This is a genomic window from Vibrio sp. 10N.286.48.C11 (assembly GCF_041469805.1).
In the GTDB taxonomy this organism is placed as follows: domain Bacteria; phylum Pseudomonadota; class Gammaproteobacteria; order Enterobacterales; family Vibrionaceae; genus Vibrio; species Vibrio crassostreae_C.
Map to the genome: position 1 here is coordinate 1 of NZ_JBFRLK010000020.1, position 57671 is coordinate 57671.

Annotated in this window: 54 protein-coding genes and 1 pseudogene (1 of these 55 running past the window's edge); 30 read left to right on the plus strand and 25 right to left on the minus strand. The window is 44.2% G+C overall.

Annotated elements, in window-relative coordinates:
* Positions 1-445 precede the first annotated feature (445 nt).
* Positions 446-766: a hypothetical protein gene (locus AB4209_RS06805; RefSeq protein WP_102320641.1), complete on the minus strand. Its 321-nt coding sequence runs from the start codon at positions 764-766 to the stop codon at positions 446-448.
* A 163-nt stretch (positions 767-929) separates the two neighbouring features.
* On the minus strand, positions 930-2009 hold the full coding sequence (locus AB4209_RS06810; protein WP_372055256.1) for a helix-turn-helix domain-containing protein: 1080 nt from the start codon (positions 2007-2009) through the stop codon (positions 930-932).
* A 286-nt stretch (positions 2010-2295) separates the two neighbouring features.
* On the opposite strand from AB4209_RS06810, the gene AB4209_RS06815 reads away from it, so the two are divergent.
* The 3 genes from AB4209_RS06815 (at position 2296) to AB4209_RS06825 (ending at position 4371) form a co-directional block, all read left to right on the plus strand.
* Entirely contained in the window at positions 2296-2769 is a 474-nt protein-coding gene (locus AB4209_RS06815; RefSeq protein WP_372055258.1) for a hypothetical protein, read from the plus strand.
* A complete protein-coding gene (locus AB4209_RS06820) occupies positions 2721-3326 on the plus strand; it encodes an N-acetylmuramoyl-L-alanine amidase (protein ID WP_372055260.1) in 606 nt (201 codons plus the stop codon). The genes AB4209_RS06815 and AB4209_RS06820 overlap by 49 nt, the downstream gene beginning before the upstream one ends.
* 709 nt (positions 3327-4035) lie before the next feature.
* Positions 4036-4371 carry a hypothetical protein gene (locus tag AB4209_RS06825; RefSeq protein WP_029224976.1) on the plus strand — a complete coding sequence of 112 codons (336 nt, stop codon included), beginning with the start codon at positions 4036-4038 and terminating at the stop codon, positions 4369-4371.
* 467 nt (positions 4372-4838) lie between these two features.
* On the opposite strand, the gene AB4209_RS06830 is transcribed toward AB4209_RS06825, so the two are convergent.
* The 7 genes and pseudogenes from AB4209_RS06830 to yjbE all read right to left on the minus strand — a co-directional run bounded on the left by AB4209_RS06830 (position 4839) and on the right by yjbE (position 14009).
* Positions 4839-7010 (minus strand): polysaccharide biosynthesis tyrosine autokinase, encoded by a 2172-nt coding sequence (locus AB4209_RS06830; protein WP_372055262.1) that lies wholly within the window; start codon positions 7008-7010, stop codon positions 4839-4841.
* A 155-nt stretch (positions 7011-7165) separates the two neighbouring features.
* Positions 7166-7606 (minus strand): low molecular weight protein-tyrosine-phosphatase, encoded by a 441-nt coding sequence (locus tag AB4209_RS06835; protein WP_102440976.1) that lies wholly within the window; start codon positions 7604-7606, stop codon positions 7166-7168.
* Positions 7607-7722: 116 nt separating this feature from the next.
* Positions 7723-8856 (minus strand): polysaccharide export protein, encoded by a 1134-nt coding sequence (locus AB4209_RS06840; protein WP_372055264.1) that lies wholly within the window; start codon positions 8854-8856, stop codon positions 7723-7725.
* Positions 8857-9755: 899 nt separating this feature from the next.
* Positions 9756-11903: pseudogene (locus AB4209_RS06845) on the minus strand (YjbH domain-containing protein); the annotation flags it as partial.
* Positions 11904-12073: 170 nt separating this feature from the next.
* Positions 12074-12988 carry a capsule biosynthesis GfcC family protein gene (locus tag AB4209_RS06850; RefSeq protein ID WP_372055266.1) on the minus strand — a complete coding sequence of 305 codons (915 nt, stop codon included), beginning with the start codon at positions 12986-12988 and terminating at the stop codon, positions 12074-12076.
* Between the two features lie 20 nt (positions 12989-13008).
* Positions 13009-13692 carry a YjbF family lipoprotein gene (locus AB4209_RS06855; RefSeq protein ID WP_372055268.1) on the minus strand — a complete coding sequence of 228 codons (684 nt, stop codon included), beginning with the start codon at positions 13690-13692 and terminating at the stop codon, positions 13009-13011.
* A 101-nt stretch (positions 13693-13793) separates the two neighbouring features.
* Positions 13794-14009, minus strand: a complete 216-nt coding sequence (gene yjbE / locus AB4209_RS06860) for an exopolysaccharide production protein YjbE (RefSeq protein ID WP_243584134.1) — start codon at positions 14007-14009, stop codon at positions 13794-13796.
* Between the two features lie 250 nt (positions 14010-14259).
* On the opposite strand from yjbE, the gene AB4209_RS06865 reads away from it, so the two are divergent.
* The 5 genes from AB4209_RS06865 to AB4209_RS06885 all read left to right on the plus strand — a co-directional run bounded on the left by AB4209_RS06865 (position 14260) and on the right by AB4209_RS06885 (position 18639).
* Complete coding sequence (locus AB4209_RS06865; protein ID WP_372055270.1) at positions 14260-14694, plus strand: rhodanese-like domain-containing protein; 435 nt, start codon at positions 14260-14262, stop codon at positions 14692-14694.
* A gap of 116 nt (positions 14695-14810) precedes the next feature.
* A complete protein-coding gene (gene secB, locus AB4209_RS06870; protein WP_016786318.1) occupies positions 14811-15278 on the plus strand; it encodes a protein-export chaperone SecB in 468 nt (155 codons plus the stop codon).
* A gap of 178 nt (positions 15279-15456) precedes the next feature.
* The gene (gene gpsA / locus AB4209_RS06875; protein ID WP_372055272.1) at positions 15457-16521 is read left to right on the plus strand and encodes an NAD(P)H-dependent glycerol-3-phosphate dehydrogenase; all 1065 of its coding nucleotides are present in this window, start codon (positions 15457-15459) and stop codon (positions 16519-16521) included.
* Positions 16522-16568: 47 nt separating this feature from the next.
* On the plus strand, positions 16569-17390 hold the full coding sequence (gene cysE, locus AB4209_RS06880; protein WP_009847961.1) for a serine O-acetyltransferase: 822 nt from the start codon (positions 16569-16571) through the stop codon (positions 17388-17390).
* 97 nt (positions 17391-17487) lie between these two features.
* Positions 17488-18639, plus strand: coding sequence for a murein hydrolase activator EnvC (locus AB4209_RS06885; protein ID WP_372055274.1), 1152 nt, complete (start codon positions 17488-17490; stop codon positions 18637-18639).
* A gap of 62 nt (positions 18640-18701) precedes the next feature.
* Here the strand turns inward: AB4209_RS06885 and AB4209_RS06890 are convergent, their stop codons facing one another.
* Together AB4209_RS06890 and AB4209_RS06895 are read right to left on the minus strand one after the other, a co-directional pair.
* Positions 18702-19340, minus strand: a complete 639-nt coding sequence (locus tag AB4209_RS06890; RefSeq protein WP_017063104.1) for a TetR/AcrR family transcriptional regulator — start codon at positions 19338-19340, stop codon at positions 18702-18704.
* A gap of 141 nt (positions 19341-19481) precedes the next feature.
* On the minus strand, positions 19482-20645 hold the full coding sequence (locus AB4209_RS06895; protein WP_372055276.1) for a nucleotide sugar dehydrogenase: 1164 nt from the start codon (positions 20643-20645) through the stop codon (positions 19482-19484).
* A gap of 152 nt (positions 20646-20797) precedes the next feature.
* Here AB4209_RS06895 and rfaD point away from each other — a divergent pair, with 152 nt between their 5' ends.
* The 7 genes from rfaD (at position 20798) to AB4209_RS06930 (ending at position 27853) form a co-directional block, all read left to right on the plus strand.
* Positions 20798-21739: an ADP-glyceromanno-heptose 6-epimerase gene (gene rfaD, locus AB4209_RS06900; RefSeq protein ID WP_372055278.1), complete on the plus strand. Its 942-nt coding sequence runs from the start codon at positions 20798-20800 to the stop codon at positions 21737-21739.
* Positions 21740-21884: 145 nt separating this feature from the next.
* The gene (gene lpxM / locus AB4209_RS06905; RefSeq protein ID WP_372055383.1) at positions 21885-22871 is read left to right on the plus strand and encodes a lauroyl-Kdo(2)-lipid IV(A) myristoyltransferase; all 987 of its coding nucleotides are present in this window, start codon (positions 21885-21887) and stop codon (positions 22869-22871) included.
* Positions 22871-23908 (plus strand): lipopolysaccharide heptosyltransferase II, encoded by a 1038-nt coding sequence (waaF, locus tag AB4209_RS06910; RefSeq protein WP_372055280.1) that lies wholly within the window; start codon positions 22871-22873, stop codon positions 23906-23908. The genes lpxM and waaF overlap by 1 nt, the downstream gene beginning before the upstream one ends.
* Positions 23909-23914: 6 nt before the next feature.
* Positions 23915-25084 (plus strand): glycosyltransferase, encoded by a 1170-nt coding sequence (locus tag AB4209_RS06915; protein WP_372055282.1) that lies wholly within the window; start codon positions 23915-23917, stop codon positions 25082-25084.
* A gap of 2 nt (positions 25085-25086) precedes the next feature.
* Entirely contained in the window at positions 25087-26355 is a 1269-nt protein-coding gene (waaA, locus tag AB4209_RS06920) for a lipid IV(A) 3-deoxy-D-manno-octulosonic acid transferase (RefSeq protein WP_372055283.1), read from the plus strand.
* The gene (locus AB4209_RS06925; RefSeq protein ID WP_372055285.1) at positions 26352-27239 is read left to right on the plus strand and encodes a glycosyltransferase family 2 protein; all 888 of its coding nucleotides are present in this window, start codon (positions 26352-26354) and stop codon (positions 27237-27239) included. The genes waaA and AB4209_RS06925 overlap by 4 nt, the downstream gene beginning before the upstream one ends.
* Positions 27239-27853 carry a DUF1919 domain-containing protein gene (locus AB4209_RS06930; protein WP_372055287.1) on the plus strand — a complete coding sequence of 205 codons (615 nt, stop codon included), beginning with the start codon at positions 27239-27241 and terminating at the stop codon, positions 27851-27853. The genes AB4209_RS06925 and AB4209_RS06930 overlap by 1 nt, the downstream gene beginning before the upstream one ends.
* Positions 27854-27943: 90 nt before the next feature.
* On the opposite strand, the gene AB4209_RS06935 is transcribed toward AB4209_RS06930, so the two are convergent.
* Both AB4209_RS06935 and AB4209_RS06940 read right to left on the minus strand, forming a co-directional pair.
* The gene (locus AB4209_RS06935) at positions 27944-29368 is read right to left on the minus strand and encodes a hypothetical protein (protein WP_372055289.1); all 1425 of its coding nucleotides are present in this window, start codon (positions 29366-29368) and stop codon (positions 27944-27946) included.
* A 46-nt stretch (positions 29369-29414) separates the two neighbouring features.
* Positions 29415-30143: a 3-deoxy-D-manno-octulosonic acid kinase gene (locus tag AB4209_RS06940; RefSeq protein ID WP_372055291.1), complete on the minus strand. Its 729-nt coding sequence runs from the start codon at positions 30141-30143 to the stop codon at positions 29415-29417.
* Between the two features lie 97 nt (positions 30144-30240).
* Here AB4209_RS06940 and AB4209_RS06945 point away from each other — a divergent pair, with 97 nt between their 5' ends.
* The 5 genes from AB4209_RS06945 to AB4209_RS06965 are packed head-to-tail and all read left to right on the plus strand — an operon-like array spanning position 30241 to position 34525.
* Positions 30241-31293, plus strand: a complete 1053-nt coding sequence (locus AB4209_RS06945; RefSeq protein WP_372055385.1) for a glycosyltransferase family 9 protein — start codon at positions 30241-30243, stop codon at positions 31291-31293.
* A gap of 8 nt (positions 31294-31301) precedes the next feature.
* The gene (locus AB4209_RS06950; RefSeq protein ID WP_372055293.1) at positions 31302-32084 is read left to right on the plus strand and encodes a glycosyltransferase family 2 protein; all 783 of its coding nucleotides are present in this window, start codon (positions 31302-31304) and stop codon (positions 32082-32084) included.
* A 1-nt stretch (position 32085) separates the two neighbouring features.
* Positions 32086-33117, plus strand: coding sequence for a glycosyltransferase family 4 protein (locus AB4209_RS06955; protein ID WP_372055295.1), 1032 nt, complete (start codon positions 32086-32088; stop codon positions 33115-33117).
* Positions 33114-33593: a pantetheine-phosphate adenylyltransferase gene (gene coaD, locus AB4209_RS06960; protein WP_372055297.1), complete on the plus strand. Its 480-nt coding sequence runs from the start codon at positions 33114-33116 to the stop codon at positions 33591-33593. The genes AB4209_RS06955 and coaD overlap by 4 nt, the downstream gene beginning before the upstream one ends.
* On the plus strand, positions 33590-34525 hold the full coding sequence (locus AB4209_RS06965; RefSeq protein ID WP_372055299.1) for a glycosyl transferase family 90: 936 nt from the start codon (positions 33590-33592) through the stop codon (positions 34523-34525). Before coaD ends, AB4209_RS06965 begins: the two co-directional genes overlap by 4 nt.
* Before the next feature lie 25 nt (positions 34526-34550).
* Here AB4209_RS06965 and mutM read toward each other — a convergent pair whose 3' ends face one another.
* The 5 genes from mutM to radC form a co-directional block, all read right to left on the minus strand.
* Entirely contained in the window at positions 34551-35360 is an 810-nt protein-coding gene (gene mutM / locus AB4209_RS06970; protein ID WP_372055301.1) for a bifunctional DNA-formamidopyrimidine glycosylase/DNA-(apurinic or apyrimidinic site) lyase, read from the minus strand.
* A 2-nt stretch (positions 35361-35362) separates the two neighbouring features.
* Entirely contained in the window at positions 35363-35887 is a 525-nt protein-coding gene (locus AB4209_RS06975; protein ID WP_032546317.1) for a hypothetical protein, read from the minus strand.
* 204 nt (positions 35888-36091) lie between these two features.
* Positions 36092-36259, minus strand: coding sequence for a 50S ribosomal protein L33 (gene rpmG / locus AB4209_RS06980; RefSeq protein WP_002535344.1), 168 nt, complete (start codon positions 36257-36259; stop codon positions 36092-36094).
* Between the two features lie 13 nt (positions 36260-36272).
* Positions 36273-36509: a 50S ribosomal protein L28 gene (rpmB, locus tag AB4209_RS06985; RefSeq protein WP_004728407.1), complete on the minus strand. Its 237-nt coding sequence runs from the start codon at positions 36507-36509 to the stop codon at positions 36273-36275.
* A 291-nt stretch (positions 36510-36800) separates the two neighbouring features.
* On the minus strand, positions 36801-37475 hold the full coding sequence (gene radC, locus AB4209_RS06990) for a DNA repair protein RadC (RefSeq protein WP_059021905.1): 675 nt from the start codon (positions 37473-37475) through the stop codon (positions 36801-36803).
* 224 nt (positions 37476-37699) lie between these two features.
* Here radC and coaBC point away from each other — a divergent pair, with 224 nt between their 5' ends.
* From coaBC to lpxL, 3 genes are all read left to right on the plus strand, one after another.
* Positions 37700-38941, plus strand: a complete 1242-nt coding sequence (coaBC, locus tag AB4209_RS06995; protein WP_372055303.1) for a bifunctional phosphopantothenoylcysteine decarboxylase/phosphopantothenate--cysteine ligase CoaBC — start codon at positions 37700-37702, stop codon at positions 38939-38941.
* A gap of 139 nt (positions 38942-39080) precedes the next feature.
* Entirely contained in the window at positions 39081-39671 is a 591-nt protein-coding gene (gene slmA, locus AB4209_RS07000) for a nucleoid occlusion factor SlmA (RefSeq protein ID WP_004741428.1), read from the plus strand.
* 39 nt (positions 39672-39710) lie between these two features.
* Positions 39711-40691, plus strand: coding sequence for an LpxL/LpxP family Kdo(2)-lipid IV(A) lauroyl/palmitoleoyl acyltransferase (gene lpxL / locus AB4209_RS07005; protein ID WP_372055305.1), 981 nt, complete (start codon positions 39711-39713; stop codon positions 40689-40691).
* A 157-nt stretch (positions 40692-40848) separates the two neighbouring features.
* On the opposite strand, the gene pyrE is transcribed toward lpxL, so the two are convergent.
* Positions 40849-41490, minus strand: coding sequence for an orotate phosphoribosyltransferase (pyrE, locus tag AB4209_RS07010; RefSeq protein WP_017059267.1), 642 nt, complete (start codon positions 41488-41490; stop codon positions 40849-40851).
* A gap of 106 nt (positions 41491-41596) precedes the next feature.
* On the minus strand, positions 41597-42313 hold the full coding sequence (gene rph, locus AB4209_RS07015; protein ID WP_019826449.1) for a ribonuclease PH: 717 nt from the start codon (positions 42311-42313) through the stop codon (positions 41597-41599).
* Between the two features lie 248 nt (positions 42314-42561).
* Between rph and AB4209_RS07020 the strand changes: the two genes are divergently transcribed.
* Positions 42562-43428, plus strand: a complete 867-nt coding sequence (locus tag AB4209_RS07020; protein ID WP_017063084.1) for a YicC/YloC family endoribonuclease — start codon at positions 42562-42564, stop codon at positions 43426-43428.
* A gap of 332 nt (positions 43429-43760) precedes the next feature.
* Here AB4209_RS07020 and AB4209_RS07025 read toward each other — a convergent pair whose 3' ends face one another.
* The 3 genes from AB4209_RS07025 to AB4209_RS07035 form a co-directional block, all read right to left on the minus strand.
* Positions 43761-43973 (minus strand): cold-shock protein, encoded by a 213-nt coding sequence (locus AB4209_RS07025; protein ID WP_017071067.1) that lies wholly within the window; start codon positions 43971-43973, stop codon positions 43761-43763.
* A 310-nt stretch (positions 43974-44283) separates the two neighbouring features.
* Entirely contained in the window at positions 44284-44709 is a 426-nt protein-coding gene (locus tag AB4209_RS07030) for a phosphate-starvation-inducible protein PsiE (RefSeq protein WP_017062464.1), read from the minus strand.
* Between the two features lie 221 nt (positions 44710-44930).
* On the minus strand, positions 44931-46301 hold the full coding sequence (locus AB4209_RS07035; RefSeq protein WP_017062465.1) for an NCS2 family permease: 1371 nt from the start codon (positions 46299-46301) through the stop codon (positions 44931-44933).
* Positions 46302-47067: 766 nt separating this feature from the next.
* Between AB4209_RS07035 and gmk the strand changes: the two genes are divergently transcribed.
* The 4 genes from gmk to recG all read left to right on the plus strand — a co-directional run bounded on the left by gmk (position 47068) and on the right by recG (position 52519).
* On the plus strand, positions 47068-47691 hold the full coding sequence (gene gmk, locus AB4209_RS07040) for a guanylate kinase (protein ID WP_017062466.1): 624 nt from the start codon (positions 47068-47070) through the stop codon (positions 47689-47691).
* A gap of 119 nt (positions 47692-47810) precedes the next feature.
* Positions 47811-48083, plus strand: coding sequence for a DNA-directed RNA polymerase subunit omega (rpoZ, locus tag AB4209_RS07045; protein WP_009848003.1), 273 nt, complete (start codon positions 47811-47813; stop codon positions 48081-48083).
* Between the two features lie 53 nt (positions 48084-48136).
* Positions 48137-50263: a bifunctional GTP diphosphokinase/guanosine-3',5'-bis pyrophosphate 3'-pyrophosphohydrolase gene (gene spoT / locus AB4209_RS07050; protein WP_102398526.1), complete on the plus strand. Its 2127-nt coding sequence runs from the start codon at positions 48137-48139 to the stop codon at positions 50261-50263.
* Between the two features lie 177 nt (positions 50264-50440).
* Positions 50441-52519 carry an ATP-dependent DNA helicase RecG gene (recG, locus tag AB4209_RS07055; protein ID WP_372055307.1) on the plus strand — a complete coding sequence of 693 codons (2079 nt, stop codon included), beginning with the start codon at positions 50441-50443 and terminating at the stop codon, positions 52517-52519.
* A 276-nt stretch (positions 52520-52795) separates the two neighbouring features.
* On the opposite strand, the gene envZ is transcribed toward recG, so the two are convergent.
* Positions 52796-54091, minus strand: a complete 1296-nt coding sequence (gene envZ, locus AB4209_RS07060) for a two-component system sensor histidine kinase EnvZ (protein ID WP_372055309.1) — start codon at positions 54089-54091, stop codon at positions 52796-52798.
* A gap of 153 nt (positions 54092-54244) precedes the next feature.
* Positions 54245-54964 (minus strand): two-component system response regulator OmpR, encoded by a 720-nt coding sequence (gene ompR / locus AB4209_RS07065; protein WP_008218409.1) that lies wholly within the window; start codon positions 54962-54964, stop codon positions 54245-54247.
* 178 nt (positions 54965-55142) lie between these two features.
* On the opposite strand from ompR, the gene greB reads away from it, so the two are divergent.
* Positions 55143-55625 carry a transcription elongation factor GreB gene (gene greB / locus AB4209_RS07070; RefSeq protein WP_017062470.1) on the plus strand — a complete coding sequence of 161 codons (483 nt, stop codon included), beginning with the start codon at positions 55143-55145 and terminating at the stop codon, positions 55623-55625.
* Between the two features lie 663 nt (positions 55626-56288).
* On the plus strand, positions 56289-57671 hold the 5' portion of the coding sequence (locus AB4209_RS07075) for a Tex family protein (RefSeq protein ID WP_102394585.1). 948 nt of this gene lie beyond the right edge of the window; the window shows 1383 of its 2331 coding nt (coding positions 1-1383); its start codon is at positions 56289-56291; its stop codon lies off the right edge, out of view.

Sequence of the window (57671 nt, forward strand, 5' to 3'; positions counted from 1 at the left end):
CTCATGACAGTCTTTCATCCCAGGGCATGTACGTGAATTTTCCCTACATGCGGGAACCCTGCTTAAAAATGAACATTGACGTGAATTTTTTTGAGCAATTTTTCGCAAAATCATCTCAGTAATAAAAATTCACTGAGACACTTTTTATTCATTTTGAGACAGTCTATTTTTTACAATCCCTTATAAAACCTAGATTTTTCTGTCTTTTTAAAAACCGCCCCAATAGGCCGCCAAAGCAGCTTTCAACCTTTCGGCTTACCGCACTTTTAAACTTGCTAGCCAGTCGCATTTGGGTACGCTACCGCCCTTAGGTTTGGCTCCTAAAGGCAATAGTGACAATTTGTTCGCTTTATGCGTTTTTCATACGGTTTTAAATATGCGGAGCATTTTAGCAAAGTAAGTGCATATTAACCAGTTTGAAATTGACTCTGGTATGACAAACAACTCACCACGCATTCAGCCACCGGAAGCATTGTACGTCTTGCAGGTACTGAGTCCCTATGTGGTAGCGGTTTTCTTGTGCTGCGTCGCAGTAGCGCTTTTCTATATCAATGAAAATATTGCCGTTGCGGTATAGCGAAACGAAGCTTGGGTTGTTGTTTACCGCCAATAACGCTTTAATCTCTGTGCGTGTTAACCCTTGTGGGTAGTGGCTAACCAGCAGCTTCAAGAACTCGCCAATACGCCCTTCCACTCGCGCTATCTCTTTTTCTAAAATGGTGACTTTTTCTTCCGTTGTCAGTTTTTTTAGGCTGATATCGTCCATTTGCCCTCTCCCTAATTCTACTTTTGTTTCTTGACGTTTTTTGTCTGTATTCGCGCTTGGTCTGCCCTAGCCTTTTGGTTTCCTAAGATCTTGGTTTTCTAAGCTATTTTTTTAATAGCTTTGGCTGTGTGAACAAGCGCTTCGTCTGTGAATAATCGAATGGTCACTTTTTAGAATCCGTGCAGGGCGATTTGGATTGAACTAGGGCCTTGATACGTGCTTCGAACGGATTGGTGGTGCTTTTGGCTTGGTAGTCCGCTAGGGCCTGAGAGACGGGCGTGGGTTGTTTGTGAACCATGGGCTTGGCTGCCGGTTGGGTTTTAGCTTCCTTGGTCGATGTAGAAGCAGAAGCCCTTGCTGGTTTAGCCGCTTTTGTTTGCTTAGCCGCTCTAGCCTGCTTAAAGACTGGCGATGAGTCTCGCTTCGCTTTGGCTTGGGCGCTTCTTCTTAGCCAGCCATTCACAAAGTGACCAATGTGCTCAAAGGGTTTGCGCTTATCGGGGTTGATGTACAGCCAGGCTTGCATAGCATGCAGTTCTTGCAGCACATCTAACTTTGGGTAGGTGCGTTCTAATATGGTGGTGAACTCATGATAAATCGGCGCGCTGCCCTCTTTGGTGAGCAGGTGAATCACGACTTCATTCTGTTGGCTTATTGGAGTAGTGGTGGCTTGAGGTGTCGATACCTCATGTTGTTCAGAACCGCTTTGGGGATCAAGAACATCGGTGTCATCCAAGAGGCCGTTTTTCAAGATCAACTCTGTTTTATGTTCTTTATGAAAGATTATGTGTGCCGGATGATCACTCTCCGTAGTGGATCTTGAGTCACCCAGGGGAGTGTCTGAAAGGTCGGTTTTCTGCGCATGTTCTGTCTTCTGGGGGTATTCCGACGAAGCTGACGGTAAACCTGTTTGTTCTACATTCGTGTTCTCTTGATTCGCTTGGTCTAGATCGATCTGCTGAATGTGGCTGTCGCTAGGAAGGCGTAGCTGATATATGTTGCTGCGCTGGCGTCCTGAATCATCAAACCGCTTTATTCGCTTCACAAAGCCTTGCTTTTCGAGCTCGTTAACGTGTCGTTTCACGGTTCTTACCGACACTTCGCAATATTGCGCTAAATAATTTAAGGATGGGAAACACACGCCGCGCGCGTCGGCGTTATCGGCTAATTTCAATAGCACTAACTTGCTTATTGGCGAGCCAGTTTTTAATGGGATGAAAGAAAGAATTAGAGAAACACACATGGTTAACGCTCCTTGTTAATTAGTCATTCGTACAGAAATCCATTGATATACAGAGCATTAACAACACTTTTTGGCGCTTTAGGGGCGAAAGGCCCATGAGATAAGTTGTAAGAAAAGATGTTTGGTTAATCGCCTCGGATAGATATGCAACATCAACCTTATTAAGCAATGGCTTTTCGAAGCACCTCTCATTTTTCTGTATTCCTCTGTTTTCGTGTTATTCCCGCCAACCCCAATCAAGAATGTTGAAGTACATTGCCCTCCCCATGCAGCAATAAGGTGCTTAATGAAGGCGATAGTTTCTCTTTTTATTTCAGCGTATCAACCCGGAATGGCGAGCATCGAGTGCCACGCTAACTCCCTCATTCAGTCACGCCAGCCGTTACTTTTTAGTGATAGTGATGGGTTTGGCCAAGTACTGAGCTATGAAGTTAACGGTTATAAAGAAAGCCATTTAGAAGGTTGTTATTTTAATGAGGATGAATGCGGTGACACCCCCAGCTATGACGATATTTGTTGGATGATCAGCCGAGCACGGCGTAAGCAGCCTCTGGGTTATTACGTGATGTATTTACGTTATGTCAGCCACCACCCCGGCTATGAAAAAACCGTAGCCACCAGTCTGCGACAACACATCGCATTGCACCCTGATTTAAATGAATCGCTATCAACGTCTTTAATCGCCTATTTACAACAACACGAGGATTTATTTTGTCAAACACTCCACCAGCAACTGATCGAGTTCCAAATCAGCCGTTAGAAGCGTCTGTTTTACAAGAGCGGGCTGACACCAAAGAACGAATTGATTCGGAAGAGCAGGCTAGCAAGATGGAGCTTATCCCTTCGTTAGAGCCTTGTTTACCTTCAGCATCCTATTCATTCAGCCTGGTTTCGGTTTTACTCCGCTTACCTCATTGCCCGCCATATTCCTTTATTACTGTGCATTGCAGCGCCACGCCGCCACAGCAAGATGTAGGCGTAGCCGAGATTCGCCAATGGCATAAAAAGAGAGGCTGGCGCGATGTGGGGTATCACTTTGTTATTCGTCGCAATGGGGATGTCCAATTGGGCAGGCCGCTGTCGCAAACTGGCGCGCATGTGAAAGGACACAACAAGGGCAATATTGGGGTTTGTTTGGTTGGCGGTTGTAATGCCGAGCTGCAACCAGAAGACAACTTCACACTTGCGCAGCGTAAGGCGCTGTTTGGTTTGGTGGCAGCGTTACAAGAGCAGTTCTTGATTTCAGATGAGAATGTTAAGGGGCATAAAGATTGGGGCGTGAATAAGGCGTGTCCTGTTTTGAAGATAAAAGCTTAAGAGCAGATGCGGGATTCGAAAGGGGAGGCTGGGAGGGGTTGGTTAGGCATTAGCTAGCAACCCCCTCTAACTCCCCCCTTTTATTAACATCACCACTCACAATAGTCCGGTGTTCAAGGGGGAGGACCAAAAGCTAAGTCTTAGAATAATTTGAAGAGCAGTTGCGGGATGCGAGTGACGGGTAAACGAGTAGCGAAGAGATTAAGAGCGAGGAGAAGAAGATGGTTGTTGTGCTTTTAGCTCCTCCCCTTTATCACGACTGTTACTTGGCAGAAAATATCAATATAAGGGGAGGCTGGGAGGGGTTGGTTAGGCATTAGCTAGCAACCCCCTCTAACTCCCCCTTTTATTAACACCATCACTCACAATAGTCCGGTGTTCAAGGGGGAGGACCAAAAGCTAAGTCTTCGAATAATTTGAAGAGCAGTTGCGGGATTCGAGTAAGCGAGATGCGAAAAGACTAAAAGCGGATTCCAGATACTTCGTTCCTCGCCTCTAAAGCAACAGAATGGCGGAATGACGGAGTCGTGAGATTATTCACTTAATAAAAGTAGTCGTCATTCCCTACAGTGAGGGACGAACGTGATAGGGAATCTAATTCAACGGATAAATGGCGGAGCAGAGGGCTCGCTAAGGTTGTCGAACCATAAGGTTATACAGTCAAAGGTTATACATGCGGTCAAAGCCAATCAATAAACCAAGGAGCAGTATGACATTGTTCGGAAGAATATTCGGGAGCCAGTCTTCGATTAGCAAGGGGTTAGATGCACTCACCAACACAGGAGATGCGATGTTTTTTACTGATGAAGAAAAAGCGAAGCACAAGCTGGCACTGCTTAAAGCGTATGAACCTTTTAAGTTGGTACAGCGCTACATTGTGTTGTTGTTCACCATTCCTTATGTGGCACTGCATGTGATGGTGATTCTTGGCTGCATGCACGGTTACGATTGGAAGCCATTAGGGGAAATGACCAATGAAGCGTTTGGCTATCCTGTGCTAGCGGCGATTGGATTGTATTTAACGGGTGGGGTGATTAAAAAATAGATGCGGGTAGCGAGTAAACGGGATGCGAGGAGATTAAGAGCAGAGGTGAAGAGCGAGGACAAGAATATGATAGTGGTGCTTTTAGCTCCTCCCCTTTATCACGACTGTTACTTGGCAGAAAATATCAATATAAGGGGAGGCTGGGAGGGGTTGATTAGGCATCGCTAGCAACCCCCTCTAACTCCCCCTTCTATTAACACCATCACTCACAATAGTCCGGTGTTCAAGGGGGAGAACCAAAAGCTAAGTCTTCGAATAATTTGAAGATTGGATAAAGAATAGATACGGGTGGCGGGTAGACGGGATTCGAAGAGCTAAAAGAGCAGATTCGAGCAGCGGGTAAACGAGTAACAAGAGATGAAGAACGGATTCGAGTGGCGCTTTTCGTATCTCGCCACTCGCATCCCGTTACTGTCTTTAGCTCTTCGTTTACCCGGTTACTCGCATCTCGTTACTGCTCTTTAACTTTATTTCTTGTCGCTCGAATATGCGTAGTTGTAATAACCGTAGCCGTATGAGCTTGATGCTTTCTTCTCGATGGCGTTGAAGATAACGCCTTTCACTTCGATACCTGATTGTTCGAAACGGTTACGAGCCACATCGATCTCTTTAATGGTGTTTTGACCGTAGCGCGCCACCATTAGTGTGGTGCCCGCGAAGGCGCCAACAATACTAGGGTCGGTTACCGCGAGTACTGGCGGGGTATCGACAATCACCAAGTCATATTCTTTTGATGCCCATTCCATTAGTTCTGCAAAGCGCGGGTGCATAAGCAGTTCAGATGGGTTGGGTGGTACTTGCCCGCGGGTAATGATTTCTAGGTTTTCTACTGGTGTCGACTTCACTGATTGAGCGAACTCTTGCTTGCTGCTCAATACATCAGAAAGGCCGTTATCCCAGTTCACACCAAAGCTTTGTTGTAGGTAACCTTTACGCATATCGGCATCAATCAACAGCACTTTTTGGCCTGTTTTTGCTGCTACTGCGGCAAAGTTAGTCGAGATGAATGATTTACCGATACCCGGTGCAGGGCCAGAGATCATCAAGACGTTATTTTTCGCTTCTAGCATCGCAAAGTGCAAACTGGTACGCAGGCCACGCAATGCTTCAACCGAAAGGTCAGCAGGGTTAGATTCAGCAAGCAGTGCTTGGGTCCCTTTAGTCTTCTGTTTCTTTGATTTAAAGCGGTTGGTTAGCTCAATTTGTAAATCAGATTTTGGTACCGCTGCGTAAACAGGCAGGCCGATTTGTTCAATTTGGTCTGGGCTTTCAACACCACGGTGGAACGCTGCTTTCACTAATACAAACGCGACACTTACCATGCCACCCAGTAGCGTCGCCAATACAACAATCAGTGGCTTCTTCGGTTTAACGGCGCCAGCATAAGCCTGAGCGTCATCTAATATACGAACGTTACCGACTGTACCGGCCTTAATAATGCTCAGCTCTTGAACCTTGTTTAAAAGCTGGATGTAGATCTGTTGGTTTACTTCAACATCACGCGTCATACGCAGTACTTCACGTTGTGTTTTCGGTAGTTTTTGTACTTGCTTGTTTAGGCGCTCTTTCTCACCCAATAGCGTTTTACGCTTATCAAGTAAGGCTTTGTATGCTGGGTGATCTTTAGTGAAGCGTTGGCTGATCTCACTCTCTTTAAACGTCAGTTCATTCAATTGCGCTTCAAGCTCTACCATTACCCTCAAGGTTGATTGTGCTTCTAAGCCCAAGTCGATCGATTCGTTCTTTTGGCGGTAATTGTTCAGTACATCTTCATAGCCGGTTAGCTCAGATTTAATGCCCGGAAGGTGACTTTCTAAGAACTCTAAGCTCTTCTCTGCTTCCGCTGAGTTACGTTTCACGTTTTGTAAGAAGTAGATCTGGCTAATATGGTTAAGGATTTCAGAAATCTGTTGCTTGTTCTCGCCTTCAAAGCTTAGCTTCAAAATACCGGTTTGCTTACCTTGCTCAGACAAAGACAAAGAAGCTTTCAACCATTCGATCGCTTCTAGTCGACTACGCTGACCTATTGAAAATTCAAAATCGTTATGCGACTCAAAACCCGCCACAAACAAACTGTAGTCGTCAGCGGTGGCTAGCTCACCCACTTTGCCTTGTAAGATAACGCGTTCATCGTCACGAACCAGTTGGTAAGTGCCCTGTTCCGCATCGATAATCTGAATGGTGTGTCCGTAACCGCTTGCGTATCTTGGCAAGGTAAAACGACTCACTGCGATGTGGTTGATGTCGCCAGTTAAGCGGGCAAAACCTTTACCTACGATGGGCGCATAGTTGGGTGAAGTCACCGTCGTGAGGTTAAACTTATCGACCGTTTCGCCCAAGATCATACGAGATTTGATGATCTCGACTTCTGTTGTGGCAGAAGACTCCTGAGAGAACAGTTCTCCCATATCACCGACCATCGATGAAATGCCGCCAGAGCTCTTCTCTTCAATTTGAATCAGGGCATCGGCTTTGTATATCGGCGTTGAAAGCAGAGCAAACGCAATACCAAGCACAGCAAAAACAAATGTGGTCAGTATGATTAACCATTTAGCATCTAATAAGATACCAAGCAGTTTTCCTAGATCTATCTCATCAGAGTTATCTGTGTGTGATTGCTGAGATGGTTGTGTTGTCATCAGATTACTACTTCCTAAATTATTGCTATTTAAGAGACGATATATACGCTCCGCGTACTTCTCTTCTATATGATTCCGTTGGTGGTTTAGCCACGCCTACGTGTAGAGCATGACATTTAAAAAGCTGTCTATTTAAACCTACTGTCTTTTTAAACCTACAGTTTTTTCGCCCAAGCTTGTGCGGCTTCGTCAATCAGCTTATAAGCGTATTCAAACGCTTCGCGGCTTTGACGGTGCGGATCGGGAATATCTTTTTGACCAATCCACTGACCAAACAGCATGGTTTTACCACGCGCTTCCGGTGATATTTGAGTGAGCGCCTCCATATGACCCTTCTCCATCACCAAGATCAAGTCGTACTGAGCACAAAGCTGTGGTGTCACTTGTTGAGACTGATGGTTTTCAACATCGACCCCGTTTTCTGCGGCGATTAAAATCGCGGTATCGTCTGCTGGCTTACCAATTAAACGACTTTTCTCGGCAGCAATACCGGCAGAGGCCACTTCTTTGTTGGAGAGCAGCTTTTGAAGAACGCGCTCTCCCGTCGGGGAACGGCAAATATTACCCACGCAGACGACTAAAATTTTATTAAACATAATGGTCTCTAATTGTATTGGGCCTATAAGCTGGGTTTACTTTTAGATGTAAAAATCAGGTTACACGTACAATGCAACCTGATGATTAATTAGGGTTTATTACAAACCAGGGCTTATTACCAATTACGAACGCGCAACATGCCTTCAGTTAGGTTGTTAAATCCAGAAATGGTCGGAAGCAACTGTCCTATCACACGGTTCCAGCGGGTGATTGGTGCTGCCGTGACATAAACAATGTCGTAAGGTTTTAGATCAAACTCAGTGCCAATCACCAATGCTGAAGCATCTTCCATATTCAGCTGGTAGATGTCTGCCATGCGTTCTGATTTATCATCCGAAGTGCGAATCACAAATACGCCCGTGGCGTCTGCCGTTAATTGGTTAATGCCACCAACGTTGCTGAGAGCTTCCGTTAAGCTCATGCCTACACGGTCGATCTTCAACAGTTGCGGGTCATTCACTTCACCCATCACGAATACTTTTTGGTTATCGTTACGCGGCACGTGAACAATATCACCCGCTTGCAGTAAGCGGTTTTGCGTTAGGTCACCACGTTGCATCAAGCCGTACAAAGACAGGCTTTCTTCCACGCCATTACGTGTTAGTGAAACATTACGCCAGTCGGCATCTTCAGATAAACCGCCAGAACGGTTCACGGCATCCAATAACGTTAAGGGGATGTTGGTGATTGCTTGCTGGCCAGGTTTCGACACCTCACCCGTAATGTAGGTTTTCTTAGATCGGAAAGCCGCGACGTTTACATCAACTTGCGGGCTTTCGATGTATTTCGCCAAACGTTCTGCTATATCAGAACGAATTTCACGAACCGTTTTTCCTGCCACTTCTACTGTACCAATGTACGGGTAGAAAATAGTGCCGTCTGCATGAACCCAGTTACCCGCTTCTGTGCTGCTACGGTAAGAACCGGCAGGAATCGTCAGTTCAGGGTGATCCCAGATCGTGATATTTAAGATATCACCGACGCCAACTTTGTATTCATACTTTGCGATGTCTACGTCAAGCTCAGGGTTGGCTTGTGAAACCGACAATGTACCCGTTTGATAAGTCGATACTAGCTGTGCCGTCAGCGGATACACATTAACCACATCAGAGATATCAGATTCTTGCTGTTCTTCTGAAGGCTGAATCACATTCTTATTGTCAGTGGAAAGGTGGGTCCCTGGAGTGGTACAGCCTGCTAATAATGCTGGCAGGAGCGCTAAAATGAGGCGATTTTTATTAATCTTCATGTTTACCAAGTCATAGAAACGGAATGTGTCTGGCGCCTAAAAGGACATCCAAAGAATAGAGGTTTTGTAATTTTATCAGTTACACAAGAGGAGATTAGAGAAAGTAATAAAAAATAGTAAGATCTTACTCCCATTTACAATTAATAAACGGGGACGCTACCGCCCTTTGATACTCCGCGACATCACACTGCGTAACTTATTTGATCCTACTCATTTAGTTGGCCCTAAAGACACTTAGAATTGAGTAGGACTATCTAATTAACTGAGCAAGTAAATGTTGTAAAAATGCCACCGCACACGGTTAGTTTAATTCGTGAACATTATCCACAATTTATGCTTATTATCAACCTAGTTGAATGGTTAAAGAGCAGATACGGGATGCAAGTAAACGAGATGCGAAGAGCTCAAGAGCAGTTGCGGGATTCGAGTGAACGAGATGCGAAGAGCTCAAGAGCAGTTGCGGGATTCAAGTAAACGGGATACGAAGAGCTTAAGAGCAGATGCGGGATTCGAGTGAACGAGATACGAAGAGCTTAAGGGCTCAAGAGCAGATGAGAGTAGCGAGATACGAGTAAACGAAGAGCCAAGAGCAGGTCAAGAGCAGGTAAAACCGTAACGGGATACTTTTAGCTCCTCCCCTTTATCACAGCTGCAGCTTGGCAGAAAATACCAACATAAGGGGAGGCTGGGAGGGGTTGGTAACACATAGTTTAACATCCCCCTCTAACTCCCCCTTTGATGAACATCACCGCTCACAAACGAACGGCGTTCAAGGGGGAGAACCAAAAGATAGGCTTTCGTAGGCTCAATTTCTCTCACCTACCTTGAAGCTCTTCAAGACCCGATCACCCGAATCTATCTTTTCTCGCTCTTCGTATCTCGATACTGCTCTTTCCGCTCTACTTCACGCTACTTGGTCTTTGGAACCAAGGTGAGCGAGCGTCGGTTTGGTCGAACAAGTTGTATTGCTTATTCAAGACTTGTCCACCATCACGAGTTAGTGGTTGCCATGTGAATTGTGAACGGCTTGAGCTCGGCTTAACCGTGATTAGATCGAATGGGATCGATACGTAAAAGCCTTTGGTGTAGCTGCCTTCACCGTATTCTTCGGTGGTCATGTCGGTTAAGCTAACAAACGCACCAGCGATAACACCGCTCTTGAACTGCTTAGAGAAATCGATACGAGTACCAATATCTCCCGCTAAGAATTTACCCACACCAACTTTAAATAAAGTGTCACTTAAGAAATCCCACTGCGGCATGTAGTAGCCGGTAACAAATCCGGTGGTGCCTTTATCAATCACCTTGTAGTAAGCCTGATCTTTTTCATGGTATTGCAGTTCTTCATCAAACGTACCAAACCAACTTTCTGGGTCTCGCTGGCTGATGGCTGTCGCGTCGGCACCAATTGCCCAGTTGCTGTTGTATGGGCGGTAAAGCACTTCACCACCCACACCTGCAAACATGCTCTCTAGGTAACCACCGTAAGCTTGGGTGTAGATACTGCTGCCATAGTCTTCAAACCACGTCAGCTGCAAGCGGTCTAAACGAACAGGCTCGTCAACGTAAGAACGGAAAAGCGTTCGCACTCGTGGCGTTTGCGCAGTGCCATCTTGTGGAATTTCATAATTAAACTTATCGTAGTTGTCGATCAAGTTAATATACAAAGAACCAGACAGCTCAATGTTGTTGGTCGCCCAGAAAGACGCATTGGTGTATAAGCCTAGAGCATATAGGTAAAAATCTTCCGCTGAGCCAAAAGATTGCGCCAAGTTAGGCGCGACAGACACATCGAAACGTTCTCTGCCGTCGTAATAAGTTATACCTTCGCGATAATCTATATCATCTTGATAAGCGATCGCCGATTTCGATTCGACATCACTTGGTTGTGCAGCGTCTTGAATATCCGAGTCCAAATACTGGTATGTAGCAACTTGCTTAAATTGATTGGCATCGATAGCGGTTTGATTTAACTCACCTGCGTTACTGGTTTCAACGATCTTATAGGTGTCAATATAGTCAGGGACATGGTTAGCAATAACCGTTGCCCCACGTTCCAGCGCGACCTCTCGATTGCGGTATTTGACCTGCTCGCCTTTCACAATCAACGTATTGTCGTCGACTAAGATCTGCGCTTGCTCATAACCCGCAACGGTCTCAAGTTCTTGGGTCAACTTGGCCAGTTCAACCTCATCCATGCTGCTTGCTTCGCTTGGTCGCAAAGTGGCCGCTTCGGTATCTCGCCACACGGAGGCTATTTGATTAAAGTTGGTGGTTAAGTCAAAACCCATGGTTAGGGTATCACCACGCTCATAACTGACTTTTGCCGTTGCCCAATCAGTAAAACGATACACTGCGCCCACATTCCAAGGGGTATGCTGCGTCATAACCGCAGCACCATTCGTTACGGGATAATCTTGTGAATAGTCATTGCTGTCATATTCAAGCTTAAGCGTTAATGGCTTATAAGGCGTTTGATATTCTAAACCACCATAGATTGCCGCATCGCCTTTGAACCAGCGCTCAAAATCGACCATACCACCTCTACCTTTTGTATCTGACTCACGCTCGCAAAATTTATCACTGGCTTTACAGAACGGATTGGTGAAATTACCACTGGTGCCCATGTAGCCCCAGCCCATGCCTAACGTGACATCAAGCGGGCCAAATCGTTTACTCGCCGCGACAAATTCGCCATCAAATAATCCTGTTCCACCGAAGTCACGTACTCCGACAGAAAACTCTGGCAAATAGTAGCCTTCTTCGATTAACCGAACTTTAAAATCGATGCCTTTGTCAGCGTGCGTGTTACAACCACTAAAATTATCAGCAGAGCAATTAGGGTCCCCAGCATTATCCCCGCTATAAAGTACATCTTGTGTTTGTGTGTAACGAATCGTGGTTTCTAACCAAGGCATCAATTGCAGGCTAACGTTATAAAAATAATATTCGTTATTGAACGATGCACTTAGGTTGAATTCACCCTCTGGAGCCATACGCGCGGTAGGCATTTGCATTAAACCCACCCCCCCAAAGTCCGATTGAGAGTGTTTTAGCGTTGGCGTACTAAAGCCAGAAACCTCGACTTGAGAAGGTAGCTGTTCTTGCGTGGTGGCAGAAAAGTCTTGCGCACTAACAGCAAAACTACTGACAGCCAGTAAGGCACCTGTAATCGAACTTGCGAGCAGGGATAATGGAAATGATTGAGTAGCCGACATTACAGATTAACCTTATGACGTAGAAGTTCGACAATGTCTTGATTCAAAGTGGAAAACTCAGAAGGGAGCGAATCAAAGGCGATAAAAACAATAGCACCGGGAGCAAAATAAGCGGGCTTACTGTTCCAGTAGGCATAACTGATTTCATTCACCTGCCCATCAGGTTGGATGACAAATGCCGTGCTGTTATCAGCAATATCTAGCAGCTGGCCTTTTGGCAACCGCGTTAAATAGTTATCTAGCTGAGCGTGTTCAACCAAAGGCAGCGTCTGAGCTTGCTTTACTGCCCCGACTACATTCACGGAGGTTGGGCGAGCGGTTAGATATAACTCAAAGTGCTGTTGTTCCGTTGATTTAGCGCTAACTCCTTGCGAAGCTGGCTTTTTTAATGCCGTAGCTTGTTGTTTTGATGCCGTAGCTAACTGTTTCGACGCCGTAGCTTGTTGTTTTGATGCCATAGCTGACTGTTTCGATGCAACAGCTGGCTTTGTTGAAACCAATAAGGGATTCTTATCTGCCTGAGACATCACTGCGTTTTGGTCTAACTCAACAAAGTAGCGTGCTTGATAATCAAAAGATTCGAGCTGCTTAATCACAGATGTTGCTTGTGGCTCTTGTAAAGAAAAATGCTTGAGCTTATCCAACACCTGTTGTTTTACCTTGTCTACCTGCGGTTGAGCATTGCGATCAAATAACTGTGCAGACAGCGGGAAGTACCCTAACGCGCCATTCGTATTGGCATCCATTAATACTTGTTCTAAGCGCGTAGGTTGCGAATATTGCAGCGTGATACCTTGTACCGGTAACTCGACCGTAAGCACTGGAACTTGGCTTTGAGCCATGACAAGCGGTGGCACTAGAACGCTACAAACCGTAAGTACTGCTGTGTACCCTAGTTTTTTTAAATAATTCATTTTATTCACTCACAACTTTGTTACTTAGGTTGGTTGGCTTGATAAGGTTTTAGCAATGTCAGCTCTAAACGGGTCATCTCAGGGCCAAGGTATTGAACCGTTTTGACGACCTGTCCTTTTTTGTTTACCCAATACAAATTCTCAATATCTTGTCCTAGGGCAGGGTAACGGACCTGCTCTACAAACTTGCGTGCCTCAATGTTCGCAATCGGAGTTTGTACGGTTTCTTCATTAAGGTATGTTCGAACGATGTTTGCACTGTAGCCAAATCGGTAATCGGGTTGCCAATCGTAGGTAGCTTGCCACTCTTGAGTCTTGGCCGTTGCCGACAAATCAAAACTTGGCACCAATGCATTGGCCGGTTTAACGGTTAAACCTGATAGATTTTCATAAGGCAGGAGTAAGGTTTGAACCACTCGTCCATTTTCCGTCACGATCATGGCTTTGTCTGATGACATCCATTTGAGCTGTTCAGCCCCGGTTACAGGGTTTTGACCAACAAAAGCCAACACCATAAAAATCTTACCTTGATCGTTAATTTCGGCATAGATACTAGCGTAAGGCAGATCTTGAATATATTCGGCCGTGGTACTGACGTCGGCATCACCAAAGAGAGCTTCATTGAAGGTGGAATTAAGATCTTGGAACTGTTGTGAGCAACCAGTAACTAGCAGCCCTAAAAATACGATAAGCGGTTTGATCATGATTATTTTGCTTCCTAGCGAGGCTATTTAGGACACACTGATATAAAAAAACCATTTTATGCTTTCACATAAAATGGTTTTATACAGGCTACAACTATAAATTAGTTAGTTGTAGTTGTAGTTGTAGCGCCGCCGTCGTTAGAAGCAACAGCAACTGCTACGCCTACTGCGACTGCTGCAGTTGTTACTGCTACTGTTGTTGCTGTACCCGCTGCTGCTGTTGATGCGCCAGCACCTGCTGCTGCACCTTCTGCTGCTGCAAAAACACCGCCAGAGAAGCTAACAGCTAGTGCTGCCGCTAAAGCCATTTTTTTCATAATGATTCCCATTAATATAAACGTTTATATGCTGAGGTTAAGAATGTCCTCAACTGATTGTTCAGCTTAAACAATCAATTGATAATACTAGTGAATAAATGTGTTCAAGTAAATGCATAATTTGTAGACAGAAACCATTTTACATCTCACCTGTCATCACAACCCTATGCTTCCTCTGTATTCTCCTATCCTTTATCGCTATACTCCTGACCTATAGTTTTTCGCCCAATAACGAATAAGAGTTCAAGATATGCAAGAGTTAGTTCCATTTGTTCAAGAGAATATGATTTTAGCCATCGTATGGATCGGCTTGGTTGTTGCCATCATTGCGAACGTTATCAAGACATCAAACGCAGCCTACAAAGAGATCACGGCAGCGCAGACCACACACATGATTAACCGTGAAAACGGTATTGTGGTTGATATTCGTACTAAGGATGAGTTCAAAAAGGGCCATATTACGGACGCAGTTCACATTTTGCCGTCAGACATCAAAGCAAATAGCTTTAGTAGCCTTGAAAGCCACAAAGCAGACCCAATCATCGTAGTATGCAAGACAGGTCAAACTGCTCAAGAAAGCGCTAACCTACTGGTTAAAGCAGGTTTCGAAAACGTAAGCGTACTGAAAAGCGGCTTAGTGGCTTGGAGCGAAGCTAACCTTCCTTTAGTTAAAGGCAAGAAGTAGTTAAAGGTAAGAAATAGGTTAAAGGCAAGAAGCGGCTGACCGATCAACTAACTTTCAGGCTCTGTTCGATAAATACAATGAACAGAGTCTAATTTAAAATTTTTAAGGACAAGAAAATGGCTGAAGCAGCACAACAAGACGCACAACAAAACTTCGCAATCCAACGTATCTTCCTAAAAGACGTCTCTTTCGAAGCGCCAAACTCGCCAGACATGTTTCAAAAAGAGTGGAACCCAGATGTAAAACTGGACCTAGACACTCAAAGCCGTGAACTTGGCGAAGGCGTTTACGAAGTCATCCTACGTCTAACGGTTACGGTTAAGAACGCAGACGACACTGCATTCCTTTGTGAAGTTCAACAAGGCGGTATCTTCTCTGCAAGCGAAATGGAAGCTGGCCAACTGGCTCATTGCCTAGGTGCATTCTGCCCGAACATCCTGTTCCCATACGCTCGTGAAACGATTTCTAGCCTAGTGGTTAAAGGTACGTTCCCACAACTGAACCTAGCACCTGTAAACTTCGATGCTTTGTTCATGAACTACCTACAGAACCAAGCTCAGCAAGCTGAAGGCGAACAGGCTTAAGTCTCAAAGTAGAACTTAACTCTAACGATTCAAGCGCTAGTTCGCTTTTAAATGCACATCGCAACTTCTGCGATGTGCATTTTTTCTTTACACTGTACTAAAGTTGAAAGCTCTTCTTATTTTAGTGGAAAGCTTTTCCAGAATTCTTCGATTTCCCTCAATATTTTTAGGTGGAAGCATGACAGACACAACTCACCCGACCAACACGACAGACGCTTACGGTAAAGACAGCGCTTACGGAAAAGAGATCGCCATGACTGTCATTGGTGCAGGTTCTTACGGAACCTCTTTAGCTATCTCTCTAGCGCGTAACGGTGCAAACGTTGTTCTTTGGGGGCATGACCCTGCTCATATGGCTCGCCTTGAATCTGAGCGCGCTAATAATGAGTTTCTACCAAATATAGAATTCCCAGAAAGCCTGATCATTGAATCAGACTTAGAAAAAGCAGTGACTTCAAGCCGAGACCTTTTACTTGTAGTCCCGAGCCACGTATTCGGCGTTGTGCTTAATAGCGTTAAACCTTACTTAGCCTCAGACTCTCGCATCTGTTGGGCGACCAAAGGCTTAGAGCCAGAGACCGGCCGCCTGCTTAAAGATGTCGCGCATGATGTGCTGGGTGATGGTTACTCGTTAGCGGTTCTATCAGGACCGACCTTCGCCAAAGAGTTAGCGATGGGCATGCCAACGGCTATCTCTGTAGCTTCACCTGATGAAGTTTTCCTAGAAGAGCTCCAAGAAAAAATCCACTGCGGCAAAACATTCCGCGTGTATGCAAACTCAGATTTCATTGGTATGCAACTTGGCGGCGCAGTGAAAAATGTTATCGCAATTGGCGCAGGCATGTCGGATGGTATTGGGTTTGGTGCCAATGCTCGTACTGCACTGATCACGCGTGGCTTAGCTGAAATGAGTCGCTTAGGTGCTGCACTGGGTGCACAACCCGAAACCTTCATGGGCATGGCAGGGTTGGGTGACTTAGTACTAACCTGTACTGATAACCAATCACGCAACCGTCGCTTTGGTTTGGCACTTGGCGCAGGCAAAGATGTAGATACCGCACAAGAAGAAATTGGCCAAGTCGTTGAAGGTTATCGCAACACCAAAGAAGTTTGGTTATTATCAGAACGCATGGGCGTTGAGATGCCAATCGTTGAACAAATTTATCAAGTGCTGTATCAAGGGAAAGACGCACACTTAGCAGCACAAGATCTACTTGCTCGAGACAAGAAGTCAGAGCGATAACATCGCGTATTCAGTCGTGGGATAAAATAGATAAGATGGATGGTAAAATGAAACACTGTGAACAACAAAAAGTTTGGCAATGCATTGTGAAGGAAGCTCGACAGCAGTCGGAGCAAGAACCTATGCTTGCGAGTTTTTACCATGCCACCATTATCAACCACGAAAGCTTAGGTGCTGCGCTTAGCTACATCCTAGCAAATAAGCTAAAAACAGCATCAATGCCAGCAATGGCAGTGCGTGAAGTGGTTGAACAAGCATTTAAGCAGGACCAATCGATTATTGATGCGGCCGCTTGTGATATTTGCGCGACGGTAAACCGAGATCCTGCGGTTGAGATGTACTCGATGCCTCTGCTTTATCTAAAAGGCTACCACGCTCTTCAAGGTTACCGAGTGGCTAACTGGTTGTGGAAGCAAGGTCGTATTGCGCTTGCCACTTACCTACAGAACCAAATTTCAGTTGCTTGCCAAGTGGATATTCACCCGGCGGCTCGTATCGGTAAAGCTATCATGCTTGATCACGCGACAGGCATTGTGATTGGTGAAACAGCCGTCGTTGAAAATGATGTCTCTATCCTTCAAGACGTGACTTTAGGGGGTACGGGTAAAGAAGGTGGCGATCGTCACCCTAAGATCCGAGAAGGCGTGATGATTGGTGCAGGTGCTAAAATCCTCGGCAACATTGAAGTGGGTGAAGGCGCTAAGATTGGTTCTTGCTCTGTGGTTCTACAAGCCGTACCGCCTCATACGACTGTCGCTGGTGTTCCTGCAAAAATTGTTGGAAAACCGAAAACTGACAAGCCGTCTTTAGATATGGACCAAGGATTCAATGGTCGCTCTCAGAACTTCATCCATGGTGATGGGATTTAAGAGCAAATTCGGGATTCGACGAATAACCGATAGCCGAGATGCGAAAAGACTCACAGCAAAAGACTCGCAGCAGCTGTTGATCATAAATAAGAGCAAAATGACGATAATGATGAAACAAATTCGAGCCATTAGCCGGACTCTTTTGATATCTACCAGCCTTGGTGTTGCTCTTTTACCTACATCGTCATTTGCCGCCTCTCAGGGGGAATTGAAAGGCGTAACGAGTGAAATATCTCGCCAACAAAAAAACCTATCCTCACAGCAGAAAAAGCTCGATAGCCTGCAAGCAAGCCTCAAGAAACAAGAGCTATCCATCGCTTCGCTTGAAAAAGCGATACTCGACAGTAAAAAGCAGCTCAATACGGCCAATGCAAATCTTGCTAACTTAGACACTAAGATTAAAGCGCTTACTGCTCAGAAAAAAGTCCAGACAGACAAGTTAGAGCAACTGATTCAGACTTACTACATGACAAGTCGAGCCAAAGCGTCTTCTCACATCCTCAACACCGGTGTCGAAGAAGATCGCATCAGTCACTATTACCAACACCTTGCCAAAGCGCGCTCCGCAACAATCAAAACGATTGAACAGACGCAACTTGAATTAGAAGAGAGCCATAAACAGCGTCAACTCGAGCAAGAACAGATAGCAACGCTGCTAAAACAACAAACCACCAAGCGCGATACGTTAGCAAAAACCCAAACACAACGTAAGAAAACGGTTGGTAGCATCAAGAAAAACATCTCGGGTGACCAGAATTACCTAGCAGAGCTTCAGCGAAATGAAACTCGCCTCAAAGCTGAAATAGCGAAAGCCGAAAAAGCAGCTCGCGAGAGGCGAAATGCCGTCCCTATGGATGGGTTAGCCAAACGTAAAGGCAAGCTGCCTTGGCCAATCAAAGATAAAGTTCTACATAACTACGGCTCACGCCAAACGGGTCAAATTAACTGGAAAGGCATGGTGATCAACGCCAAGTACGGTCAGCAGGTTAAATCCGTTTACTCAGGTACGGTGGTATTTGCCGAGTATCTGCGAGGCTATGGTTTAGTGGTTCTTCTCGATCATGGTAAAGGTGATATGACGCTCTATGGCTTTAACCAAGCACTACTGAAGAAAGAAGGTGACAAGGTTAAAGCGGGTGAAGCCATCGCGCTTGCAGGTGACACTGGCGGCCAAACACGCCCATCATTGTACTTTGAAATTCGTAGAAACAGCCAAGCCCAAAACCCGAAGAGCTGGTTGGTTCGATAAAGAGCAGATACGGGATGCAAGTATCTTTCTTCGAATCCCGTATACCGCTTACTCGTCTCTTTCTATTTAGAGTTCAACGCCCTTACACCATCTTCCAATAATGTCAGCTGCTCAAAACCTTGAGCTGTCGCAATCGGTTTAACCGTCGCGATCATCTGCAGCATTCCTTGATGAACCACTTGCTCGGTAATTTGAGCTTTTGGAGACATCGCAGATTGATACGCCAACCAACCTGATGCAATCAAGTGAAGAGACGTCACCATCGATTTCATTTCCGTATCCGTTGCTTTGAGCAGGTTCAACTCAACGAAGGCTCGCATGATATCGACAAGATTCGTTTGCAGCTTTTCTTGTACGGCCATGTAATCAAGGTGGAGCTTTTCATCACGTGACAATATTTCAGGTAAGTTTGCATAGAAGAATCGGTACTTCCACATCAGTGTGAAGATAGAATCTAAGTAGGTCTTGAGTAGCGTGAGGCTTTCTTGTTGGCCTTGAATCGGTGTGAACCTTTCAAGCAATTCTGTTGAATAGAGCGTAAAGATGTCACGTACAATTTCTTGTTTGTTACGGAAGTGGTAGTAGAGGTTACCAGGGCTAATCTCGATATGCTCAGCAATATGATTGGTCGTAATACTACGCTCACCGTGCTCATTAAAAAGCTCTAGAGCAGCGTAAACAATCTTGTCACGTGTTTTCATTAGTTATTAGTATCCCTATCCGTTTAGTGGTTCAGTATATCGCCACTAAGCGGATAGATCGAGCTGATAACATCTGGTCGAATTAGCAAACGCTAAAATTCACCTTCAATCAATAATACCTTTGATCAATCACTGCTGGAATCAATCACTGCCAAACAGGTCTCGCGTGTACACCTTATCTGCAACGTCTGATATTTCATCGACCATTCTGTTGGATACAATCACATCTGATACGGCTTTAAACTCTTCTAGGTCAGAATAAACCTTCGAGTTAAAGAAATGCTCTTCTTCCAACACAGGTTCGAACACGACCACTTCTATACCTTTAGCTTTCAAACGCTTCATGATGCCTTGAATCGACGACGCACGGAAGTTGTCCGAGCCGGCCTTCATGATCAAGCGATAAATACCTACAATTTTAGGCGAGCGCTTAATAATGGACTCCGCAATAAAGTCTTTACGAGTGCGATTAGCGTCAACAATAGCGCCCACAATGTTGTTTGGTACATCTTGGTAATTCGCCAACAACTGCTTGGTGTCTTTCGGTAAGCAGTAACCACCGTAACCAAATGAAGGGTTGTTGTAATGGTTGCCAATTCGAGGATCTAAGCCCACACCTTCGATGATCTGACGAGAATCCAAACCGTGCGCTTCGGCGTAAGAATCGAGCTCATTGAAATAAGAAACACGCATCGCTAGGTAGGTATTCGAAAAGAGCTTTACTGCTTCCGCTTCTGTAGAGTGAGTAAACAGTACGTCGATATTCTCTTTTTCTGCGCCTTCAACCAGCAGATTCGCAAACACTTTCGCTCGTTCAGAGCACTCACCAACGATAATACGTGATGGGTGTAGGTTATCGTACAGGGCTTTGCCTTCGCGTAAAAACTCAGGTGAGAACATAACGTTTACACAGTTCAGTTCTTGCTTAACGCGCTCAGTATAACCAACAGGCACCGTTGATTTGATCACCATGACGGCATTGGGATTGATATCCATGACGTCTTTAATGACCGATTCCACAGAGCTGGTATCAAAATAATTATTTTTTGGATCATAATCAGTTGGAGTAGCAATGATGACAAACTCAGCATCTTTGTAAGCCGCTTTATCTGTTGTCGCCCTGAAATTCAGCACCTTATTTGATAGAAAGTGCTCAATCTCATTATCTACAATTGGAGATTGCTTTTTATTAAGCATAGCTACTTTGTCTTCAACAATATCAACCGCTACCACTTCATGGTTTTGTGCCAACAACATCGCATTGGATAAACCTACATAACCGGTACCCGCAACTGCAATTTTCATGATAATACCTATAATTTCGAGTGCTTACTGCGCACTGACTTAAGACTAATTTGCTCATATCATACTCCGCTTAAGGAATTATTCCACTAGCCCGTCTTTGTCATTCCTTGCTATACTCACGGTAGTTTTATATTCAAAAGAGTAGGAAAAATATGATTATCGTAACGGGTGGCGCTGGCATGATCGGCAGCAATATTGTGAAAGCACTCAATGACGCAGGCCACAACGATATTCTAGTTGTCGACAACCTCAAGAACGGTAAAAAGTTCAAGAACCTTGTAGACCTAGACATCACTGACTACATGGATCGCGACGACTTCCTAACTCAAGTGATGGCTGGGGATGATTTCGGCCCTATTGAAGCTGTTTTCCATGAAGGTGCCTGCTCTGCGACCACTGAGTGGGATGGTAAATACATGATGCTTAACAACTATGAGTACTCAAAAGAGCTACTTCATTACTGTGTTGAGCGTGAAATCCCTTTCTTATATGCCTCTTCTGCTGCCACTTATGGCGAAACCGATACTTTTATCGAGGAGAGAGAATACGAAGGTGCATTAAATGTCTACGGCTATTCAAAACAACAATTTGATAACTATGTTCGTCGCTTAACAGCAGATGCTGTAGCGCATAATGAGACGTTACCTCAAATTACTGGTTTCCGTTACTTCAATGTTTACGGTCCACGCGAAGATCACAAAGGCAGCATGGCCTCTGTTGCTTTCCACCTAAACAATCAAATGAACGCCGGTGAGAACCCTAAGCTGTTCGCAGGTAGCGAAACGTTCCAACGTGATTTTGTGTATGTCGGTGATGTTGCCGCAGTAAACCTGTGGTTCTTAGAGAACGGTGTTTCTGGCATCTTTAACCTAGGCACCGGCAATGCTGAGTCTTTTGACGAAGTTGCCAAAGCGGTAATTAAGCACCACGGTAAAGGTGAAATCGAAACGATTCCTTTCCCTGAGCATTTAAAAGGCGCTTACCAAGAGTTTACTCAAGCTGATCTTACGAAACTTCGAGCAGCAGGCTGTGATGTGGTATTTAAAACTGTAGCGCAAGGCGTTGCGGAGTATATGGCACTTCAAAACAAATAAGCATTAATGTTCAATATTCAATATTCAATATTCAATATTCAATGTAACTTTAATGCTTAATGCTTAATGCTTAATGCTTAATGCTCGATATAACTTTGATACTCAATAATAACAGCGGTTCAGACAATGAACTGCTGTAGTAGTGATTATGACCCAAAGAAACGATTTTGATCCAAAAGCTTATAATCCAACATTCAACCGAAGCTTCCTAACGCCTAAATTTTGGGGAACTTGGTTAGGGGTTATTGCTGGCCTCCCTCTTGCAATATTACCTCTCAAAGCTCAAAAATGGCTTGCTAAAACCATTGCAGCTAAACTCGCAAAATCTCAAACTGGGCCTGCGCACCGCAGCCGTGTTAACTTTGAACTCTGCTTCCCAGAGAAGACATTCGAAGAGCGTGAAGCCCTGATTGAAAAAACACTGTTTACTGCATCACTATTTTTCATCCGCTTTGGTTTATTGAGTTTGAAACCCGCTTCCTGGCTAAAGAAGCGCTGCCAGATTAAAGGCTTAGATATATTACAAGGCCACATTGACGCTAATGAGAATGTCATATTGATGGTACCTCACTCCTGGGCGATTGATGTACCAGCCATTCTTCTTGCGTCTATGGATATGCCAGTATCTGCCATGGCAAAGAAACAAAAAAATGATGTTACTGATTGGCTTATGCACAAACAACGTGTTCAACACGGTGGCCGTGTATATGAACGTTCTGGTGGAATAAAACCATTTTTGAAATCAATTCGAGATGGCTATATCGGATACTACCTGCCAGACCAAGACCATGGCCCCGAACATAGTGTTTTTGTCGATTTTTTTGCGACAAGAAAAGCGACGCTGCCAGGCTTGGGGAAAATAGCGAAGCTATCTCGGGCAAAAGTCCTGCCATTGTTTGCATCAATGAATACCGAAGACGGCTCTTTTAATATCGAGATATTACCGGCTTTTGAACTCGATAAAGGCGAAGAGCAAGACGCAAGAACGTGTAATCAAGCGATCGAATATTTCGTTGGAGACAAGCCTGAACAGTACATGTGGATACTTCAGCTTCTGCACTCTCAAGAAGATGGCAATAATTACTACAACCTCTTCAAACCAAGATACAAAACAGACTGGCGCATAAAGTAATGAAAAAGATCCTAATTATTGGTCCTTCATGGGTTGGCGACATGGTTATGTCTCAATCACTCTATATTGTATTGAAGAAGCTTCACCCTGAAAGCCAAATAGATGTGATTGCTCCTGGATGGTGCAAACCAATCCTTGAACGTATGCCAGAAATACACCAAGCAATCGAGATGCCTATTGGCCATGGCGCATTTAATTTATTGGGTCGTCGAGAGATAGGTAAATCTTTGCGCGCAAACCAATATGACCACGCCTATATTTTACCGAAGTCTGCTAAGTCTGCCCTTATTCCTTGGTTTGCCAACATCCCACTGCGCACAGGTTGGAAAGGTGAGATGCGCTATGGCCTATTAAACGACCTGCGCCCAAATATGAAGTCATTTCAATTCATGGTTGAACGCTATGTTGCCCTAGCCTACACCGAAAAAGAGATGATTGACTCTTCATCATTGGGTGGCCTAGATACTCTTCCTCGCCCTCAATTATTCATTAATGAAACGGAACAAACAGCAACCATTGCCAAGTTTAACCTAGAGAATGACAGCTCAATTATTGGCTTATGTCCAGGTGCTGAGTTCGGCCCAGCCAAAAAATGGCCGGAAGAGCACTACGCAGAGGTTGCTACCAACATGAGCCAAGCGGGCAAACAAATATGGCTATTTGGCTCTCAAAAAGACTTGGAAACTTGTAACAACATCAGAGCATTAGTACCTAAAGAGCTGCAATACCGTATTCATGTTTTAGCTGGCCAAACAAGCTTAATTGAAGCTGTTGATTTATTAGGTGCGTGCGACACCGTGGTTGCCAACGATTCAGGTTTAATGCACGTCGCTGCTGCAGTCGGTTGCAATGTCGTTGCGGTATATGGTTCAACATCACCTAAATACACCCCGCCGTTAGCTGAGAAAGTCGAAATCGTTCATACTGACATCGATTGCCGCCCCTGCTTTAAGCGTGAATGTCCACTGGGGCATTTAAATTGCCTGAAGCAACTATCGCCCCAAAAAGTCATCAACAAAATAACTAATATCGAGTAAGGTTCAATGCAAATAGCTATCGTTGTTAATAGTTTGAAAATTGGTGGAATGGAAAGGGTTGCTGTCAACTTGGCAGACTCCTTTCTAGATGCAGGCCATAAGACCGATCTCATATATTTAAAGAATCGAACGTGCGAGCTCTCACCGAAGAACAAAGCTTTACCCATCCATCTATTCAATTTGAAGAAAAGCGTCTTCTCCACAGGTGTTGGGATTGTCTGGTTTATTATTTGTAAGCTTTTGAATTTAATCTCACGAAAAACATTCCCAATCTGGTTTGCTTACGCGGAAGCCCTTGCCTTTAAAAAACATTTGTGTGCATTGGAGAAAAAGAACGGGGAAAAATTTGACCTCGTCATTTTTCGTGGACAAGGTACGTTTGAGCACCTCTGGCCATTACAAGACGCCAGGTTTGTGTATGTATGCGAAAATGTTCAAAGAGCAGATATGTATGGTCCTTTATCTCGCTGGGTATTTAGCAAGCTATTTGATGAACGTAATGTCGCTTGCGTATCAGATGGCGCACTAAATAGCTTTCGAGATATGACGAAACTACACGGCATTACACCTCGAAAACCTGTCATGCTAAATAACCCGAATGATTTTCTACATATTCAGCAGCAAGCCACTTTACAAACTAATCCATTACACGAGAAACCGTATATCCTTGGGCTAGGTCGTATCGTTCCCCAAAAAAACTTCTCATTACTTGTCCAAGCGTATGACTATGCAATTAAAAACTTTAGTATCCAACAAGATTTAATACTCGTTGGCGATGGTAATGATCGTGCAACGGTCGAAAATGAAGTCTCTCGACTCGGCCTGAATGATAGAGTTCATTTCAAAGGTTCACAAACCAATCCTTTCCCTTGGTATCAACAAGCGGATCTTTACGTTTTAAGCTCAAAGCATGAAGGGTTGGGTATGGTTCTCATTGAATCGCTAGCTTGCGGGACAAAAGTCGTTTCAACAGACAGTCATGGCGGTGTTAGACAAATAATGAACGGAGAGCTTGAACCATTCTTATCCAAAGAAACGCCAGATTCACTGGGTACAACAATAAACGAGGCTCTGAACTTCAAAGAAAGTGAAGCGTTTAGTAACTTTGTACAAGATACATTAAAACGTTTTGACGGAAAAATTATCGTGGATAACTACTTGAAAGAGTTTACATAAGAATGCTTATTCGCATCATCTATACGCTCGTGCTTGCATTGGCCTCTCCGCTGTTGTTATTTGGGCTTTACAGAAAAAAGCCCGGTAAACCTTCATTTGGTAACAGATGGAAAGAGCACTTTGGTATTACCCCAACGTTAAGTACACAATCTCATCCGATTTGGATTCATGCAGTGTCTGTTGGTGAAACAATGGCTGCTATTCCTCTGATAAAAGAGATGAAAAAGAAAGATCCGAGCTTGCCAATCATTGTGACGACAACGACAAGTACCGGGGCAGAGCAAGTCGTGAAATTAGGCGATCTGGTCGAGCATCGCTATATGCCGATCGACTTCTCTTTTGCAGTAAAGCGCTTCCTCAAAGTCGTGAAGCCCCAGAAGATGTTGATAATGGAAACTGAGCTTTGGCCAAACACATTACATGTTGTTTCCAAAGCTAAAGTGCCGATTCATGTGTTAAACGCACGACTTTCTGAGAAGTCATTTAGGAATTACCGCAAGATCCAATGGCTGTTTAATTTACTTGCAAACAGTGTTACTCAAATTTGCTGTCAAAGCTCAGAAGATACCAAAAGGTTTAAAAACCTCGGGGTCAGTCCCGAAAAACTAACGACAACAGGTTCAGTGAAGTTTGATATCCATGTAGACCAAAACATCCTTGACCAGGGTAAGTTACTAAGAGAAAGGTTGGGGAATAACCGCCCTGTTTGGATTGCAGCCAGTACTCATAAGGGCGAGGATGAGCAAATTATTTACGCTCATAAACGTCTACTTGAGACTCACCCAAATGCTTTACTCGTCTTAGTGCCTCGTCATCCAGAACGTTTTGAATCCGTATTCCAACTTTGTATGAATGAGAAGTTCCATATAGAAAAGCACTCCCACAAAGCGCCGAGTGTTAGCCCAGAGACTTCAGTGTATATCGGTGATGTCATGGGGCAAATGCTGACGCTCATTGGTGCTTCTGATCTATGTTTTATGGCTGGCAGCTTAATTGGCAACAAAGTTGGTGGGCATAATATGCTTGAACCTGCTATTTTAGGTGTACCTATCATTACGGGTTCTAGCTTCTTTAACTTCCTAGAGATCGTTAATAGTTTGAAAGAACTAGGTGGGATTGAGATAGTTAACACCTCAGATGAGCTCGCCCTCACCCTTCAGTCTTTGCTTGAAAAAGACGAACAACGTACACAATTAGCTAAGCAGGCAAAGCTGTTTGTAGACCAAAACAGCGGTGCTATTCAAAAGACATTAGAAGAGCTCGCCCTATGATTCACAATAACCCATTAATTTCCGTCATTATTCCCATTTATAACGTAGAAGAGTATCTAGCGGAGTGTTTAGAATCGGTTATTCGACAGACCTATAAGAACATTGAAGTTTTGTGTGTGATTGATGGTTCGAGAGACAACTCGCAAACCATTGCGGAAAAATATGCCACCTCCGATTCAAGACTTAACGTCATCCTACAGGAAAACCAAGGCCTTTCGAGCGCTCGCAACACGGGGATCGATGTAGCTAAAGGTGACTATATTTTCTTGCTCGATTCGGATGACTGGCTTGTCGATGATGCGTTAGAAAACCTAATAAATGCCTCTTTGAAACACAACAAACATATCGTAACTGGTGGGATCATTTCATTTGAACATGATACAAAAGTAGAGTCTCCATATAAAAAGAATCGGAAGATAGGCGCACTGACTTTGTCTGGTACAAACTTCTTTAGTGTCGAGGTCATGGCATGGAATAAACTTTACCACAAGAGTGTTCTTGAGGGCCGGCGCTTCACACCAAAACTGATCCATGAAGATGAAGACTTTTATTGGCGCACCATGCCATACTATCGAGATGTGTTTGCAATTCCTCAAGAGATTATCTTCTATCGAAAGCGCAGTAATTCGATCATGAGTAACAAACGCAGAGACGAACAGTATCAAGAAAACTACATCACTATTATTGATGCTGCTTTCCAAGAAAGAACTAAACATAAAGACCTTAACTTTGCCTTTAGAAAGTGCGCTATCAAGTACTTACATCAACTAAAAGCTAAGCAAGCACCTTTTGAAAAGTATGAAGCTCATGTTTCAAATGAGTATAACCTAAAGGACAATAAGCTCACCAAACTCACCACGAAACTGATCGGAGTGTTTTCATAGTGAAGAAGTCGATAGATGAATTAAAGAAAAAACTACGAAGAGCATATTTGGGAACTGAAGAGTTTTCGATTATCAGTGATAACTGCTGGGGTGGCTTTATGCACCAGCACTTAGGGGTACCTTATAAAAGCCCGTTTGTTGGACTCTTTATCTTTTCTCCTGATTACCTGGTCATGCTACGTGATCTAAAATACTACTTATCTCAAGCTGATCTGACGTTTATCTCTCATGATGAATCTAAGTACAAAGAAGAAGTGGTCAAAAATGGTGAGTACAACAAATACCCTATAGGTATTCTCGGAGAGAAGGTCGAGATTCATTTCTTGCACTATACCGATCAATATGAAGCACAAGAGAAGTGGGAAAGAAGGCTAAAACGAATAAAATGGGAGAATCTACTCATTAAGTTTAGTGACCGAGATATGTGTACACCTTCATTGCTAAATGAATTTCATCAACTTCCTTACCATCAAACCTTGTCATTTAGTGTCAAACCTACAGGACATCCAAATAATTATAACTTTGACACACAGGCTAACGAGTGGAAAGCATTTAAGAAGTTTGTTTCTCCTACTAGGCTGTTAAAGAAGCACTTAGCTCCTAAACGTAAGTAGAGGCTGCTTTAATGGTATCTAATGATTAAGGCCTTTTTGTGTTGCACACAAAAGAGCCTTAGAATTAGCTCTAGGAATAATGAACTGTATTTAGTTACTTTTAAAAGCTGATTTTATTTTCTTCTTCAACTCTTTTCTTCTCTTTTTAAGCGACAGTTTAAAGAAGTAAAGTTTATCTTTAAACTTCATTTTGTAAGCTTCACTTACCATTCCATTTTTAGCTTTAAAATAGTTTACCGCCCGAATATCTCGCTTATCTTTGTTTTCATCACGATTGGTTTTAAATCCTAGAATCTCATTCAAAGATATAAATCTATAACCCATTATACTATAAGTTAATGATGGGTCTTCGAAGTATAAAGCCAAATCACTTGGGTACCAGTGCATATAATCATTGTGTAACCCAACTTCTTCTGAGTGTTTAGCGTTGGCGTCGATACTTATAACGTCAATGTCGTTTGCTTCTCGCATTGAAAAAAGCTCTAGAGCTATACTACCGGTAAAGACACTCTGGTTTTTGTAATCAACACCAATTGAATCTATGCATTTAGCGACCGTTTTTAATCTCAGTCTGTTCAAAATAACTTTCGCAAAGGGCATCAGAGTGATTTTGACTATATCTTTTGTTTCTTCAACATTATCTGTTGAATGAATAGAATGCTTGCCACCACCACATATTTTCCGAATACTTTCTTTTAATTCTATATCTCTCGTTTCTCCTCGCGTTTCAAAGATCATGAACTTTGTAGGTTGCCCAAATTTAAAGCAATGTTTTCCTTTTCGCCTTGCGCCTTGCCAAGCCTCTCCACTCTTCCCTGTCCATTCTTCATTTTTATACGCGATTGCACATAGAGTATTGATGCCATTTTTACTCAAATTCAGCGAGTATGTGTACACGAGAGTATCACCGTATTCCTTTATAATATCTTTGTACTTGTGCACTCCATTTGGCCATACTACCGCGACTCGCAGAGTTGAATCAAAATCTAAAGCTATTGTTGCCAACTTCTGAATCAGGTCTAAATTAGCCCCATGCTTCTCAAAGTGTTTTAGGCCATATTCAGCCTCTACCTCATTAACAACCACTGTCTTAACATTTCGATTTAACAAAGCTAGGATCGCAATACGATGAGCGCCATCTAAAGGGGTGCTGTTCCCAGATATGGGGATATACTGTAAGTCTTCGTCATAGTTTTCCTGCAGTTCAAAGAATAACGTTTTAAAACTATCGACAAAGTCTTGAGCGCTCGACTTATTGCTATCTCCGGGCTCTATGAACGTGTTTTTGGTGAAGATTTTGATCGTTTCTAAATACAAATCCTGATAATATTTCTCACGCTCGCTATCAGAGTTAAGCCAGGCCTCAGCAAGTTTCATTTTGACATAGATATCCACACGTCTATGAGAAAGCAATTCTCTTGCTGGAATTGTTTCTATATCATATTGAGAGCTATTAAGTTTACTATGAAACCTTGAATCTATTTTTTCTGAGACTTGTTCTTTGCTAATCTTCACTACTACACCTATATAAATCCTTACCAATACTAAGCTACTATCGGAATTAACTCAGCTTATCAAACCCTATAGCTTCTTGATAACTAGAAACTATATACTCAAAACAGTTCTCTTCCCAGTAAATTGAATTTTTATCCATTTCTTTATGAAAGGAACGCAAGAGCCTGTCTAAGTTATTTTTCTTCCATTCTTCGCCTTGCTTTACATGGCACTTGTCAAAGTCAATAACCCACACCCTATCGTCCACATCAATAAGAATATTATGGATATTTAAGTCGGTATGATTGACCTGCGCTTTATGCATTTTAGCGATTTCTACGCCAATCGCATAATACGTACTATCAGACAGTGACTGCTCTTCAAGAATCGCTACTAAGTCCCTAGCGTTGGGGATTTTTTCACTCAAAAGATCCGCTTGATAGGTGACACCATTTCTCACCACTCGAGCAGCAATCGGCTTCGGCACATTAACTCCCGACTTCTTAAGCACTTTAAGCAGTTCGAACTCTTGATAACTTCGGGTTTTCTCATCACCAAAGTACAGGTAACTATCTTTTACAAGCTTACTAAATAAGCCACCACGACGGTAATGACGCAGTGCTGCTTGAATAGTGTCTAACTCAACAAACCACGTTGTACCGCGCCCTGTTGCACTACCAATGATTTTATCTTGCTGCTGCCAGTATTCGGCATCAAAGGCACACTTTACCTGTTCTTGTGAAATTAATGATTCGTCAAACCAAATCACTTGATTGTCAAAGTTAAGCGTTTGCATCCTATCTACCTACTTAATTGCTTAGTTTTATTTTACATTCCCCTAGCCCAACTGCATAATTCTTATTAATCAATTTGATAGAGTTCACGTCATGCCTTTGTTCGAATCTGCCCCTAGATCACTCTGTATTTTGCGACTTTCTGCGATTGGTGACGTATGCAACACCATAGCTACTGTTCAAGCTATTCAAAAGCAATGGCCAGAGACTAAGGTCACTTGGATCACCGGAAAGCTAGAAGCTCAACTGCTTGCTGCAATCGAAGATGTTGAAGTGCTCACCTTTGACAAAAAGGCAGGCCTTGAAGGCTACAAGTCGTTATGGCGCCAGCTCAAAGGTCGTGAATTTGATGCGCTACTTCACATGCAATACGCACTTCGGGCAAGCTTTGCCACTCTAGGTATTAAAGCTAAGTATAAGCTAGGGTTTGCTATCGATCGTAGCCAAGACTTTCAAACTCTGTTTACCAATACCAAAGTGACCTCTCCTTCATCTTTACATGTCGCTGATGGATTAATGGCCTTTGCTCAACATATAGGTGTTCGAGATACGTCACTGAGTTGGTCTCTATCGTATACAGAATCAGACAGCGAATGGGCGCTTCAGCAGCTCAATTCAAATAAACCTAACCTATTACTTGTGCCTGGAGCGAGTAAAGCTTACAAAAACTGGCATGCTCAAGGCTATATTGATGTAATTCACCATGCTAAGAAAGCTGGTTGGAGCGTTATACTGGCAGGCAGTCCTGCGAAAGTTGAAATCGACCTAGCAGAAGAAATACAGAGAAAACTAACAGAACCTTGCCTGAACTTAGTTGGACAGAGCTCTATCATGCAAATGTTGGCGTTGATTGATAAAGTAAATATGGTGATAGCTCCAGATACGGGGCCAACACACATTGCTAATGCTATGCAAACACCTGTGATTGGCCTCTATGCACACCATAACCCAGCGCGAGTAGGGCCATATCGTTACCTGAGCTATGTGGTATCAGTTTATGAAGAAGCCATTTTCTCTGAGACAGGGAAAAATAGCCAAGAGCTCGATTGGCGAACTCGCGTCAAAGACAAAAACGCAATGGATAGAATTCCATCATCTAAAGTAATAGAAAGATTCAACAATGTCGCTGACAACATTCTTAATAAAAAATAGGTTAACCAATGATAACAGGCGTAGTAATAACTCTAAATGAAGAAAAAAATGTTGAAGAATGCATCCTTTCATTACAAAGAGTATGTGATGAAGTGATTATCGTTGATTCAGAAAGCACAGATAATACAGTGGAGTTAGCATTTCAACTGGGCGCAAAGGTAATCTCGCAACCTTATCTAGGTGATGGCATCCAAAAAAATGTAGGCTTAGACTATGCTAGCAATAACTGGATACTTAGTATTGACGCTGATGAACGCCTCACCGATGAGTGTGTAGACTCAATCAACGCACTAAACCTAAAACAGACCGAACATGACGCATTTGCTTTTCGTCGACGAAACTATATTGGTAGTCGTTGGATTAAACAGTGTGGTTGGTACCCCGACTTTTGTATCCGTTTATATAATCACAATAAAACCCGCTTTTCAGCAGTTAAACAACATGCATCAGTTCAAGCAAATAACCCTTGCCAACTTGATGCCGATCTAATTCATTATTCATTCGAAAACCTTGGACAACTTTTCGCTAAGCCGGGGAGAGACTTTAGCGGACGAGCAGCAAAGATAATGTATCAAAAAGGTAAAAGAGCAAATTCAATGTCACCATTTATACATGGTTTAAGTGCCTTTATTCGAAAGTTTGTTTTTCAGAAAGGTTTCTTAGGGGGCACTGATGGGATGACCGTTGCGTTAAGCTCCGCGGTAAATAGCTATTTAAAATATGCCAAACTACTAGAGATGCAACGCGATCCAAAAGTCTTAGAGAAAACTGACTTCAATAAGGTCTGGTAGAATGCATATTTGTCACGTAAATTTAGCGTCAGGCTATCATGGAGGAGAAAACCAAACTCTCACTTTGATCAAACATCAAATAGAGCTAGGCTACTCGCTTACGATAGTTGCTAACCCCACTAGTCCTTTTTATACCGCAGTTAGTCAACTAAGCTGTAAATTGGTGCCGTCAACACACTACCTTAAAGAGCATTCTAGATCTATTACTGACGGCTGTGAACTGATTCATGTGCATGAAGGAAGGGCTATCTATTGGGCGTTAATTCAAAGCATGCTCTATAAAATCCCATATATAATTACACGTCGAATTGACAACTCTCTTAAGAAAAGGTTCTTCGCAAATCTAGCCTACTCAAGAGCTTCTTCGATTGTAGGTCTAAGTTCAGAGATAGTTAACGAGATCAAAGATAAATATCCTCATAAAAACATTAGTAAAATTGCAAGTTCTCCGGTCAGTTACGATGTAAATGACCGGGACCTTGAAAAGTTAAAGCAAAGATTTGAAAATAAGTTTCTGATTATCCATGCTGCAAACATGGTTAAACACAAGGCGTTTGATGTGTCTATAAAAGCAATGAAACAGCTACCTGAGACCCATGCTCATATACACCTTGCGCTTCTCGGTGATGGAAAGGAACGAGATGATTTGGAGAGGCTAGCTAATGGCGCCACGAATATCAGCTTTGAAGGTAAACAATCGAACATGGGAGATTGGTTTGCAGCCGCCCAATTACAGATACACCCATCACATAGTGAAGGTTTAGGATCTGTTATCTTGGAAGGTATTAAAGCTGGACTACCTGTAATTGCTACAAATACAGGAGGGATACCAGATATAATAACTCATGGTTCAAGCGGCTTACTCATAGATACAGATGATCCGATAGCTTTAGCAAATGCCATTGTGAAAATTGAACAAAGTGTAAGTCTTCAAGCAACGCTAATAACCGGTGGGCAAGAGAAAATAAAAATTTTTGATATTGGCTCAGCAGCTAAGAAATACGAAAATATTTATAAAAAGGTAAAAAAATGAAACATGTAATTTACCCAGGAACTTTTGACCCCTTAACCAATGGACACCTTGATATTATCGAGCGCACATCTGGCATGTTTGAGTCTCTAGTTATAGGCGTAGCCGCAAGCCCGTCAAAAAAAACCATGTTTAGCCTAAATGAGAGAGTAAATCTAGTTCAAAAGTCATGTAAGCATCTCACAAATGTCTCTGTTGTTGGCTTTAGTGGTTTACTAGTAGATTTCGCGAGAGAGCAAGAAGCAAATATTCTAATTCGAGGCTTACGCACTACTATGGACTTTGAGTATGAGTTTGGTTTAACTAGTATGTATAGAAAGCTCCTTCCTGAGCTTGAAAGTATTTTCTTAACCCCAAGTGAAGAGTATGCATTTCTTTCATCAACAATCGTCCGAGAAGTTGCAATACATAAAGGAAATGTCGCTCAATTTGTACCTTCCCCTGTTAATCAAGCTCTCTTACACAAGCTAAAGTCATGAGAAAATTAAAGTATTACTTATCAAATAGTTTATTTACTATTTTACCTGCTGTTGTTTTTCGCCAATACGCAAAAAAAACTTTAGATTCTGTATGTAAATACGATCAAAATTATATTCAACAACGCGTTGATTATTATTGTAAACTTCAATCCAACTTTAAGTTTTCTGAAACAAACTCAACACTCGTACAAAACTTCACGAAGACAGGTGGCACAACTTATTACTATGATTTACTCAAAGTCGTTAAAGCTTTTCCCAGTAAATATGCGTTTAACTATGTTAATGGTGATGTAACTACAGTCCCCAAAGAACCTAGTTTTTTAAAGAGTCGTCCGATCGAAGGAGACAATAATAACTCGATCATCCTCAAGCTCAACGCAATCAGACACTATATTTTTATAGATAAAGATAAATCATATAGAAGTAAGAAGAATATGGTAGTTTGGCGTGGGGCTGGTTTTCGCCCTAACCGCAGAGCGCTATTAAAAAAACATTTCGAACACCCAAAATGCAATATTGGACGAGTAGATGCACATATAGCGCAAGGAGAGCAACGAAAATATCTAATCTCTCCAATGACCATAGCTCAACAACTTGAATATCGCTACATCCTCAGTCTTGAAGGAAAAGATGTTGCTACAAACTTAAAATGGATTATGTCTTCAAATTCTCTCTGTATTACCACTAAGCTAAGATACGAAACTTGGTTTATGGAAGGAAAACTCAAACCAGGAATCCATTTCGTAGAAGTAAAAGAAGACTTCTCTGATCTAATTGAAAAAATGGAATATTACGATAAACACCCTGATGAAGCAGAGCAGATTATAAAAAACGCTAACCAGTGGGTAGACCAATTTAGAGACCAAAAGCGAGAACGTCTGATCTCACTTCTGGTCGCACAGAAATACTTCAATAAATCAGGGCAAATGTAACTTTGCCCTTTCTCATCTGAAGTGTCTACTTTTGACACTCACTGCAAAAAAACGTATTTCTTTGCCCTATTTTCAATTCTTGAATAAGAGCTTCACAATTAGGGCACTTTTCGCCTGCTTTTCCATAAACTTGTAGCTCTTGTGCGAAGTATCCTGGTTTACCATCTGCTTGAGCGAAGTCTTTTAGTGTAGTGCCACCTTGTTTAATAGCAGTAGCAAGTACTTGTTTGATCTCATCGGTTAACAAGATCCATTCGGCTTTGGTCACTTTGTTTGCCGATCGTAACGGGTGGATTTTTGCAGAGAACAAGGCTTCGTTAGCGTAGATATTCCCGACACCGACCACTACTTTGTTGTCCATGATGAACTGCTTGACTGCGACTTTACGCTTTTCTGCTTTCTCAGCGATGTAATCAGCGTTAAAGTCGTCCGTTAACGGCTCAGGACCAGAACCAAGCAACACAGAGTGGACTTCATCAGGCGCCGACCACAACCAAGCGCCAAAGCGGCGAGGGTCGTTGTAGCGTAGTACTTTTCCATTAGTGAGCTTAAGATCCACGTGATCGTGCTTGGCTGCTGGAAAGTCAGCGTCTAATACGCGTAGTGAGCCAGACATACCAAGGTGAACAATGGCAGTGCCAGTATCCGTTTCAATCAATAGGTACTTTGCACGGCGCGAGATGGAGCGAATCATCTGCCCTTCTAATGCTTTTAACTCTTGTGGGATATCCCAACGCAGCTTGGGCGTGCGAAAAGTAAGAGTTTTAATGGTCTCACCGACTAAATGAAGCGAGATCCCCATTCTGCTTACTTCGACTTCGGGTAATTCAGGCATAGTTAGTCGTCCGATTTAGATGAGTGGTTAGCGTTAAAGCTTGGAAACAGGTAGCTCTCTTCAATAGACACCGCCAACCACTGATCATTCCAGTTTTTTAACAACCAGAACTCAGGCAATTGATAATAGGTAATACGCTGGGGCTCTTCTTGGTCTTGATACCATACTTCGATGGTGTGTGGTGTATTTAACCGAGGCGTAAGGTCTGTGTAGGTCTGTGAGTCGACTTCCGTGCCCACAAGCTCTTTCCAACGTTGTGACAGCTCTTGTGCATTGGTGGCTTGAGGAAAGTCAGTATCTTCGAACTGGTAAACCCATTGATTATCTTGTTGAATGACAGACCACTTAGCAAAGTGTAACGCTTGAAGCTTTGCTGTTGGGTTCAGGAGATAAGGATAAGGGCTATCAACCTGCGGTTCAGGCTCGATAAGGTACGCTTTGATCAATGTTGGAAGGTTTAACACGCCAATAAAAGCGATCACACTGAACATGAGTATGTTGTTCCACCGGCGTCCACGATATCTCATCTGATTCTGCTCATCTAACCTATTGAACATTCAGTATATCGTGAAAGTGGCAATACTTTCTATGTTGTACAGATTTCTATCTATCAGAGGCTATATCAAGCAAGAATAATTGAGTTCCTCAAATTTTAGATATAAAAAAACCCAGCGATTAAACTGGGTTTTTCAATTCTTTCTTCTACTGAAGAAGAGCAAAAAAAGCATCAATTACTTGATTTTAGCTTCTTTGTACATAACGTGTTGGCGAACTACTGGATCAAACTTTTTGATCTCAAATTTGCCTGGCATGTTACGCTTGTTCTTATCAGTTGTGTAGAAGTGACCAGTACCTGCAGAAGATACTAGACGAATTTTCTCACGAATGCCTTTAGCCATTGCTTAATTCCTCTTAAACGTTTTCGCCACGTGCACGGATATCAACAAGAACAGCATCGATGCCTTTCTTATCAATGATACGCATGCCTTTAGCAGTTAGACGTAGTTTAACAAAACGTTTTTCGCTCTCTACCCAGAAACGATGAGTTTGTAGGTTCGGCAGAAAACGGCGCTTAGTAGCATTGCGTGCGTGTGAACGGTTGTTACCCGTTACTGGACGCTTACCAGTTACTTGGCATACTCGGGACATGAATGTCTTCTCCAATCGTTTCAGCTCGATATCAACCTTGGTGGCCGAACCTCTCTATCAATTAAAATAGAAGGTAAAAACCGTTATGGAAAATCCATACAAGGCTATCAAAGGTCGCGCATTATACTAACTTGACACGCATTGCTCAAGACCCGAACAGATCCTTTTTACGGATTTCGTGATCTTTTTTTGTGCAGCGCAGCTTGCTTGAGTAATCAGAGCTGATTTTAGGTCTAAAAATGTGGGCGGAATAATAGCAGATTTAACGCAACTAACAACCTAAAATGTGATTCAAATCCATCCACGCTCTGCAAAAGAGACAACTTCGCCATCTCCAACGACAAAATGGTCGAGAACTCGGATGTCCACCAGCGCTAATGCGTCGGTTAATCGGCGTGTAATCCGCCTATCCGCTTGGCTGGGCTCAGCAACACCTGAAGGATGGTTATGAGCTAAGATTAATGCCGCCGCATTATGATGAAGTGCCCGTTTAACCACTTCCCGCGGGTAAACCGATGCGGCATCGATGGTTCCTTCAAACATCACCTCGTCCTTTATTACCCTATTTTGGTTATCGAGGAACAATATATAGAAGGCTTCTCGCTGGCGATCACGCAACATGCTCGAAAGATAAAGCTTAGTATGGCTAGGGCTCGTAAGCGCATCTCCACGAGATAAAGTCTCTGCTAGATAACGCTGCGTCATCTCTAATACAGCCTGCAATTGAACATACTTGGCCTGCCCCATCCCTTTATGAGCACAAAACTCTTCCTGTGTTGCTGAAAAAAGATGACGGAGTGAGCCAAAGTCTTTGATCAACTTGTCAGCGAGTTCCAAGACGTTCATTCCTTGTGTCCCTGTTCGCAGGAATATCGCGAGCAGTTCAGCATCACTCAAAGAATCAGGCCCTCTATTTAATAGCTTTTCTCTCGGCATCGATTCGGCAGGCATTTTATCTATTGGCATATAAAAGCTAATCACTAGTCATGAACACGATCCACCACCTTAATGAGATCGTAATCGGAGATCCTTCGGTAGAGATAAAAGGAAACGAGTCACTAGCAAAACCGTGTAATTGATAAGTTTGATAACACCAACTTGATGAGCGTCAAATCTGTTCTAATTCTGCTTCTAGGCACTAATCCTTTGTTCTGATATCGTAAGTCCCAGAGAAATTAAGGAACAGAATCATGCAAACATTGGTTAATCAACTGGATAACGCTGACCTACAAGGCCTAGCTGGGAAAAAAATCCTACTTGGCATTAGTGGTGGTATCGCTGCGTATAAATGTGCCGAACTGACTCGACGCTTAATTGAACGTGGGGCGCAAGTACAAGTCGTGATGACAAATGCAGCCAAGGAGTTCATTACTCCTCTCACCATGCAAGCCGTCTCTGGCAGGCCAGTGTCTGATAGTTTGCTTGATCCTGCTGCTGAGGCTTCCATGGGCCACATTGAGCTCGCAAAGTGGGCTGACTTAGTATTACTAGCGCCAGCAACCGCAGACCTGATTGCTCGTATGACAGCGGGCATGGGTAACGACCTACTGACCACTTTGGTTTTAGCAACCGATGCGCCAGTTGCGGTATCTCCGGCAATGAACCAACAAATGTACAGCCACCCTGCGACTCAAGAGAACATTGCGACACTAAAACGTCGTGGTTGTGAAGTTTGGGGGCCAGCGGCTGGCGAGCAAGCGTGTGGTGATGTCGGTATGGGTCGTATGTTAGAGCCAATGCAGCTCGTGCATCGCTGTGAAGACTTCTTCCAACCTAAGCCACTTGCTGGCCGTTCTGTGCTTATTACTGCAGGGCCGACTCGTGAAGCGATTGACCCGGTGCGTTACATTACCAACCACAGCTCGGGCAAGATGGGCTATGCACTGGCTGAAGCAGCCGCGAAACAAGGCGCAACAGTGACTCTAATCAGCGGCCCTGTTTCATTAGCAACGCCAAATAAAGTTAATCGTATTGATGTCGACAGCGCACAACAGATGTTTGATGCCGTTACTGCTAACGCTTCTCAACACGATATTTTCATCAGCTGCGCCGCAGTTGCCGATTACCGCCCTGAGACCATTGCAGACCAAAAGCTTAAAAAGGTCGACGGTAAAGACGACATGACCATTCAAATGGTTAAGAATCCAGATATCGTCGCTTCTGTCGCTTCAATGACGGAAGGACGCCCATTTACTGTCGGCTTCGCAGCAGAAACTCAAGATGTTGAGAAATACGCGCGTGGCAAACTGGAAAGAAAAAACCTCGACATGATTTGCGCCAACGATGTCTCAGTCGAAGGGCAAGGCTTCAATAGCAATAGCAATGAGCTGCACCTTTATTGGAAAGGCGGCGATAAATCTCTGCCACTGGAAAGCAAAGACACACTTGGTTTCCAGATCCTCGATCAGATCCAACAGCTTATTAATGTATAAACGCACAAATTTGCTCTGATAATCTGCTGACACCTCTCGATTCTGTTGACCTAGGGCTTACAAAACTAGGAAACAGAATTGAATGGTGTTTATAATCCTTCTTCACTCAATCCTCATCTTTAGGAAAGGAAGTAAATAGATGGCTGGTACTCGAAAATCAAACCGTCGTGAAGAAATCCTACAAGCTCTCGCACAAATGTTGGAATCGACCGAAGGTGCTTCTCGTATCACAACGGTAAAGTTGGCCAAGCAAGTGGGTGTTTCTGAAGCTGCGTTATACCGCCACTTCCCAAGCAAAGCCCGCATGTTTGAAGGCCTGATCGAGTTCATTGAAGAAGCGTTGATGTCTCGAATCAACCGTATTCTGGATGAAGAGAAAGACACGCTAGAGCGCATACGCCTAGTACTACAACTTATCTTAGTTTTCTCAGAACGTAACCCAGGCCTGACTCGAATTTTATCTGGTCATGCTCTAATGTTTGAAAATGAACGCCTGCGTGATCGCATCAACCAACTTTTCGAACGCATTGAGACGCAACTTCGCCAGATCCTGCGTGAAAGAAAGCTTCGTGAAGGGAAATCATTCCCGGTTGATGAGAAAATCTTAGCCGCTCAACTGCTCGGTCAAGTTGAAGGCAGCTTGAATCGATTTGTTCGCTCAGACTTCAAATATCAACCAACAGAAAACTTTGATGCTTATTGGGCACTGCTAAGCGCTCAGATTAAGTAGCAATCAAATTAAGTGGCAATCAAATCTTAAGTGATGGTTATGACGACGAAAACTTCTCCGACAAACAGCACTGCACAACACGTGATTACTAAGCCGCCTTTTACTCTAGCTCTACTTCACCCTAAATATTGGGGTGTATGGTTTGGTTTTGGGTTATTGGCGCTTATTGTTAACGTTCTCCCTTATCGCCTCTTACTGCTGTTAGGCCGATCGTTAGGCTCTTTGGGTGCTCGCTATGGTAAAAAGCGCGTCGCGGTAGCAACACGTAACTTGGAGCTCGCCTTCCCAGCCAAGCCAGCAGACGAAGTTGCAGCAATGGTCAGTGAGAACTTCAAGAACACCGGTATGGCACTGATCGAAACCGGTATTACCTGGTTTTGGCCGACGTGGCGTTTCAAGCGAATCCTAGTAGATAAAGACACTCAAATGCTGCGTACACATAAAGCCAACGGCAAAGGTGTTCTGCTGTGTTGTGTGCATGCCTTGAACCTAGAGATCACTGCGCGAGCAATGGCTGTTCTCGGTATTTCAGGTTTAGGTGTTTATCGCCCGCACAACAATCCGGCTTATGAATTCATTCAATACCGTGGTCGTACTCAAAACGGCAACCGCCTGATTCACCGTAAAGACGTGAAGCGTATGATTCGAATCCTGCGTCAGGGTGAGATCCTTTTCTACCTTCCGGATCATGATTACGGCCGTAACAAAGCAGTGTTTGTGCCTTTCTTCGCGGTAGAAGATGCGTGTACTACCACAGGTACCAGCATTCTTGCGTACACCAGCCGATGCGCACTTGTTCCGGGTTCAGGTTTTAGAAATGCCGACGGCAAGTATGAAATCATGGCCGACGAGTCAATTGAAGATAACTATCCACAAAAAGATGAGAAAGCCGCCGCTGCCTACATGAACAGCTATCTTGAGAAGATTATCTTAAGAGCACCAGAACAGTGGATGTGGCTACACAAACGCTTCAAGACCATGGAAGATCCAGAAGCTGAACGCGGCATTCGTTATAAATAGAGTAGCCGCTACAAATAGAGCGACTATTTCTTAGATAAGAAAACAGCTCACTTCAATAGAAAAGTAAAAGGCCCGAAAGATATTTATCTCTCGGGCCTTTTTGATTTTTCGATTCTAAACTTAGAACGCTAAACCGTTAGGTTCGACGCTTCAAGAATTAGATTCCGTATTGAGCGCGGTACGCTTTTACTGACTCTAGGTGTGCTGCGTCTGTGCCTTTTTCTTCAAGGAAAGTCACCAAGTCAGTCAGGCTAACGATTGAGATGATTGCACAACCAAAGTCACGCTCAACTTCTTGAATTGCAGACAGCTCGCCTTTGCCCTTCTCTTGACGGTCGATAGCAACAAGCACGCCCGCTAAATCAGCGCCATTTGCTTGGATGATTTCCATCGACTCACGAATCGCAGTACCTGCAGTGATCACATCGTCTACCAGCATGATACGGCCTTCCAGTGCGCTACCGACAAGGTTGCCGCCTTCACCGTGGTTTTTCGCTTCTTTACGGTTAAAGCAGTAAGGCGTGTCCACATCGTGGTGATCGGCAAGTGCAACCGCTGTTGTTGTTGCGATTGGGATGCCTTTGTATGCAGGGCCAAATAGTACATCGAACTCAATACCTGAATCGGCCAATGCTGCTGCGTAGAAGCGACCTAAGCGTGCTAGGTCACGACCTGTATTAAACAATCCAGCATTGAAGAAGTAAGGGCTCTTGCGGCCAGACTTTAAAGTAAACTCACCAAACTTAAGTACTTCTTTCTCTAGTGCAAATTCAATAAATTCACGTTGATATGCTTTCATGTTTTTCCTCTACGTTTATTCAATAAAACTTAACTTACGCTCTGTACTACTCTTTCGAGTTTTACAGACAAAAAAATAGCCCCTTAAAAAAGGAGCTATCTAAAAACTATTCTGCTAACGCCGACTTCTGCGCTTCAACAATATCAGCAATACCCTTATTCGCCAGGGCTAAAAGCTGCATCAGCTCTTCGTGGCTGAACGGTTCACCTTCTGCAGTGCCTTGAATCTCAATCATCTTGCCGTCTTCCGTCATTACAACGTTCATGTCGGTATCGGCTGCTGAGTCTTCAACGTACTCAAGGTCACACAGTGCTTGTGCACCAACGATGCCCACTGAAACTGCCGCTACGTGGCCTTTCATTGGATTCTTTTTCAGTTTGCCGCTTGCTAGTAGGCTGTTGATAGCATCAGCCATTGCAACGCTTGCACCTGAGATAGAAGCAGTACGAGTACCGCCGTCTGCTTGGATAACATCACAATCGACAGTGATCATAATTTCACCCATTACTTTCAGGTCAACAACAGCACGTAGGCTACGAGCGATCAGACGTTGGATTTCCATCGTACGACCACCTTGCTTGCCGCTCGCCGCTTCACGACGGTTACGAGTGTGCGTTGCACGTGGCAGCATGCCGTATTCAGCCGTTACCCAACCCTTTCCTTGGCCTTTTAACCAACGCGGTACGTTTTCTTCTACCGTCGCATTACATAGAACTTTAGTGTTGCCGAACTCAACTAATACAGAACCTTCAGCATAAGCTGTGTAGTTACGAGTAATTTTAATTGGACGAATTTGATCTACAGCGCGGTCATTTGGACGCATTGGTATCTACCTTATTAACAGTCTGAAGTGATTTACTATCGAAAGAGTGCATCACCTAAGAAAGGGGTGAGACAGTTTTGATTGGGGCAAGATTATATAGCAGTTTATCGTGCAAAGCTATTTACCGTTCAAAGCTATTTATCACGAAAGGCTATTTACAGTGAAAAGCGACAGGCTTCGAGAGCACACCATATCGTGATACTATGCGTGCGCGTTATTTTCAGAATGATAAAAGACAGGAAAATTCGATGATTTATAGTATGACCGCGTACGCACGCAAAGAAGTAAAAGGCGATTGGGGCAGCGCAGTATGGGAAATCCGTAGTGTAAACCAACGCTACCTAGAAACTTACTTCCGTATGCCTGAACAGTTCCGTGGTTTAGAGCCAATCTTGCGTGAGCGTTTCCGTAAGCGTCTAGCGCGCGGTAAGGTTGAATGTAACCTACGCTTTGAAGCAAACCCTGCTGCAAAGGGCGAACTAAGCATTAACGAAGGTTTGGCTCAGCAAGTAATCAATGCGGCGAACCAAGTAATGACGATGACTGGCGAAGAGAGCCGTTTGAACCCATTCCAAGTCATGAACTGGCCTGGTGTGATGGAAACGCCAGAGCAAGACATGGATGCCATCAACAAAGACCTACTTGAAGCATTCAACGATGCTATCGCAGAGTTCATTGATGCTCGTGCTCGTGAAGGTGAGAACATGAAGGCGCTAATCGTACAGCGCTTAGATGCAATCACTGAAGAAGTAGTGAAAGTTCGTGCACGCATGCCTGAGATCCTAGAGTGGCAACGTGAGCGTCTTCTTACCAAATTTGAAGATGCGAAAATCGAACTGGAAGGTTCTCGTGTTGAGCAAGAGCTTATCCTACTTGCGCAGAAGTCAGACGTAGCAGAAGAGCTAGACCGTCTAGATTCTCACGTGAAAGAAGCAAATGCAGTACTGAAGAAAGGTGGCGCTTGTGGCCGTAAGCTAGACTTCATGATGCAAGAGTTCAACCGTGAGTCAAACACGCTAGCGTCTAAGTCTATCAGCACAGACATCACAGCATCAGGCGTAGAGCTTAAGGTTCTTATCGAACAGATGCGTGAGCAAATTCAGAACATTGAATAACAGTCTGTAAGCTGTACACGATAAAGAATAATCAGCTTAATCAGTGTTGATTAGATCAAAAGGAGCTCCTAATTTTAGGGGCTTTTTTTTATGGATACAGTAATAGTAATCAGGATGAGCAAGTGACTGGTTGTTACGTAGAAGGTTGAGTTAGAGCAAAGAACAGATACAACGATAGTTAGAACGAGATAACGGACGTAAAACAGGATTTTTGAATACTTAGAGAGGGTATTGCTAATGGAGAAGAGTGTTGTGGTAAAACTGAGGGGGGAAACAAATTTGAGAGAGAAAGTGACGCAAGTTGCTGTTGCAACCTGCGCCGACTTAAAATCTTATAGAGCTACAACGTTTGCAGCTTGAAGACCTTTTTGGCCTTGCTCTACTTCGAAAGACACTTGTTGGCCTTCTTTAAGAGTCTTGAAACCTTCAGAAGCGATTGCACGGAAGTGTACGAATACGTCAGCGCCGCCGTTGTCTTGAGTTAGGAAACCGAAGCCTTTCTCTTCGTTAAACCATTTTACTACGCCGTTTACTTTGTTAGACATGATGTGTCCCTTATATAAAAATAAAAAATTAATCGCCAAAAGTGCGATGCGCTGAAAGCTTGAATTATTTAATGTATCTATGAAGCTAAGGGAAACACTGAGAATAACAATGAAGCAATACTAAGGGTTCTACTTTACAACTGGATGTTTCATTTAATAACCCTGAGAACAGAGCGACGCCATTCTTGGTGATCTGAGCCTGCTTGTAAAGCGTTATTTGGACAATTTGATGTTTTTTTGTTCGGTTGGCTTGAATTCAAGCCCAGCTAGGTCGCCGGGCTTGATTTGTAAGACTTTGATCTCAAAAAATTTACTCGTCCGGCTGCTTAGTTCTGAGATCGACATATGGCCAGTAATGGTGACCGACTCGAATCAACAGAGTTGCTGCTGCTAAGATAAATGCCGCTAAAGATAACCAAACGATCAATACCGCATCGAGTTCTTTCATGCCCAAAGTGATGTAACGAGCAATCGCCATCATCGCGATATAGATTGGGTATCGCACTGGGATCTTACCGTTCATCACAAACTGCTGAACCATCGCCAACACTTCTAAATAGATAAACATCAGCAGAATGTCGGTCAATTGCACTCGGCGTTCAGCGAAGACATGCATGAACTCTTCGACCATCGCAAACAAGGTCGCGAGCGTGATCGCCACCAGCAATACCGCTTCCATAATGTGGAATACTTTTAAAAACGGCTTACTAAAAGATTTAGGTAAGTGAGAAGGCATAGTCACTCTTCAAAAAATAATTAATCCAGTCTCTACAATAGCATGCATCAATATAAGTCGCGTACTGTCAAAGCACCGACTTTAGGCTAACGCCATCAACTCATCGGTAACCAACATTAAGAAGCAACGGTAAAAAGCAACAAATACAAAAATGGCCCCGCATTCACTGCAGAGCCATCTGTTTGTCTTTTACTTAGCGACTTCTTAGTGACTAATTAGCCTTAAAGCAGAATCAGGTAAGTTAAGAACACCACACACAGTCCGTAGATAAGCGGGTGTACTTCTTTGCGCTTACCTGCGACAACCATTGTGAATGCGTAGCTGATGAAGCCCATCGCCATACCGTTCGCTGGAGAGAAGCTTAGCACTGTGAACATGATGGTAAAGAAGGCTGCAATGCGTGACTCTTTCTTTTCCCAGTTGATCTGACCAAGACGACCTACCATGTAGATGCCGACTACTACCATCGCCGGTGCAACCATTGCAGCCGAGAAGATAGAGAAGATTGGGTATAGGAATAGCGAGATTAGGAACAGACCAGCCACCATGACTGCTGCCAAACCCGTTTTTGCACCTTGAGAAGAAGCGATGCCAGACTCAGAGAAAGCAGTGATCGATGTGGTACCAAGAATTGAACCAATCACAGTACCGCCCGCATCTGCTACTAGAGCCGATTTCGCGTTTGGCACCTTACCGTCTTTATCGATGATGCCCGCATCACGGCCAACGCCGACAATGGTGCTCAAGCCATCAAAGAAATCGACAATCAAGAAGATAAGTACGATGAACAGTAGGTCGAACATTTTCTCTGGCGTGAAAGCAGAGAAATCGAAGATAGCGCCGAAGCTGCCAGCCATGCTTGGTGGCATAGCAATGAACTGCTCTGGGATTGGTGCGTTTGAAGTGCCCATGAAGACGTCAGCAAGAATCGTCAACACGATAGCAGAAACGAATGAGATGAACGTTGCTAGCTTGATGTCACGAACCATACAACCCAGTGCGATGAAGATGCTCACGTAAGCGATGATCACTTTTGGATCAGAAATGTCGCCTAAGCCTACCAATACGAATGGGTTAGAAACGATGATGCCCGCATTCTTAAGACCTAAGAAAGCAATGAACAGTCCGAGAGACACGGTAATCGCCAACTTCAAATCTTCAGGAATCGATTCAATCATCGATTTACGAATATTGGTCAATGAGAACGCAAGGTACAAAATACCAGATAGGAAGATACCGAACAGCGCTTCATTCCAAAGCACGGCAACAGATCCACTTAACAGCAGACCTTTGAAAAAGCCGTTCATACTCATGCCCGGCGCTAGCATTACAGGGTAGTTGCCCCAAATGCCCATAATTAGGGTTGCGATTGCCGCAGACAGAGCCGTTGCAGTAAACACGGCACCTTTGTCCATGCCTGGAATATCACCCAAAATTGCTGGGTTAACCGCCAGAATGTAACTCATCGCCAAGAAAGTAATGAAACCCGCATACAGCTCAGTGCCAATCGTGGTTTTTCTTTCAGTGATTTTAAACATCGAATCAAGCGAGCCAGAGGTGTTCTGGGCTTTCAGGGTGGAATCGGTACTCACAACAAAACCTATGCAATAAATTAAGAATTTGGTGATTCAAATGCTGTGTGAATAGAGAGGTCTCTACACTAAAAACTGTAGTCACCAAGGTAGGCTCGGTAGTAGAAACATCTAGTCTAGTAGGGTCTGTTGGCCCTTCGAGATGATTTTTGCAGCGAGTTGTTGGGGTTTTCTACAAGGCAGAGACTTTGATGTGTAGCTAGCCTACATAAGAAGTCGATAACGCAGTAGAAATCACCAACAAACGCTGCCCGAAGGGTTCGGCTAAAATCGTTTTATGCTTTGTTAAGGAATCTTTACTTAGAATGCTAGGTTACAAACTCCTTGCCGCGCCTAAAACGATTTTTTCTCGAACAAAACTCCATCGCGAAAGGTCAACAGACCCTAGATATATACAGCATTTAATCGTTTGCGCGGATTGTAAGGATTGAGATTAAAACTTCAACAAATTTTGTCCAGATCACATAAAAAAGTACCGATGACGAGTCATTACATTTATACAAAGATCTTTGAGAAGATCATTTGCTGATAAATAACGATCAAGCCAGTTGTTCTCAATCATCTAAATATGCTACTCTTCGCCTCCATTTTTCTGACCTAATTTTCACCAGTTGCTTCTATTAGTTTTACTCGTTATCTCTTTATAGACGTAACCAACGGCACAATTAGTAGATGCGCCATCGGAACAAAAATTAGAGTCAGTGCTATCTTTTAAAGTGTAGGTTTATTGCCTTCACTCAATCCAACCAACAGTGGAAATATACAGATGGGCAAAGGTACTCTTTACATCGTATCTGCACCTAGTGGCGCAGGTAAGTCGAGCTTGATCTCAGCAATGCTAGAAACCAATCCAACCTACGCAATGAAGGTATCTGTTTCACACACCACTCGCGGTATGCGCCCTGGTGAAGAAAATGGTGTTCACTACCACTTCGTAGAGAAGCATCATTTTGAAGACCTTATTACTAAAGGTGAATTCCTAGAGTACGCTGAAGTGTTCGGCAACTACTACGGTACTTCACGCGTTTGGATTGAAGAAAACCTAAACCGCGGTATCGATGTATTCCTAGATATCGACTGGCAAGGTGCTCGTCAGATCCGTGAACAAATGCCTCAAGCGAAGAGTGTATTCATTCTTCCACCATCAAATGGTGAACTAGAGCGTCGTTTGAATGTTCGCGGTCAAGACAGCGACGAAGTTATTGCGAAACGCATGAGTGAAGCAAAATCAGAGATTTCTCACTATGCAGAATATGATTATGTGATCGTGAATGACGACTTTGATGCAGCCCTAATGGACTTCAGAGCTATCATTCGTGCGGAGCGCTTAAAAGAAGATAAGCAAGCAGCGAAATACAGCGGCATGCTTACTGCTTTATTAGCGGAATAATCTAGATCCCCTAGATTTTCTATTGAGATAAGTATACGGTGATCTAGAAAGTATCTAGTTAAACTTGTATACTTTCTCGTCATCAAAAATTTATTAGTTAATTACTATTTGGAGTCCTCATGGCACGCGTAACTGTTCAAGACGCTGTTGAAAAAGTTGGCAACCGTTTCGACCTAGTTCTTATTGCGGCTCGCCGCGCACGTCAAATGCAAACTGGCGGTAAAGATTCACTAGTGCCTGAAGAAAACGATAAGCCAACGGTTATCGCTCTTCGCGAAATCGAAGAAGGTCTTATCACTAAAGACGTACTAGATGCTCGTGAACGTCAAGAGCAACAAGAGCAAGAAGCGGCTGAACTTGCAGCAGTAAGCAGCATCGCTCACACTCGTTAGCTCATATTCGCAAAAAGCGTCATTCGAACTAATTAACCTTCCGGGCCTTTAATTTGTATCTATTCGATAGCCTCAAAGACGTTGCCCAAGAATACCTAACAGAGCCTCAAATTGAGGCTCTGCGTCAATCTTATGTGGTAGCGAGAGACGCCCATGAAGGGCAAACCCGCTCAAGCGGTGAACCATACATTATCCACCCTGTAGCTGTTTCAAGAATCCTGGCAGAAATGCGTCTGGATATCGAAACCCTGCAAGCTGCTCTGCTTCATGATGTCATCGAAGACTGTGATGTCACTAAAGAAGATCTAGAGGAAAAATTTGGCAATACCGTTGCTGAATTGGTTGATGGTGTATCTAAGCTGGATAAGCTTAAATTTCGTGATCGCAAAGAAGCGCAAGCAGAGAACTTCCGCAAGATGGTTCTCGCCATGGTGCAAGACATCCGCGTTATCTTGATCAAATTAGCTGACCGTACTCACAACATGCGCACGCTTGGGGCACTTCGTCCTGACAAAAAGCGTCGTATTGCTCGTGAAACCCTAGAGATTTATTCTCCACTAGCTCACCGTCTTGGTATTCATAACATCAAGACCGAACTAGAAGAGTTAGGCTTTGAAGCCCTCTATCCTAACCGTTATCGCGTACTTAAAAACGTAGTGAAAGCTGCGCGTGGTAACCGTAAGGAAATGATCCAACGTATCCATAGCGAAATTGAAGGCCGCCTTGAAGAGGTCGGTTTACCAGCTCGCGTACTTGGTCGTGAAAAAAACCTGTTCTCCATCTACAACAAGATGAAAACTAAAGAGCAGCGCTTCCACACCATTATGGACATCTACGCTTTCCGCGTCGTGGTTGATACCCCAGATACTTGTTATCGCGTACTTGGTCAGGCTCACAGCCTGTACAAGCCTCGCCCTGGCCGCATGAAAGATTACATTGCGGTACCAAAAGCCAACGGCTACCAATCTCTGCACACGTCAATGATCGGCCCTCACGGGGTGCCAGTTGAGGTTCAGATCCGTACTGAAGATATGGATCAAATGGCAGACAAAGGTGTCGCAGCGCACTGGTCTTACAAAGGCAACGGCTCACGCAGCAGTAATGGCACAACCGCACAGGTTAAAGCACAACGTTGGATGCAGAGCTTACTTGAGCTGCAACAAAGCGCGGGTAACTCATTCGAATTCATTGAAAACGTTAAGTCTGATCTGTTCCCAGATGAGATCTTCGTGTTCACGCCGAAGGGTCGCATTGTCGAGCTTCCGGCAGGCGCAACAGCGGTCGATTTTGCTTACGCGGTGCATACCGATGTCGGCAACATGTGTGTAGGTGCTCGTGTAGACATGAACCCTTACCCACTCAGCAAATCGCTGAAGAACGGTCAAACTATTGAGATCATCAGTGCTCCGGGCGCACGTCCGAATGCAGCATGGCTCAACTACGTAGTGACCTCACGCGCACGTACAAAGATCCGTCAGGTTCTAAAAACCATGCGTCGTGAAGAGTCGATCACGCTAGGCCGTCGTTTACTGAATCATGCACTTGGCGAACACTCTATTGCCGATATCGGCCAAGAGAATATTGACCACGTATTGTCTGATCTTCGCCTAGACAATGTTGAAGACTTACTGGCATCGATTGGTCTTGGTGAGCTGATGAGTATCGTTATTGCTCGTCGTCTACTGGGTGATGCTGACGAACTGACTGAAGTGGAAAACAACAGCGACACACCAAGGAAGAAATTGGCTATCCGTGGTGCTGAAGGTCTACTACTGACGTTCGCTAACTGTTGTCACCCAATTCCAGATGATCACATCATTGCCCATGTATCGCCAGGTCGTGGCCTTGTGGTTCACCGTGAAACGTGTCCAAACGTTCGTGGTTACCAGAAAGAACCAGACAAATACATGGCGGTTGAATGGTCTGACGATTACGACCAAGAGTTCACTGCTGAACTTCAGGTTGATCTGCAGAATCACCAAGGTGCACTGGCTGAGTTAACTAACGTTATCTCGAAAACAGGCTCGAACATTCACGGTATTTCAACTGAAGAACGTGATGGACGCCTGTACACAGTGACTATCTTGCTGACCACCAAAGATCGTGTTCATCTTGCAAGTATTATGAAAAAGCTACGTGTGATGCCACACGCGCTGAAAGTAAGACGTCGTAAGAACTAACGTTTAAACTTGATAATAGTTTTGCCAAGAATTTAAATCCCCTTAATGCTTTATCGCTTAAGGGGATTTTTATAACCGTAATCCTAGTATTTACCGCGCTCCCTCCCATTCCTGCCTGTACAAAAATCCAGTAAAATGCTTGAATAGATCATCTCTCTTACGTTTATGAGCCTTGTTATGTCACAGCTTTTATCTGCTATCCCTCTCAACTCTTTATCTGGAGTCGGCGCTAAAGTCGCAGAGAAACTGGAAAAGGTTGGGCTTAACAACGTACAAGATCTGCTTTTTCACCTGCCTTTGCGCTATGAAGATAGAACACGTATCTACCCCATCGTAAAACTGCACGCGGGCTTATGGGCTGCAGTGCAAGGCAAGGTCATGCATGTCGATACCATTTTCGGTAAACGTAAGATGTTGGCGGTAAAGATCAGCGATGGTAACGGCACTATTACCCTACGCTTTTTCAACTTCACCGCAGGTATGAAGAACAACTTTGCTGAAGGCAAACAAGTGCATGCCTACGGTGAGATCAAGCGCGGTAACATGGGGCTGGAGATTGTCCATCCCGACTACAAATTCTTTGCGCCTAGGCAACAGCCAGACGTTGAAGCCAATCTGACTCCGGTGTACCCAACCACCGAAGGGCTAAGACAAGTCACGCTGCGTAATCTTACCGATCAAGCCTTAGAGCTAATCGACAAGGCCGCAGTTAACGAGCTTCTCCCATCAGGTTTATACGACCACCAAATTACCCTCGCACAAGCACTGCATACCATTCACAGGCCGCCCCCGGGCATTGACCTAGAGCTGTTTGATGAAGGCAAGCACCCTGCGCAACTGCGCCTAATTATGGAAGAGTTACTGGCTCAAAACCTGTCTATGTTGTCTGTTCGTAGCAAAGGGCAGCAAGACAAGGCAATGCCTTTTCCTCCAGTAAACACCCTTAAAGATAAGCTACTGGCTCAGCTGCCGTTTTCACCAACCAATGCCCAAGCACGAGTGACCAAAGAGATCGAAGCTGACTTGGAAAAGCCGCATCCTATGATGCGTTTAGTGCAAGGTGATGTGGGCTCTGGTAAAACCTTAGTCGCTGCACTGGCGGCGGTTCGCGCATTGGAACACGGTCAACAAGTAGCACTTATGGCACCCACTGAACTACTCGCAGAACAACACGCGATTAACTTTGCCAACTGGTTTGAGGCAATGGGTATTCAAGTTGGATGGCTAGCAGGTAAGCTCAAAGGCAAAGCTCGTGAAACTGAACTAACACGTATTGCCAGTGGCGAAGCGCAAATGGTGGTCGGTACTCATGCCCTGTTCCAAGAGCATGTCGAGTTCAAAAACCTTGGTTTAGTGATCATTGATGAGCAACACCGATTTGGTGTCCACCAGCGATTAGAGCTACGTGAGAAAGGCGCAAAGCAAGGCTACTACCCACATCAGTTGGTCATGACCGCTACCCCAATCCCACGAACGTTAGCAATGACGGCCTATGCCGACCTCGAAACTTCGATTATTGATGAACTGCCACCGGGACGAACCCCAATTCAAACCGTGGCAATTCCTGATACCAAGCGCGATGACATTGTTGAACGTGTGAAAAATGCGTGTCTCAATGAAGGCAAACAAGCCTACTGGGTATGTACGCTGATTGATGAATCGGAAGTACTGGAAGCTCAAGCTGCAGCTGATACAGCAGAAGAGCTACAACGCAAACTGCCTGACGTAAAAATTGGTTTAGTCCATGGCCGTATGAAACCCGCCGAGAAACAAGCGGTGATGCGAGAGTTCAAAGAGAACAAGCTGCATCTATTGGTTGCGACAACCGTGATTGAAGTTGGTGTGGATGTTCCGAATTCGAGCTTAATGATCATCGAGAACCCAGAACGTCTTGGCCTAGCGCAACTGCACCAACTGCGTGGCCGTGTCGGCCGAGGTTCGGTCGCAAGTCATTGTGTATTGTTGTATCACTCTCCGCTGTCTAAAACCGCTCAGAAACGCCTAGGTGTGCTACGTGAAAGTAACGATGGCTTTGTGATTGCACAGCGCGACTTAGAAATCCGTGGCCCCGGTGAATTGCTCGGTACCAAACAAACTGGCTTGGCTGATTTCAAGATCGCCGATCTAATTCGTGACCAACGTTTGATACCTGAAGTGCAGTGTATTGCGCGTCATATTCACGATAGCTACCCAGACAATGCTAAGGCGATCATCAACCGTTGGTTGGGTGAACGCGATGTTTACTCTAAGGCGTAGTTAACACTAAGGCATAGTTAACACTGAGACCGTATTCAAACGTAAAAAAGGCTTCCTCAAGGAAGCCTTTTTAGTGTGCGTTACTTTCATCAAGCAAGAGCGAGATTCCCTATTCGCTCGTTCCTCACGATAGGGAATGACGATCAAAGTAAACTTTCATCATCAAAGTCCATGGTTAGCAATTCGTCATCCTCGGAGAGGGAAGAATGACCGAGTCGGGGATCTCTTAACCGTTCCCCGAACCGAACTTATCGTCATCAAACGGACCGATGATAACTAGGGCTTAACCGGGAAACTGATCTGCGCTTTTAAGCCACCTTCACTGCGGTTATTGACCACAACAGCACCTTGATGCTGGCTAACGATACGTTTCACAATTGCTAAGCCCAAGCCCGTTCCTTCGCTACCACGAGCCGTGTCACCACGCGTGAAAGGTTCAAACAGCTTTCCGATCTGGTCTTGTGGAATACCCGGCCCGTTATCTTCTACCGTCACCCAAGCAAGCTTGTTATCCGCCGTCATACCAGTTGATACCTTGACCCAACCATTACCGTAACGCAGCGCATTCACCACCAAGTTGCTCACAGCACGCTTCATTGCGATCGGGTTGCCCAACGCAGGTTTCATGGTTTCTGGAATATCGGTTTCAATCTGGACCTCATAGCCACCTTCAGAGCTAGAGACTTCTCGCGCAATATCATCGACAAACACCGCTTGGAATGAGTCTCTGTCAACAGGCTTTAGGTAATCCATGAACTGACTGATGATCTCGTTACACTCTTCGGTATCACTGATGATGCCTTCCGCCAAATAGCTGTCTTCTGGCGACATCATCTCGGTTGCTAAGCGAATACGCGTTAACGGAGTACGTAAATCATGGCTGATACCCGCCATCAACAAGGCGCGGTCTTCTTCTAGCTCTTGGATGCCTTTCGACATCTGGTTAAAGGCTCGAGTTACCGAGCGAATCTCTTGTGCGCCTTGAACTGGCAATGCCGGTGGAATATCACCTCGCCCGACACCTTGCGCCGCTTTCTCTAGCGCTATCAACGGACGGTTTTGCAATCGGATAAACAGCCAACCACCTGCGACAATCAACAGCGCCATGATCAGACTGTTACGAAACAGTGGTGCAAAATCCTCTTCTTGCAGCTCTGATAACGGAATACGAATTAAAGAGTTGGGTAACTGCGCAATGTCCATCCAAAGCACATAGCTCTCTTTACCCAAGATCAGCCGCACTTCAGTTTCAGAACCCAGCTCCTTGGTCATCTCCTCACTCATCAGGTCGATTGCGACCGCATGGTAATACTCACCCGCCGCTTCGCTGCCCTTGGCGTGAACGGTTACCCCGAGCTGTTCAAGCACACGCTGACGCAATGGCGTATCGATCTCGATATCACTGCCTTGGTCCAATACCAGGTTTAGCTCGTGAGCCAAAATCTTATTAAACTGCTGCAAACTTGGCATCAACGCATAGTTAAACACCGCGTAATAAGAAAAAATTTGGCTAGCGACCAATAGCGTTAAGAAAAGCACTATCGACTGAGTAAAGGAGCTACGTATACGCATGGGGTACCCGAGATGTAGAAAGATAAAGAAAGTGTTATATGACTATAACTCTAAACCATTGTGCTGAATAGAAAACGGGCCATCGCATATTAATGAGATGACCCGTAAGATTCACAGAATCGATAAAGCTACTGTAGAGCTTATTAAGCTGAATTACACAGCTTTGCCATCTGGAACGAATACATAACCCAAGCCCCACACCGTTTGGATGTAGCGAGGTTTGCTTGGATCTTCTTCAACTAGACGACGCAGACGTGAAATCTGAACATCGATAGAACGTTCCATTGCTGAATACTCACGGCCACGAGCCATGTTCATCAGCTTATCGCGAGACATTGGCTCACGAGCATTCGTTACCAAGGACTTAAGAACCGCAAATTCACCCGAAGTAAGCGGCATTGGCTCTTCACCGCGGAACATTTCGCGAGTACCTAAGTTCAAGCGGAACTCACCAAACTCAACCACAGACTCTTCTGTGCTTGGTGCACCCGGTGCTTCAATGACTTGGCGACGCAGTACAGCTTTAATACGAGCAAGCAGTTCACGTGGATTAAATGGTTTTGGCAGGTAATCATCAGCACCCACTTCCAAGCCCACAATGCGATCCACTTCATCACCCTTTGCAGTAAGCATCAGGATTGGTAGCGAGTTGTTTGCGTTTCGTAGACGACGACAGATCGATAGACCATCTTCGCCCGGCAACATTAAATCCAATACCATCAAGTGAAAATTTTCACGGGTTAACAGGCGGTCCATCTGCTCACTGTTTGCCACGCTACGCACTTGAAAGCCCTGCTCTGACAGATAGCGCTCTAACAGTGCACGTAAACGAGCATCGTCATCGACCACTAAAATTTTGTAGTTTTCTTGCATGTAATGGTTCCACCTATTAAAGCTTAAACCTAAGGTTAAGCATTCTTGGTAAATTGTATATTGGTATAAGACATTAAAAATGTAACATTATTGGAGAAAAAGTCGCCTAAATAATTGTTAACGTATGTTGCCTTTCTATATATTCTATCTTAGATCATCATTTCATTAAGTCAGATTTATGAAAACCAAACTTATTACTCGAGAAGGTTATAACAAGCTCAAAGCAGAACATGACCACTTATGGCACGAGAAACGCCCTGAAATTACTAAGATAGTCACTTGGGCGGCAAGCCTTGGAGATCGCTCAGAAAACGCAGATTACACCTTCAATAAGCGTCTACTTCGTCAGATCGATCGCCGAGTGCGTTTTTTAAGAAAGTTCCTACCTGATGTCACGATCGTTGATTACTCGCCACAACAAGAAGGTAAGGTATTTTTCGGTGCTTGGGTCGAAATTGAGAATGATGATGGGGAAATTAAGAAGTTTCGAATTGTCGGCCCAGAAGAGATCTACGGCGATGCTAAAGGCTATATCTCTATCGACTCACCAATGGCTAGAGCTCTGCTCAAGAAAGAAGTAGATGACGAGTTTACGGTAAAAACACCGGAAGGCGACAAAGAGTGGTTCATTAACTCGATTCGCTACGCAGACAACGAATAACCAAACTTAATAAACACTTAGCGATAAACTGAGTGTTCAGCAAACCCAAACTCCAGATAAAAGAAAACCCCGCAAGGCTTTCGCCTAGCGGGGTTAAGTCTCTATCGCAGCAATCCGGCTACTGTTTATCTCTTCGAGATAAGGTGCTCCCTGCATCTTTCCTTGATAGTGGCTAAATCCTTTAACCAATTTCCTTTTTGTTCATCGCCATCCTAGCGGTGTCCATTCTAGCCTGTCATCCTGACTGGCGAATCTCATCCAGAGATTATCACTTCCTTGCTGACCACTCATCCTAAGTAATCAAATCTTCATCCTGAAGATACCTAGTCCATTAGGCTTTTTCCTGTTCCTGCCAACTCCCTGTCGACAAGTTAAATATTACGGCAAATGGCCGTGTTTCCTAGATAGTCTTAAAAAACATTTCAGGTGAGAAATACGCCCACAAACACACAATCAAATAAAATCAGCAACTTAGTGTAACATCAAGACGATTTCATCGGTCTAAAGCGACTTAGTCTCACATCACTTGTAAGAGATCTCGCACAAAGCGGGTATCAGAAACGGAAATTCGACTTCTGACAGGATAATTACACAGCCAAAGCTAGAAAAAGCGTACGCTCACCCCCATGTATTTGTCACGATATTAAATAAGAGATTCATCGGATGAGCCAAGCTATCTGTCGACTGATCGCTGAAGAACTGAATGTCCGTTCTGAGCAAGTCACTGCCGCAGTAAACCTAATTGACGACGGTAACACCGTTCCCTTTATTGCCCGCTACCGTAAAGAAGTTACGGGTGGCTTAGACGATACCCAACTACGTAACCTTGATAGCCGCCTTTCATACCTTCGCGAGCTAGACGATCGTCGCCAAACAATTCTTAAGTCGATTCAAGACCAAGGAAAACTCACGCCAGAACTCGAGCGTGATATCACTCAAGCAGACAGCAAGACTCGCCTAGAAGATTTATACCTGCCATACAAACCAAAGCGCCGTACTAAAGGCCAGATCGCGATTGAAGCGGGCTTAGAACCACTTGCCGACACACTGTGGAATGAACCACAGCACGATCCAGAAACGGAAGCGGCGAACTTCATCAGCAACGATAAAGGCATTGCCGATACCAAAGCTGCTCTCGATGGTGCTCGTGCGATCATCATGGAGCGCATTGCGGAAGATGCGAACTTGCTTGAAAAGATTCGCCAACACCTAACACGCAACTCAGAGCTAGTCGCTCGTGTAGTGACAGGTAAAGAGCAAGAAGGCGAGAAGTTCAAAGACTACTTCGAGCACAACGAAACACTCAGCAAAGTGCCGTCTCACCGTGCACTTGCCATGCTGCGTGGCCGCAATGAAGGCTTCCTAACACTGGCGATGAATGCCGATCCTGAGCAAGAAGAAGGCGCTCGTGGTTCTTACTGTGAGAACATTATCTCTGATCACTACGGCATTACTCTGAGCAGTGCTCCTGCGGACGCGTGGCGTAAGCAAGTGATCAGCTGGGCATGGCGCATTAAGGTTTCTATGCACATGGAAACTGAATTGATGGGCGCAATGAAAGAGCGTGCAGAGATCGAAGCGATTGAAGTATTCGCAACCAACCTAAAAGACCTACTCATGGCAGCGCCAGCTGGTCCTCGAGCAACCTTAGGCTTGGACCCAGGTTTACGTACCGGTTCGAAAATCGCTGTCGTGGATTCAACCGGTAAGGTTTTGGCAACAGAAACTATTTACCCTCACCCACCTCAAAAGCAATACGACAAATCGGCACACGTGGTTGAGCAGATGGTTCGTCAATTCAATGTTGATTTGATTGCGATTGGTAACGGTACGGCTTCACGCGAAACCGACAGCTTTGTGGCTGACGTAATTAAACGCGGCAACCTAAAAGCGCAAAAGATCATTGTTAGCGAAGCGGGCGCATCGGTGTATTCCGCGTCTGAACTAGCTGCAAAAGAGTTCCCGAACATGGATGTATCAATTCGTGGTGCGGTGTCTATTGCTCGTCGTCTGCAAGATCCACTGGCAGAGCTAGTGAAGATTGAC

Excerpts from the sequence above, each read along its gene's own strand:
- AB4209_RS06805 (WP_102320641.1), bottom strand. The coding sequence starts at position 766 with ATGGACGATATCAGCCTAAAAAAACTGACAACGGAAGAAAAAGTCACC.
- AB4209_RS06810 (WP_372055256.1), bottom strand. The coding sequence starts at position 2,009 with ATGTGTGTTTCTCTAATTCTTTCTTTCATCCCATTAAAAACTGGCTCG.
- AB4209_RS06815 (WP_372055258.1), top strand. The coding sequence starts at position 2,296 with ATGAAGGCGATAGTTTCTCTTTTTATTTCAGCGTATCAACCCGGAATG.
- AB4209_RS06825 (WP_029224976.1), top strand. The coding sequence starts at position 4,036 with ATGACATTGTTCGGAAGAATATTCGGGAGCCAGTCTTCGATTAGCAAG.
- AB4209_RS06830 (WP_372055262.1), bottom strand. The coding sequence starts at position 7,010 with ATGACAACACAACCATCTCAGCAATCACACACAGATAACTCTGATGAG.
- AB4209_RS06835 (WP_102440976.1), bottom strand. The coding sequence starts at position 7,606 with ATGTTTAATAAAATTTTAGTCGTCTGCGTGGGTAATATTTGCCGTTCC.
- AB4209_RS06840 (WP_372055264.1), bottom strand. The coding sequence starts at position 8,856 with ATGAAGATTAATAAAAATCGCCTCATTTTAGCGCTCCTGCCAGCATTA.
- AB4209_RS06850 (WP_372055266.1), bottom strand. The coding sequence starts at position 12,988 with ATGAATTATTTAAAAAAACTAGGGTACACAGCAGTACTTACGGTTTGT.
- AB4209_RS06855 (WP_372055268.1), bottom strand. The coding sequence starts at position 13,692 with ATGATCAAACCGCTTATCGTATTTTTAGGGCTGCTAGTTACTGGTTGC.
- yjbE (WP_243584134.1), bottom strand. The coding sequence starts at position 14,009 with ATGAAAAAAATGGCTTTAGCGGCAGCACTAGCTGTTAGCTTCTCTGGC.
- AB4209_RS06865 (WP_372055270.1), top strand. The coding sequence starts at position 14,260 with ATGCAAGAGTTAGTTCCATTTGTTCAAGAGAATATGATTTTAGCCATC.
- secB (WP_016786318.1), top strand. The coding sequence starts at position 14,811 with ATGGCTGAAGCAGCACAACAAGACGCACAACAAAACTTCGCAATCCAA.
- gpsA (WP_372055272.1), top strand. The coding sequence starts at position 15,457 with ATGACAGACACAACTCACCCGACCAACACGACAGACGCTTACGGTAAA.
- cysE (WP_009847961.1), top strand. The coding sequence starts at position 16,569 with ATGAAACACTGTGAACAACAAAAAGTTTGGCAATGCATTGTGAAGGAA.
- AB4209_RS06885 (WP_372055274.1), top strand. The coding sequence starts at position 17,488 with ATGACGATAATGATGAAACAAATTCGAGCCATTAGCCGGACTCTTTTG.
- AB4209_RS06890 (WP_017063104.1), bottom strand. The coding sequence starts at position 19,340 with ATGAAAACACGTGACAAGATTGTTTACGCTGCTCTAGAGCTTTTTAAT.
- AB4209_RS06895 (WP_372055276.1), bottom strand. The coding sequence starts at position 20,645 with ATGAAAATTGCAGTTGCGGGTACCGGTTATGTAGGTTTATCCAATGCG.
- rfaD (WP_372055278.1), top strand. The coding sequence starts at position 20,798 with ATGATTATCGTAACGGGTGGCGCTGGCATGATCGGCAGCAATATTGTG.
- waaF (WP_372055280.1), top strand. The coding sequence starts at position 22,871 with ATGAAAAAGATCCTAATTATTGGTCCTTCATGGGTTGGCGACATGGTT.
- AB4209_RS06915 (WP_372055282.1), top strand. The coding sequence starts at position 23,915 with ATGCAAATAGCTATCGTTGTTAATAGTTTGAAAATTGGTGGAATGGAA.
- waaA (WP_372055283.1), top strand. The coding sequence starts at position 25,087 with ATGCTTATTCGCATCATCTATACGCTCGTGCTTGCATTGGCCTCTCCG.
- AB4209_RS06925 (WP_372055285.1), top strand. The coding sequence starts at position 26,352 with ATGATTCACAATAACCCATTAATTTCCGTCATTATTCCCATTTATAAC.
- AB4209_RS06940 (WP_372055291.1), bottom strand. The coding sequence starts at position 30,143 with ATGCAAACGCTTAACTTTGACAATCAAGTGATTTGGTTTGACGAATCA.
- AB4209_RS06950 (WP_372055293.1), top strand. The coding sequence starts at position 31,302 with ATGATAACAGGCGTAGTAATAACTCTAAATGAAGAAAAAAATGTTGAA.
- AB4209_RS06955 (WP_372055295.1), top strand. The coding sequence starts at position 32,086 with ATGCATATTTGTCACGTAAATTTAGCGTCAGGCTATCATGGAGGAGAA.
- coaD (WP_372055297.1), top strand. The coding sequence starts at position 33,114 with ATGAAACATGTAATTTACCCAGGAACTTTTGACCCCTTAACCAATGGA.
- AB4209_RS06965 (WP_372055299.1), top strand. The coding sequence starts at position 33,590 with ATGAGAAAATTAAAGTATTACTTATCAAATAGTTTATTTACTATTTTA.
- mutM (WP_372055301.1), bottom strand. The coding sequence starts at position 35,360 with ATGCCTGAATTACCCGAAGTCGAAGTAAGCAGAATGGGGATCTCGCTT.
- AB4209_RS06975 (WP_032546317.1), bottom strand. The coding sequence starts at position 35,887 with ATGAGATATCGTGGACGCCGGTGGAACAACATACTCATGTTCAGTGTG.
- rpmG (WP_002535344.1), bottom strand. The coding sequence starts at position 36,259 with ATGGCTAAAGGCATTCGTGAGAAAATTCGTCTAGTATCTTCTGCAGGT.
- rpmB (WP_004728407.1), bottom strand. The coding sequence starts at position 36,509 with ATGTCCCGAGTATGCCAAGTAACTGGTAAGCGTCCAGTAACGGGTAAC.
- radC (WP_059021905.1), bottom strand. The coding sequence starts at position 37,475 with ATGCCAATAGATAAAATGCCTGCCGAATCGATGCCGAGAGAAAAGCTA.
- coaBC (WP_372055303.1), top strand. The coding sequence starts at position 37,700 with ATGCAAACATTGGTTAATCAACTGGATAACGCTGACCTACAAGGCCTA.
- slmA (WP_004741428.1), top strand. The coding sequence starts at position 39,081 with ATGGCTGGTACTCGAAAATCAAACCGTCGTGAAGAAATCCTACAAGCT.
- lpxL (WP_372055305.1), top strand. The coding sequence starts at position 39,711 with ATGACGACGAAAACTTCTCCGACAAACAGCACTGCACAACACGTGATT.
- pyrE (WP_017059267.1), bottom strand. The coding sequence starts at position 41,490 with ATGAAAGCATATCAACGTGAATTTATTGAATTTGCACTAGAGAAAGAA.
- rph (WP_019826449.1), bottom strand. The coding sequence starts at position 42,313 with ATGCGTCCAAATGACCGCGCTGTAGATCAAATTCGTCCAATTAAAATT.
- AB4209_RS07020 (WP_017063084.1), top strand. The coding sequence starts at position 42,562 with ATGATTTATAGTATGACCGCGTACGCACGCAAAGAAGTAAAAGGCGAT.
- AB4209_RS07025 (WP_017071067.1), bottom strand. The coding sequence starts at position 43,973 with ATGTCTAACAAAGTAAACGGCGTAGTAAAATGGTTTAACGAAGAGAAA.
- AB4209_RS07030 (WP_017062464.1), bottom strand. The coding sequence starts at position 44,709 with ATGCCTTCTCACTTACCTAAATCTTTTAGTAAGCCGTTTTTAAAAGTA.
- gmk (WP_017062466.1), top strand. The coding sequence starts at position 47,068 with ATGGGCAAAGGTACTCTTTACATCGTATCTGCACCTAGTGGCGCAGGT.
- rpoZ (WP_009848003.1), top strand. The coding sequence starts at position 47,811 with ATGGCACGCGTAACTGTTCAAGACGCTGTTGAAAAAGTTGGCAACCGT.
- recG (WP_372055307.1), top strand. The coding sequence starts at position 50,441 with ATGTCACAGCTTTTATCTGCTATCCCTCTCAACTCTTTATCTGGAGTC.
- envZ (WP_372055309.1), bottom strand. The coding sequence starts at position 54,091 with ATGCGTATACGTAGCTCCTTTACTCAGTCGATAGTGCTTTTCTTAACG.
- ompR (WP_008218409.1), bottom strand. The coding sequence starts at position 54,964 with ATGCAAGAAAACTACAAAATTTTAGTGGTCGATGACGATGCTCGTTTA.
- greB (WP_017062470.1), top strand. The coding sequence starts at position 55,143 with ATGAAAACCAAACTTATTACTCGAGAAGGTTATAACAAGCTCAAAGCA.